Source organism: Ruegeria sp. N4 (assembly GCF_056531425.1).
This window is the reverse complement of the sequence record NZ_JBQFLT010000001.1, coordinates 112,145-169,690: the sequence shown is the minus strand read 5'-3', so window position 1 is coordinate 169,690 and position 57,546 is coordinate 112,145. Positions and strand designations below refer to the sequence as shown.

At 60.0% G+C, this 57,546-nt stretch carries 53 protein-coding genes (2 of these 53 only partly in view); 34 read left to right on the top strand and 19 right to left on the bottom strand.

Features of this window, described 5'->3' with window-relative positions; genetic code table 11:
• The 9 genes from ACR0LW_RS00815 to ACR0LW_RS00775 form a co-directional block, all read left to right on the top strand.
• Positions 1–365: the 3' portion of a retropepsin-like aspartic protease family protein gene (locus ACR0LW_RS00815; protein ID WP_480581487.1), read on the top strand. 217 nt of this gene lie to the left of the window's left edge; 365 of the gene's 582 nt are visible here — the last part of the coding sequence; the start codon falls outside the window, past its left edge; the stop codon is at positions 363–365.
• A 47-nt stretch (positions 366–412) separates the two neighbouring features.
• On the top strand, positions 413–1,033 hold the full coding sequence (locus tag ACR0LW_RS00810) for an ImuA family protein (RefSeq protein ID WP_480881241.1): 621 nt from the start codon (positions 413–415) through the stop codon (positions 1,031–1,033).
• 62 nt (positions 1,034–1,095) lie between these two features.
• Positions 1,096–2,310: an MFS transporter gene (locus ACR0LW_RS00805; protein ID WP_170518127.1), complete on the top strand. Its 1,215-nt coding sequence runs from the start codon at positions 1,096–1,098 to the stop codon at positions 2,308–2,310.
• A complete protein-coding gene (locus tag ACR0LW_RS00800) occupies positions 2,307–2,900 on the top strand; it encodes a YceI family protein (protein ID WP_170630188.1) in 594 nt (197 codons plus the stop codon). Before ACR0LW_RS00805 ends, ACR0LW_RS00800 begins: the two co-directional genes overlap by 4 nt.
• Before the next feature lie 83 nt (positions 2,901–2,983).
• Positions 2,984–4,204 (top strand): MFS transporter, encoded by a 1,221-nt coding sequence (locus ACR0LW_RS00795; protein WP_170451252.1) that lies wholly within the window; start codon positions 2,984–2,986, stop codon positions 4,202–4,204.
• A 226-nt stretch (positions 4,205–4,430) separates the two neighbouring features.
• Entirely contained in the window at positions 4,431–5,120 is a 690-nt protein-coding gene (locus ACR0LW_RS00790) for a sterol desaturase family protein (protein ID WP_480881238.1), read from the top strand.
• A gap of 124 nt (positions 5,121–5,244) precedes the next feature.
• Positions 5,245–6,963 (top strand): methionine--tRNA ligase, encoded by a 1,719-nt coding sequence (gene metG / locus ACR0LW_RS00785; protein WP_480881236.1) that lies wholly within the window; start codon positions 5,245–5,247, stop codon positions 6,961–6,963.
• Positions 6,964–7,245: 282 nt separating this feature from the next.
• Entirely contained in the window at positions 7,246–8,424 is a 1,179-nt protein-coding gene (locus tag ACR0LW_RS00780) for an efflux RND transporter periplasmic adaptor subunit (RefSeq protein WP_480881234.1), read from the top strand.
• 3 nt (positions 8,425–8,427) lie between these two features.
• A complete protein-coding gene (locus ACR0LW_RS00775) occupies positions 8,428–11,565 on the top strand; it encodes an efflux RND transporter permease subunit (protein ID WP_480581501.1) in 3,138 nt (1,045 codons plus the stop codon).
• Between the two features lie 60 nt (positions 11,566–11,625).
• Here the strand turns inward: ACR0LW_RS00775 and ACR0LW_RS00770 are convergent, their stop codons facing one another.
• Both ACR0LW_RS00770 and glpD read right to left on the bottom strand, forming a co-directional pair.
• Entirely contained in the window at positions 11,626–12,177 is a 552-nt protein-coding gene (locus tag ACR0LW_RS00770) for a DUF2087 domain-containing protein (RefSeq protein WP_480581503.1), read from the bottom strand.
• Positions 12,178–12,363: 186 nt separating this feature from the next.
• The gene (gene glpD, locus ACR0LW_RS00765) at positions 12,364–13,950 is read right to left on the bottom strand and encodes a glycerol-3-phosphate dehydrogenase (RefSeq protein ID WP_480881231.1); all 1,587 of its coding nucleotides are present in this window, start codon (positions 13,948–13,950) and stop codon (positions 12,364–12,366) included.
• 178 nt (positions 13,951–14,128) lie between these two features.
• Between glpD and ACR0LW_RS00760 the strand changes: the two genes are divergently transcribed.
• The 4 genes from ACR0LW_RS00760 (at position 14,129) to ACR0LW_RS00745 (ending at position 18,081) form a co-directional block, all read left to right on the top strand.
• Entirely contained in the window at positions 14,129–14,890 is a 762-nt protein-coding gene (locus tag ACR0LW_RS00760) for a DeoR/GlpR family DNA-binding transcription regulator (RefSeq protein ID WP_480881229.1), read from the top strand.
• Positions 14,891–14,983: 93 nt separating this feature from the next.
• Positions 14,984–15,340 carry a DUF3302 domain-containing protein gene (locus tag ACR0LW_RS00755; protein WP_170518099.1) on the top strand — a complete coding sequence of 119 codons (357 nt, stop codon included), beginning with the start codon at positions 14,984–14,986 and terminating at the stop codon, positions 15,338–15,340.
• 21 nt (positions 15,341–15,361) lie between these two features.
• Entirely contained in the window at positions 15,362–16,507 is a 1,146-nt protein-coding gene (locus ACR0LW_RS00750) for an HlyD family secretion protein (RefSeq protein ID WP_170621679.1), read from the top strand.
• A gap of 11 nt (positions 16,508–16,518) precedes the next feature.
• Positions 16,519–18,081 (top strand): efflux transporter outer membrane subunit, encoded by a 1,563-nt coding sequence (locus ACR0LW_RS00745; protein WP_480881227.1) that lies wholly within the window; start codon positions 16,519–16,521, stop codon positions 18,079–18,081.
• A 3-nt stretch (positions 18,082–18,084) separates the two neighbouring features.
• On the opposite strand, the gene mprF is transcribed toward ACR0LW_RS00745, so the two are convergent.
• Together mprF and ACR0LW_RS00735 are read right to left on the bottom strand one after the other, a co-directional pair.
• Entirely contained in the window at positions 18,085–20,694 is a 2,610-nt protein-coding gene (mprF, locus tag ACR0LW_RS00740) for a bifunctional lysylphosphatidylglycerol flippase/synthetase MprF (protein ID WP_480881224.1), read from the bottom strand.
• 126 nt (positions 20,695–20,820) lie between these two features.
• Positions 20,821–21,249 (bottom strand): Lrp/AsnC family transcriptional regulator, encoded by a 429-nt coding sequence (locus tag ACR0LW_RS00735; RefSeq protein WP_480881222.1) that lies wholly within the window; start codon positions 21,247–21,249, stop codon positions 20,821–20,823.
• An 86-nt stretch (positions 21,250–21,335) separates the two neighbouring features.
• On the opposite strand from ACR0LW_RS00735, the gene rocF reads away from it, so the two are divergent.
• A complete protein-coding gene (gene rocF / locus ACR0LW_RS00730; protein ID WP_170451277.1) occupies positions 21,336–22,256 on the top strand; it encodes an arginase in 921 nt (306 codons plus the stop codon).
• Positions 22,256–23,299 carry an ornithine cyclodeaminase gene (locus ACR0LW_RS00725; protein WP_170621676.1) on the top strand — a complete coding sequence of 348 codons (1,044 nt, stop codon included), beginning with the start codon at positions 22,256–22,258 and terminating at the stop codon, positions 23,297–23,299. Before rocF ends, ACR0LW_RS00725 begins: the two co-directional genes overlap by 1 nt.
• 261 nt (positions 23,300–23,560) lie before the next feature.
• Here ACR0LW_RS00725 and ACR0LW_RS00720 read toward each other — a convergent pair whose 3' ends face one another.
• From ACR0LW_RS00720 to ACR0LW_RS00710, 3 genes are read right to left on the bottom strand one after another with little or no spacing between them, the layout of a single operon-like run.
• Complete coding sequence (locus ACR0LW_RS00720) at positions 23,561–24,964, bottom strand: TRAP transporter large permease (protein WP_170451282.1); 1,404 nt, start codon at positions 24,962–24,964, stop codon at positions 23,561–23,563.
• Between the two features lie 3 nt (positions 24,965–24,967).
• Entirely contained in the window at positions 24,968–25,597 is a 630-nt protein-coding gene (locus ACR0LW_RS00715; RefSeq protein ID WP_170630200.1) for a TRAP transporter small permease, read from the bottom strand.
• Between the two features lie 60 nt (positions 25,598–25,657).
• The gene (locus tag ACR0LW_RS00710) at positions 25,658–26,674 is read right to left on the bottom strand and encodes a C4-dicarboxylate TRAP transporter substrate-binding protein (RefSeq protein ID WP_480881218.1); all 1,017 of its coding nucleotides are present in this window, start codon (positions 26,672–26,674) and stop codon (positions 25,658–25,660) included.
• Positions 26,675–27,102: 428 nt separating this feature from the next.
• Here ACR0LW_RS00710 and acs point away from each other — a divergent pair, with 428 nt between their 5' ends.
• The 8 genes from acs (at position 27,103) to ACR0LW_RS00670 (ending at position 36,573) form a co-directional block, all read left to right on the top strand.
• Positions 27,103–29,067: an acetate--CoA ligase gene (gene acs / locus ACR0LW_RS00705; protein ID WP_480881216.1), complete on the top strand. Its 1,965-nt coding sequence runs from the start codon at positions 27,103–27,105 to the stop codon at positions 29,065–29,067.
• 7 nt (positions 29,068–29,074) lie between these two features.
• A complete protein-coding gene (locus ACR0LW_RS00700) occupies positions 29,075–29,758 on the top strand; it encodes an adenylate kinase (RefSeq protein ID WP_480881214.1) in 684 nt (227 codons plus the stop codon).
• 181 nt (positions 29,759–29,939) lie between these two features.
• Positions 29,940–30,224: a DUF4212 domain-containing protein gene (locus tag ACR0LW_RS00695; protein ID WP_170451294.1), complete on the top strand. Its 285-nt coding sequence runs from the start codon at positions 29,940–29,942 to the stop codon at positions 30,222–30,224.
• 15 nt (positions 30,225–30,239) lie between these two features.
• Positions 30,240–32,024, top strand: coding sequence for a sodium:solute symporter family protein (locus ACR0LW_RS00690; RefSeq protein WP_170451296.1), 1,785 nt, complete (start codon positions 30,240–30,242; stop codon positions 32,022–32,024).
• A gap of 109 nt (positions 32,025–32,133) precedes the next feature.
• Complete coding sequence (locus ACR0LW_RS00685) at positions 32,134–33,957, top strand: DUF294 nucleotidyltransferase-like domain-containing protein (RefSeq protein WP_480881211.1); 1,824 nt, start codon at positions 32,134–32,136, stop codon at positions 33,955–33,957.
• 93 nt (positions 33,958–34,050) lie between these two features.
• Positions 34,051–34,569, top strand: coding sequence for a hypothetical protein (locus tag ACR0LW_RS00680; protein ID WP_170518075.1), 519 nt, complete (start codon positions 34,051–34,053; stop codon positions 34,567–34,569).
• Positions 34,570–34,571: 2 nt separating this feature from the next.
• The gene (locus ACR0LW_RS00675) at positions 34,572–35,984 is read left to right on the top strand and encodes a 3'-5' exonuclease (protein ID WP_480881208.1); all 1,413 of its coding nucleotides are present in this window, start codon (positions 34,572–34,574) and stop codon (positions 35,982–35,984) included.
• Positions 35,985–36,072: 88 nt separating this feature from the next.
• Positions 36,073–36,573, top strand: coding sequence for a flavin reductase family protein (locus tag ACR0LW_RS00670; RefSeq protein ID WP_170451303.1), 501 nt, complete (start codon positions 36,073–36,075; stop codon positions 36,571–36,573).
• Here the strand turns inward: ACR0LW_RS00670 and ACR0LW_RS00665 are convergent.
• From ACR0LW_RS00665 to ACR0LW_RS00655, 3 genes are read right to left on the bottom strand one after another with little or no spacing between them, the layout of a single operon-like run.
• Entirely contained in the window at positions 36,570–37,049 is a 480-nt protein-coding gene (locus ACR0LW_RS00665; RefSeq protein WP_170621668.1) for a DUF6505 family protein, read from the bottom strand. The two genes, ACR0LW_RS00670 and ACR0LW_RS00665, sit on opposite strands and share 4 nt — an antisense overlap.
• Complete coding sequence (locus ACR0LW_RS00660) at positions 37,049–37,744, bottom strand: biotin/lipoate--protein ligase family protein (protein ID WP_480581526.1); 696 nt, start codon at positions 37,742–37,744, stop codon at positions 37,049–37,051. The genes ACR0LW_RS00665 and ACR0LW_RS00660 overlap by 1 nt, the downstream gene beginning before the upstream one ends.
• A complete protein-coding gene (locus tag ACR0LW_RS00655; protein WP_480881205.1) occupies positions 37,741–38,802 on the bottom strand; it encodes an Mrp/NBP35 family ATP-binding protein in 1,062 nt (353 codons plus the stop codon). The genes ACR0LW_RS00660 and ACR0LW_RS00655 overlap by 4 nt, the downstream gene beginning before the upstream one ends.
• Before the next feature lie 105 nt (positions 38,803–38,907).
• Here ACR0LW_RS00655 and ACR0LW_RS00650 point away from each other — a divergent pair, with 105 nt between their 5' ends.
• Entirely contained in the window at positions 38,908–39,636 is a 729-nt protein-coding gene (locus ACR0LW_RS00650; protein ID WP_480581530.1) for a c-type cytochrome, read from the top strand.
• Here the strand turns inward: ACR0LW_RS00650 and ACR0LW_RS00645 are convergent.
• Complete coding sequence (locus ACR0LW_RS00645) at positions 39,630–41,585, bottom strand: 4Fe-4S binding protein (RefSeq protein WP_480881203.1); 1,956 nt, start codon at positions 41,583–41,585, stop codon at positions 39,630–39,632. The two genes, ACR0LW_RS00650 and ACR0LW_RS00645, sit on opposite strands and share 7 nt — an antisense overlap.
• 263 nt (positions 41,586–41,848) lie before the next feature.
• Between ACR0LW_RS00645 and ACR0LW_RS00640 the strand changes: the two genes are divergently transcribed.
• The 10 genes from ACR0LW_RS00640 (at position 41,849) to ACR0LW_RS00595 (ending at position 51,030) form a co-directional block, all read left to right on the top strand.
• Positions 41,849–42,403 carry a DUF3305 domain-containing protein gene (locus tag ACR0LW_RS00640; RefSeq protein WP_480881201.1) on the top strand — a complete coding sequence of 185 codons (555 nt, stop codon included), beginning with the start codon at positions 41,849–41,851 and terminating at the stop codon, positions 42,401–42,403.
• Positions 42,400–42,969, top strand: a complete 570-nt coding sequence (locus ACR0LW_RS00635; RefSeq protein WP_480881199.1) for a DUF3306 domain-containing protein — start codon at positions 42,400–42,402, stop codon at positions 42,967–42,969. The genes ACR0LW_RS00640 and ACR0LW_RS00635 overlap by 4 nt, the downstream gene beginning before the upstream one ends.
• Before the next feature lie 3 nt (positions 42,970–42,972).
• Positions 42,973–43,584 carry a TorD/DmsD family molecular chaperone gene (locus tag ACR0LW_RS00630; protein WP_480881197.1) on the top strand — a complete coding sequence of 204 codons (612 nt, stop codon included), beginning with the start codon at positions 42,973–42,975 and terminating at the stop codon, positions 43,582–43,584.
• A gap of 61 nt (positions 43,585–43,645) precedes the next feature.
• On the top strand, positions 43,646–43,834 hold the full coding sequence (locus ACR0LW_RS00625) for a twin-arginine translocation signal domain-containing protein (protein WP_170451315.1): 189 nt from the start codon (positions 43,646–43,648) through the stop codon (positions 43,832–43,834).
• A 132-nt stretch (positions 43,835–43,966) separates the two neighbouring features.
• Complete coding sequence (locus ACR0LW_RS00620) at positions 43,967–46,861, top strand: formate dehydrogenase subunit alpha (RefSeq protein ID WP_480881195.1); 2,895 nt, start codon at positions 43,967–43,969, stop codon at positions 46,859–46,861.
• 17 nt (positions 46,862–46,878) lie between these two features.
• A complete protein-coding gene (gene fdh3B, locus ACR0LW_RS00615; RefSeq protein WP_039530246.1) occupies positions 46,879–47,475 on the top strand; it encodes a formate dehydrogenase FDH3 subunit beta in 597 nt (198 codons plus the stop codon).
• Between the two features lie 70 nt (positions 47,476–47,545).
• The gene (locus ACR0LW_RS00610) at positions 47,546–48,754 is read left to right on the top strand and encodes a formate dehydrogenase subunit gamma (protein WP_170734574.1); all 1,209 of its coding nucleotides are present in this window, start codon (positions 47,546–47,548) and stop codon (positions 48,752–48,754) included.
• On the top strand, positions 48,755–50,017 hold the full coding sequence (locus ACR0LW_RS00605) for a c-type cytochrome (RefSeq protein ID WP_480881192.1): 1,263 nt from the start codon (positions 48,755–48,757) through the stop codon (positions 50,015–50,017).
• Positions 50,018–50,031: 14 nt separating this feature from the next.
• A complete protein-coding gene (locus ACR0LW_RS00600) occupies positions 50,032–50,157 on the top strand; it encodes a hypothetical protein (RefSeq protein ID WP_480581542.1) in 126 nt (41 codons plus the stop codon).
• The gene (locus ACR0LW_RS00595) at positions 50,158–51,030 is read left to right on the top strand and encodes a helix-turn-helix transcriptional regulator (protein ID WP_170451319.1); all 873 of its coding nucleotides are present in this window, start codon (positions 50,158–50,160) and stop codon (positions 51,028–51,030) included.
• A 52-nt stretch (positions 51,031–51,082) separates the two neighbouring features.
• Here ACR0LW_RS00595 and ACR0LW_RS00590 read toward each other — a convergent pair whose 3' ends face one another.
• From ACR0LW_RS00590 to ACR0LW_RS00555, 8 genes are all read right to left on the bottom strand, one after another.
• The gene (locus ACR0LW_RS00590) at positions 51,083–51,898 is read right to left on the bottom strand and encodes a substrate-binding domain-containing protein (protein WP_170451320.1); all 816 of its coding nucleotides are present in this window, start codon (positions 51,896–51,898) and stop codon (positions 51,083–51,085) included.
• A gap of 20 nt (positions 51,899–51,918) precedes the next feature.
• Entirely contained in the window at positions 51,919–52,653 is a 735-nt protein-coding gene (locus tag ACR0LW_RS00585) for an ATP-binding cassette domain-containing protein (protein WP_170451321.1), read from the bottom strand.
• Positions 52,646–53,359 carry an ABC transporter permease gene (locus ACR0LW_RS00580; RefSeq protein WP_170451322.1) on the bottom strand — a complete coding sequence of 238 codons (714 nt, stop codon included), beginning with the start codon at positions 53,357–53,359 and terminating at the stop codon, positions 52,646–52,648. Before ACR0LW_RS00580 ends, ACR0LW_RS00585 begins: the two co-directional genes overlap by 8 nt.
• Positions 53,360–53,517: 158 nt before the next feature.
• Positions 53,518–54,513: an ABC transporter substrate-binding protein gene (locus ACR0LW_RS00575; protein ID WP_480871633.1), complete on the bottom strand. Its 996-nt coding sequence runs from the start codon at positions 54,511–54,513 to the stop codon at positions 53,518–53,520.
• Between the two features lie 62 nt (positions 54,514–54,575).
• Positions 54,576–55,421, bottom strand: coding sequence for an ABC transporter permease (locus tag ACR0LW_RS00570; RefSeq protein ID WP_170518042.1), 846 nt, complete (start codon positions 55,419–55,421; stop codon positions 54,576–54,578).
• Positions 55,418–56,350 (bottom strand): ABC transporter permease, encoded by a 933-nt coding sequence (locus ACR0LW_RS00565; protein WP_480581548.1) that lies wholly within the window; start codon positions 56,348–56,350, stop codon positions 55,418–55,420. Before ACR0LW_RS00565 ends, ACR0LW_RS00570 begins: the two co-directional genes overlap by 4 nt.
• The gene (locus ACR0LW_RS00560; protein WP_480881188.1) at positions 56,347–56,781 is read right to left on the bottom strand and encodes a GNAT family N-acetyltransferase; all 435 of its coding nucleotides are present in this window, start codon (positions 56,779–56,781) and stop codon (positions 56,347–56,349) included. The genes ACR0LW_RS00565 and ACR0LW_RS00560 overlap by 4 nt, the downstream gene beginning before the upstream one ends.
• Positions 56,774–57,546, bottom strand: the 3' portion of a protein-coding gene (locus ACR0LW_RS00555; RefSeq protein WP_480881186.1) for an ABC transporter ATP-binding protein. The gene runs 25 nt beyond the window's last position; only the last 773 of its 798 coding nucleotides appear in the window; its start codon lies beyond the right edge, outside the window; the stop codon is at positions 56,774–56,776. The genes ACR0LW_RS00560 and ACR0LW_RS00555 overlap by 8 nt, the downstream gene beginning before the upstream one ends.

Below are 57,546 nucleotides of genomic sequence, written 5' to 3'. Positions count from 1 at the left end.
ACACGATCGAGGTGCCGCACGCGCAGGACGGGCATTATTACCTGCCTGTCACGGTGAACGGCGAACCCATTGTCTTCCTTGTGGACACCGGGGCCAGCCAGATCGTCCTCAGCGCGCAGGATGCGGAACGCGTGGGCATTGATCCGGATCAGCTGAACTATTTCGGGCGCGCGATTACCGCAAACGGCGAGGTCCGGACCGCGCCCGTGCGGCTGGATAGCCTGGAACTGGGGCCGATCACGGACCGCAATGTCTCGGCCTGGATCAATGAAGGTGAACTGCATCAGTCGCTGCTGGGCATGGATTACCTGCATCGGTTTTCGAACATCCAGTTCACCGATGGTCGCCTGATCCTGTCGCGCTGAACGCGCCCCCACTTGAGAACGAAATAAGAACATGATACGAACATATCATGTCTGCTCAGCTTCTTGGTCAAAAGCCCGCGCGCGTTGCGCCGGGGGTCAAACTTCATGAGGAAATCGCCCTGCAACTGGGCCGCGTGCACGAAGCCTGCGGCCCCGCCCGGCGCAGTTTTGCCATGTGGCTGGCCGGTCAGATGCAGGGGCCGGTCTTGTGGATTTCCCCCGCGTGGGAGCCCGGCCAGCTACACCCCGACGGGATGATGCCCTTTGCCGATCCCGCCCGATTCATCTTTGTCCACCCCACCCGCTCCGAGGATCTGCTGTGGTGTCTGGAAGAGGCGTTGCGCAGCGGGGCCATTCCGCTGATCGTCGGCGACCTGCCCGGCGCGCCGGGGCTGACCCCTATCCGGCGGATGCATCTGGCTGCCGAACAGGGCGGCGCGATGGCGCGCGCGCCGCTGGGTCTGCTGCTGACCCCCGGCGATGGTGGCGCGCAAGGGATCGAGACGCGCTGGCACATGGCCGCCAATCATAAGGGAGAGGCCCGCCGCTGGACCCTGACCCGCCGCCGCGCCCGCGCGCTGCCGCCGGTCACATGGCAGGCCACCATGACCGCCGCCCGCGCCGGTTTGCACCTGAAACGGGTCGAAACCGAGGATGTTCTGACCTGAGACCGCATCGATCACGCAAGATGTGACTGGTCAAACCCCGGACCGCACCCTAGCGTCACCGCATGACTCACCCGATCCACGATAGCCGCTACTCTTGGCTGCGCCTTCTGATCACCCTCGCCATCGCAACGGTGGCGAATGTGGGCATGTGGGCGGTGATCGTGGTGATGCCCGCAATCGAGGCCGAATTCGGCGCAGGGCGGGCCGAAGCCTCGTTGCCTTATGTTCTGTCCATGATCGGCTTTGCCCTGGGAAATATGTGGCTGGGGCAGATGGTTGACCGGCTGGGCGTGACCATAGCGCTGATCGGCGCCGCAATGCTGAGTGCGGTCAGCTATCTGCTGGCGACTTGGGCCCCGAATATCCTGCTGCTGTCGGCCGCGCATCTGCTGTTGGGTCTGGGCACATCGATTGGGTTTGGCCCCCTGATCGCCGATATTTCGCATTGGTTCATGAAGCGGCGCGGAATTGCCGTGGCGCTGGTGGCCAGCGGCAATTATCTGTCCGGCGCGATCTGGCCCACGCTGCTGTCCGACATTCTGGCCCGCGATGGCTGGCAACAGGTCTACCTGACGCTGGCCGCCCTGACCCTGCTGGTCGTCATTCCCCTGTCGCTGCTGCTGCGCCGTCAGGTCCCGGTCGAGGCGCACAGCACAGCCGCCGCGACCGCCCAGATCAACGCCCGCAGCGTCGGGGTCTCACCCCGCGCACTGCAGTATATTCTGGGCCTTGCCGGTATCGGCTGCTGCGTTGCCATGTCCATGCCGCAGGTCCATATCGTCTCGTATTGCGTCGGACTGGGATACGGACCCGCAGTGGGGGCCGAGATGTTGTCGCTGATGCTGCTGGGTGGCGTTGTCAGCCGGATTATCTCGGGCTTGCTGGCGGACCGGTTGGGTGGTGTCATGACCCTGCTGATCGGCTCGGTCCTGCAATGTATCGCGCTGTTTCTGTTCCTGCCTTATGACGGGATGGTCTCGCTTTATGTCATCAGCATGCTGTTCGGTCTGGCACAGGGCGGCATCGTTCCCAGCTACGCGCTGGTCGTGCGTGAATACATGCCCCCGCAAGAGGCCGGGGCGCGTGTCGGCTTTGTGATGATGATGACCATTCTGGGCATGGCCCTTGGCGGCTGGATGTCGGGATGGATTTACGATGTGACCGGAAACTATCAACTGGCCTTCGTGAACGGCATTCTGTGGAACGGGCTGAACATCGCCATCGTGCTGATGCTGCTCAAACGTTCCCGCCCCAGACGAGAGGGGGTCATGGCATGACCATCCTGACCCGCCGCTTTGTCCTTGCCGGGTTGGCTGCCCTGCCCCTGACCCGGACGGCGCAAGCCGCTTTGCAACCCTATGTTCTGTCCACTCAGGACACCCGCGTCGGGTTTTCATTCGATCTGTCGGGCGTTTCCCAGACCGGGTCGATGCCGATCCGGTCGGCGGATGTTCAGATTGATACGCGCCGTTTGCAGAACAGCCGGGTCGATGTGGTGCTGGATGTCAGCAAGGCGCGCACGCGGCTGCCCTTTGCCCGGATGCCGATGCTGGGGCAGACCGTGCTGAACGCAAAAAGCCATCCGACCATTCGCTTTGTCTCGACCGACGTTCAGCTTGGCCCGTCGGGCCGCATCTCGGACGGGGCGCGGATTACCGGCGATCTAACGGTGCGGGGCGTCACCCGTCCGGTGACGCTGGATGCGAACCTTTATCGTCGCCCAGGAACAGCCCCGGACGATCTGGACCAATTGTCCATCGGCCTGACGGGTGCGCTGAACCGGCATGACTTTGGTGCCTCGGGCTATCCCGATCTGGTGGCGGAAACCGTCGGGCTGGACATCCACGCCGAAATCTCACGCGCCTGAAATCGACCAAAGGTCAAAAAACGACCCCCTCGCGTCGAATAGGCGCGCGCATCTGCCTGTCAGCGCGTCAGTGTAACCCCATTATGCGCACGATCATTTCCTTCGCCGCCCTGTTTCTTTCCGTCATTCTGTTGCAACTGTCGACAGGCGGCGTCGGGCCTTTGGACGCCATCTCGGGCATCACGCTTGAGTTCACAACCGAACAGATCGGTCTGCTGGGATCGGCGCATTTCATCGGGTTCTTTGTCGGATGCTGGTGGGCCCCGCGTTTGATGGGGACTGTGGGCCATTCCCGCGCCTTCGCGGTCTGCACCGCCTTGGGGGCTATGGGGCTAATCGGGCATACGCTGACAGAAAACCCCTATATCTGGGCCGCGCTGCGGATCGCATCGGGCACCTGTGTCGCCGGGTGCTATACGGTGATCGAGGCCTGGCTGAACGCAAAGGTCAACAATGAAACCCGCGGGCGCGCGATGGGCACGTACCGCATAGTCGACATGGGTGCCTCGCTGACCGCGCAGTTGATCATCGCGGTTCTGCCGCCTGCCTCTTACGTGTCGTATAACCTGCTGGCCATTCTGTGCTGCGCCGCGTTGTTGCCGCTGACACTGACGCGGGCCAGTCAACCTCAGACACCTGATGCGCCTCGGTTGCGGCCAAAACTGGCCTGGCGCAGCTCGCCCCTAGCCGTTGCGGGCGTGATCGTTGCCGCGCTGAGTTCCGCATCGTTTCGAATGGTTGGTCCTGTCTATGGGCAGGAGGTCGGACTGGGCGTGGACCAGATCGCGTTCTTTCTGGCCTCTTTCGTATTGGGCGGGGCATTGGCGCAATATCCGATGGGCTGGCTTGCGGATAAGTATGACCGGCGCTGGGTTCTGATCTGGCTGTCCGCCGTCGCGGTCCTAAGCTGCGGGGTCACCATGGCGGCAAGCGGTACCGGAACTGTGGGTGTCATGCTGGCGGCTGGTTTCTTCGGCTTTACCACCTTCCCGATCTTTTCGGTTTCATCCGCCCACGCAAACGACTTTGCCACAACCGAACAGCGGGTCGAGCTGTCGGCGGCGCTGATGTTCTGGTATGCGCTGGGGGCCATTGCATCGCCCTACATCTCATCAACGCTGATCCAGCAATTCGGTCCCGGGGCGCTGTTTGCCTTTGTTGCGCTGGGTCACATCTTCCTGATCGGATTTGGCCTGGCCCGAATGCGGTCGCGCCCCACACCCGAAGAGCGAACAAATTACGTCTATGCACCGCGCACCTCCTTCACCATTGGCCGATTGCTGAAACGGTCCCGGGAAGGATAGCAAAGCAGGACGACCATTGATCGCATCTGGCCCCACCGGTGCGAAACATGAGTGCTGTGCCCAAGACCCCGCGTGTGGATCATGCCTGAACGACCGACCCAAGACGGAACCTTCGCAAGTCCTGAAAGAAACTGACCTTCAATCTTTCCAAGTTAACGTCGGGTCGCAGGCGCTTATTCCGGAAAAGCATATAGTCTGACCCCGAATACTCGGGAGGAAGACGACAATGATGACCAGAGCAGCCATGCAGGCCTTCAGGGCGAAATACCGTGCTGGCATAAGCAAAATGTACAGCGGGTATTTCCATATGCTGTCGGTGGCCATCGCTGGCCTTTTCGTCATCTGCTACAGCCTGACCTTCGCCACGGACGTAACCGCGTCACAGTTGCTGGTGATCCCGGCGACGCTTTTGTTTGTGAACTTAGCCGAATATGCCTCGCACCGCTGGCTTGGTCACGAAAAGACCAGGGTGCTCAAACTGTTCTACCAGCGCCACACCGGGGATCACCATTCCTTTTTTCTGGATACCGACATGGGATATGAAAGCCCATTTGACTGGCGTGTGGTTCTGTTCCCGCTCTATCTGATCTTTCTGTTCACGATGGGCATTGCGCTGCCCGGTGGCCTCGTTCTGGGCTGGATATTCAATCCAAATGTCGGCGCACTGTTTGCCGCGTCGACCATCGCCGGATATCTGCTTTATGAGGTGTGTCACTTCAGCTATCACGTCCCGCCCGGCAGCCGGGCCGAGGCGATGTTCCAATCCGTACCCGGCTGGTGGCGTCTCAGGCATCTTCACGCCCTGCATCACAAACGCGAACGGATGCAGGAGGCGAATTTCAACATCACCTTTCCGGTCTTCGATGTCGCATTGGGGACTTTGTATTGGGAACGCCCTGAAACGAACGGTGGCTGAACCCTTAAGGTCGCATTAGGGTCGGCAACACAGACGTTAAAATCGCTTCTGCCCGAAAGCCGGGCTTTTGCTGGCCAGTGACTTACTGTAGACGAGCGCGCAGACAGTTACGTGGACACGCAAAATGGCTCGGATTCTCATCACCTCGGCGATCCCCTATATCAACGGGATCAAGCACCTCGGCAATCTGATCGGCTCGCAATTGCCTGCTGATCTTTACGCACGTTATCAGCGTGGCCGCGGGAATGAGGTCATGTTCCTGTGCGCCACCGACGAACACGGCACCCCGGCCGAGCTGGCGGCCGCCAAGGCGGGCAAACCGGTCGCGGAATACTGCGCCGAGATGTATGGCGTGCAGGCCGATATCGCCAAGCGGTTCGGGCTCAGCTTTGACCACTTTGGCCGCTCGTCCAGCGCGCAAAACAAGGTGCTGACGCAGCATTTCGCAGGGAAGCTGGATGAAGCCGGGCTGATCCGCGAGGTCAGCGAGAAACAGGTCTATTCCAACGCCGACAAACGCTTTCTGCCCGACCGCTATATCGAGGGCACCTGCCCCAATTGTGGCTATGACCGCGCGCGCGGCGACCAATGCGAGAATTGCACCAAGCAACTGGACCCGACCGACCTGATCGAGCCGCGCAGCGCGATCAGCGGCTCGACCGATCTGGAAGTGTGCGAGACCAAGCACCTGTATCTGCGTCAATCCGCGATGAAGGACCAACTGGACGCGTGGATCGACTCCAAGAAGGATTGGCCGATCCTGACCACCTCGATTGCCAAGAAGTGGTTGCACGATGGCGACGGTTTGCAGGACCGCGGCATCACCCGCGATCTGGACTGGGGTGTGCCGGTCAAAAAAGGCGATCAGGACTGGCCGGGGATGGAAGGCAAGGTTTTTTATGTCTGGTTCGACGCCCCCATCGAATACATCGCCTGCGCCAAGGAATGGGCAGATGCGAACGGCAAGACCGACGCTGATTGGGAACGCTGGTGGCGCACCGACAAGGGCGCGGATGACGTGCGTTATGTGCAGTTCATGGGCAAGGACAACGTGCCGTTCCATACGCTTTCCTTCCCCGCGACCATTCTGGGCTCGGGCGAGCCGTGGAAGATGGTCGATCACCTGAAATCCTTCAACTACCTGAACTATGACGGCGGCCAGTTCTCGACCTCGCAGGGGCGCGGCGTGTTCATGGATCAGGCGCTCGAGATTCTGCCCGCCGATTACTGGCGCTGGTGGCTGCTGAGCCATGCGCCCGAAAGCAGCGACAGCGAGTTCACGTGGGAGAACTTCCAGCAATCGGTGAACAAGGATCTGGCGGACGTGCTGGGCAACTTTGTCAGCCGCATCACCAAATTCTGCCGTTCGAAATTCGGCGAGGCTGTGCCCCAAGGTGGCACCTATGGCGAACGTGAAAACGCACTGATCGACGAACTGACCCGCCGCGTCCGCGCCTATGAAGGGCATATGGAGGCGATGGATGTGCGCAAATCGGCGCAGGAATTGCGGGCCATCTGGGTGGCGGGCAACGAATACCTGCAGGCCGCAGCCCCATGGTCGACCTTTAAGGAAGACCCCGAACAGGCCGCTGCACAGGTGCGTCTGGGCCTGAACCTGATCCGTCTTTACGCGGTGCTCAGCGCGCCGTTCATCCCCGACACCTCGGCCCGGATGCTGAGCGCGATGAACACGCTGGACACCGGCTGGCCCGAGGATGTGGCTGCAGCGCTGGCCGCCCTGCCCGCCGGTCATGAGTTCACCGTTCCCGATGTCCTGTTCGCCAAAATCACAGATGAACAGCGCGAAGACTGGCAAACCCGTTTTGCTGGCACCCGCGACTGAATTCAGACCATCGTGACAGACACGACACGGGGGCTGCTTCGGCCCCCGTATTTTTTGCCGATACATCGCGTGACGCACCCTGTCGTACCAGGGTGCTGAACCCTTGGGGCCCTAAGTCAGCCGAAGCACGAAGAAAATTCTGCGCCCAAGGCCGCACCAGTCGTATTCAAGAAGCTTGAGATAAAGTCTCAAAACGTCCATCCTGTCGAGGAATTCTATCGACTCGCGCCGGGGCCTTTGGGGTCCGGGCAGCTATTTCATATCTACTGTGAGGCACGCGCCATGTCCCTTGATTTGACGAATATCGGTTTTCCCATCTTCGGGTCAGCCAAAATGCTGGGGCGGCATCTTGCCTTACTGACCTGCCTTGGGGTGGCGCATGGGGCTGCGGCGCAAGATCAAAGCGACGCGCCGCCGCCAAAGGTTTCCATCGCTGCGGCCTATACCCAAGAGATCACGGATGAAGCCGTTTTCATCGGTCGGGCCGAAGCCATCGACAAGGTGGACATCGTCGCGCGGGTCAACGGGTTTCTTGAGTCTCAGAACGTCGAGGACGGCGCACTGGTCCAGAAAGACGATCTTCTGTTTACCATCGAGCCCGACCTCTATGAGGCCACACTTGAGGCGCGCAAGGCCGATCTGGACCGCGCCGAGGCAAATCTGGAACTGGCAAAGGTCGATCTGGCCCGGAAAGAAGAGTTGTTTCGGCGTGATGCAACCCCGGAATCCGAACGCGACATTGCGCGCGCCAACGAACTGGTTGCCGAAGCCGAAGTCAAAGCCGCAAACGCGGCCATCCAGCAAGCCCAGCTTGACCTGAGCTACACGCAGATTCAGGCGCCGTTTTCGGGCCGCATCGGGCGCGTTGCCACAAGTGTAGGTGACGTTGTTGGCCCGTCGAACCCTCCGCTGGTCAATCTGGTCAGCGAAGCGCCGATCTATGTGAACTTCTCGCTGAACGAAAAACAATTTACTTCGGTTCTTCAACAGTTTGGCGAGAATGCCAGCACTCTGGCAGAAAGTCAGAAAAGCCCCAATGTGCACGTCACCTTGCCCAATGGGGCGGAATTGGGTGAAACCGGCGAAATCGTGTTTGTCGACAACCGCATCGACCCTCTGACCGGCGCGATTACCGTGCGGGCCGAATTTGAAAACGCGGATCGTCTGATCATCGACGGCGCATTCCTTAACGTCCAGATCGAAGCGCTGGAGCCGACACTGCAGGTGCTTGTACCTCAGGCCGCGCTGCAACGGGATCAGCGGGGCGAGTTTGTTCTGGTCGTCAATGACCAGCAGATGGTCGAACAGCGCTATATCACGACCGGTGACACGGTGGACACCGCCATCATCGTCACCGATGGGCTTCGCGAAGGCGAGAGCGTGATCGTCGAGGGCCTGCAAAGGGTGCGTCCTGGCGTGGCCGTGGATGCGGTCGTGGCCTCTGAGCAGCCGGGAGAATAACGGATGTTCTCAGCCCTGTTCATCAGCCGGCCCAAGCTGGCGCTTGTCATTTCGCTTGTCCTGACGATCATGGGCGGCATCGGCTATATGGTTCTGCCGGTCGCCCAGTTTCCGGACATCACACCGCCTGTGGTCAGCGTGACGACCACCTATACCGGCGCAAACGCCGAGACCGTGGAAAACACCGTTGCCGCCCCGATTGAGGCGCAGGTGAACGGTGTGGACGACATGATCTACATGACGTCAACCTCGTCCGATAACGGCTCGTATTCGCTGAATATTACCTTCGAAGTGGGCACGGACCCGGACATTGCCTCGGTCAACGTGCAGAACCGGGTGGCACAGGCCATGTCATCCCTGCCGTCCGAGGTGACATCCTCGGGCGTGGTCACTCAAAAGGCATCGACCAACATGCTGTTGCTGGTGACGCTGACCTCGCCCAACGGGACCTATGACAGTGTGTTTCTGTCCAACTATGCCTCGATCAACCTGAAAGACGCGCTGGCGCGGGTTCAGGGTGTGGGCAAGGCGGATGTTCTGACCAATCTGGAATACGCCATGCGGATCTGGATGGACCCGGACAAGATGGCCGCCCTGTCGATCACCCCCGGAGATGTAATCAATGCGATCCGCGAACAGAATATCGAAGTCTCGGCAGGCTCGATCGGGTCTCCGCCCGTGCCTGAAGGCCAGACATTCCAATACACGATCAAAACCAAAGGACGCCTGACCTCAGCCGCCGAGTTTGGCGAAATTGTTATCCGCACCGGCGATGCCGGGTCCATCGTGCGTGTGCGCGACATTGCACGAGTGGAGCTTGGGGCGCAGTTCTATTCAGCCTCGGGCTACTTTCAGGCGGTTCCTGCCACAGTGATCGGCATCTATCAGGCCCCCGGCGCCAACGCGCTTGCGGTGTCTGAACGGGTACAGGCCGAGTTGGAGCGCTTGTCCCGCTCTTTCCCGACGGATGTGGAATATGAAGTGCCGTTCAATACCACCGACTTTGTCGAGGCGTCGCTGAACGATGTGGTTTCGACCCTGATCCTGACCTTCATTCTGGTGATCTCGGTCGTGTTCATATTCCTGGGGAATTGGCGAGCGACCATCATCCCGGCGGTGGCAATTCCGGTATCCTTGATAGGAACGTTTGCCTTCCTGCTGGCCTTTGGCATGTCGCTGAACACGATCTCGCTGTTCGCTCTGGTTCTGGCTATCGGGATCGTGGTTGATGACGCCATCGTGGTGGTGGAAAACGTCGAACGGATCATCGCGGATGAAGGGCTGCCCCCTGCCGAGGCGACCCGCAAGGCGATGGGCCAGATCACCGGTCCCGTCATCGCGACAACGCTGGTTCTGTTGGCCGTGTTTGTGCCCGTGACCTTCATGCCCGGCATCTCCGGACGGCTGTATTCGCAGTTTGCGGTGACGATCTCGACCGCTGTTGTGATCTCATCGATCAACGCGTTGACCTTGTCGCCCGCTCTGTGTGGCCTGGTTCTGCGTGCCCGTTCCGGCCCGCCCAAGGGGCTTCTGGCCCTGTTCGAAGGGTTCATCGGAACGGTGCGCAGCGGCTATGTCGCGATTGTGCGCAAGCTGCTGATCCTGCCCGTCGTCGCGCTGGGTGTCATTGTGGCGCTGGGGATGGGAACGGGGACGATCATGTCCAACACCTCCAGCGGCTTTATCCCGCTTGAGGACAACGGCTATCTGTTCGTGGACATCCAACTGCCCGACGCGGCCACTTTGGAACGGACCGAAACGGTCTCGGCCCGCGTGGACGACCAGATCCGCGAAATCCCGGGTGTCGCCAGTACCGTGTTGGTCAACGGCTTCTCGCTGCTGAATGGTACAACCACAAACGGCGCCGCTATCTTCGTGAACCTGACCAATTGGGATGAGCGTCAGGACGATGACCTGAGCGCCAATGCCATTTTGGCCAAGGTTCTGGCCATTGCCAACGGCGAATCCGCGGCCTCGATCGTGGCCTTCAACCCGCCGCCCATTCAGGGCCTGGGCATGTCTGCAGGGGTCGAGATGGAGGTGCAGCAGACCGGCGGCGGTACACCGCAGGATCTGGCCTCGGCCGTGGGGTCCTTTGTTTACGCGGCGAACCAACGCCCCGAGATCGGACAATCCTACACGACCTTCCGTGCAAACGTGCCACAGCTGTTTGTCGATCTGGACCGCGAGAAAGCCAAAACCCTGCAAGTCTCGGTTGCCGAGATCTTCCAGACCATGCAGGCGCAGTTGGGGTCGTACTATGTGAACGATTTCAACCTGTTTGGCCGTGTCTACCGCGTCATGATACAGGCGGATGGGACATACAGGGACAATGTCGAGGATATCTCGAACCTCTACGTCCGCTCGCAACAAGGTGAGATGGTTCCACTGGGCACGCTCATCGACGTTGAGAACGTGCTGGGCCCGGTTTTGTTGAAGCGGCATAACCTGTTCCGCTCGGCCACTGTCACGGCGGTGCCTGCCCCGGGTTTGTCCACCGGTGATGCCATCAATGTAATGACCGAGGAATCCGCGACCGCCCTGCCCCCCGGCTATGCGTTCGAATGGACCGGAACGGCGCAGCAGCAGTTGGCTTCGGGCAGTCTGGTGATCGTGATCCTTGGGCTGGCGATCCTGTTTGGCTACCTGTTCCTTGTCGGTCAGTACGAAAGCTGGTCAATGCCTGTCTCGATCCTGTTATCGGTGGTTGTCGCCCTGTTCGGCGCGGTGGCGGCGGTGGCCATCGTGGGCAGCGACATCAACCTGTATACGCAGATCGGGATGATCATGCTGGTCGGGTTGGCCTCGAAAAACGGGATTCTGATTGTGGAATTCGCGATGGAACAACGCGCCAACGGTTTGTCGATCAAGGATGCCGCAGCCGAAGCCGCCTATCAGCGTTTCCGCGCGGTGATGATGACGGCTCTGTCCTTCCTGCTTGGGGTTGTTCCCCTGCTGGCGGCAAACGGTGCGGGTGCGGCAAGCCAGAAAGCCATTGGTGTGGCCGTGTTTGGCGGGATGCTGGCCGCAACGCTTGTCGGCGTGATCCTGGTGCCGGTGCTTTACGCCCTAATGCAAAGCCTGCGCGAATGGCTGAAGGGCGGCAAGAAAGACCCGGACCCAACGGGCGAAGCAACCTGACCCCGTCAATGATGCAGAAAAAGCCCCGTGCAGGTCACGGGGCTTTTTTAGTTCAGAACTTCACGCAGCCACCACCCGGCTGCGACGCCGGGCCGTAACGGCGCTGATAACAGCTTGCGCCTCTGCCGGTGGGGCCTGTTCGACACGTCGATAATCGCTGCAATCGCTTTGCCGGGTCAGCATTCCGCAGCCAATCATCGTGCGCCGCAATGTGGCCGGGTCGTGAAACAGATGCTCGCGCCCCAGCATGTCGTTGATTTCTTTCTCGCTCAGACTGGTGCCTGCGGGAAGGCTGGCCCACAAAGCCCACAACGCAAGGGTTTGCACCGCGCGTCGGGACGGCCATTGGCGCAAGCGGCCATGTGCATCGAATTGAAACAGAGCCCGCTCGACAATGCGCATATCGACGGGCACAAGGTCAGGCCCGGCCTCGATTCGCCGTTTCGCAGCACTTGCAGCCCGCATATGTTGCAGGTTCTGGAACCCGGCAGCGCGGGACAGCATGTTCATCAGGGTCAGATGGGACGGGCTGCCCTCACCCAATTGGCGACTTAAGCTGCGGGCAAATCCGGTCAGGTCATCCACGTGTAAAGGGACAGGTGTTTTGGTCATCGTGCATCCATATCGGGCGTTTCGCACGCTCGTCGGTCGCTGACTTGACGAAACAACGCCCCTTTTGGTTTGCGATGCCGTCTCAAACTGAATGGCAGGTTTAGCTCTCTGATGTCAGAGCAGCGACGCCTCGGTGTCTGCCGACCGTTCCCGATGGCTAACACGAACCGGCGGGTCAGCCAAGGGTCAGGCGACCTGCGCCTGAATGCGCTGCCCCATCCACTGATCGATCCGCGCGATCTGATCGGCGTTCAGACGCAGCCCCAGCTTGTTGCGCCGCCAGACCACGTCCTCGGCCGACCGGGCATATTCCTTGTCCATCAGCCACGCGACCTCGCGCGCCGTCAGGGTCGCGCCGAAATCCTCGCCCAGATCAGAGGCTTCCTTTGCGTCGCCCAGCATCACCGCCGCCTCGGTGCCATAGGCGCGGATCAGGCGCGCGGCCCAAGCGGCATTAAGGAATGGATAGTCTGCGCGCAGCGCGTCGGTAAGGGCCTGCACCCCATCAACTGGGAAGTCCCCGCCCGGCAAGGCCACTCCTGCTGTCCATGGTCCCGACAAATCCGGGAAATGCTCTGCCACTTTCTCAAGCGCGCTTTCAGCCAGACGGCGATAGGTGGTGATCTTGCCGCCAAATACGTTCAGCACAGGCGCCCCGCCATTTGCGTTCACCTTCAGCGTATAATCCCGCGTCGCCGCTGTCGCGCTGCTGGCACCGTCATCATACAGCGGGCGGACGCCGGAATAGGTCCAGACGATGTCGTCCCGCGTCACGGGCTGCGCGAAGTATTTCGAGGCAAAGGCGCACAAATAGTCCTTCTCGGCGTCGGTACAGACGGGATGTTCGGACGGTTCCGCGTGGTCCTGATCCGTTGTTCCGATCAGGGTGAAATCCTGCTCGTAAGGAATGGCAAAGATGATGCGACCGTCCTCACCTTGAAAGAAATAACACTTGTCGTGATCGAACAGCCTGCGTGTCACGATATGGCTGCCCCGCACCAGCCGCACGCCTTCGCGCGAATTCACGTGGATTTTGGATTGGATGATGTCCCCAACCCACGGCCCACCGGCATTGATCAGCATTTTGGCACGGATCACACGCGTTTCATCGCTGTCGCGATCCCTGACCGTAACCTCCCACAGATCGTCGACCCGGTGGGCCGAAATCACTTCGGTCCGCACCATGATCCGAGCCCCGCGCGCCTCGGCGTCGCGGGCGTTCAGAACCACCAGCCGGGCGTCTTCGATCCAGCAGTCGGAATACTCATAGGCCGTTTCGAACCTGTCCTGCAGCGGAGCACCTTCGGGCGCGCTGCGCAGGTTCAAAGAGCTGGTCCCCGGCAGGATCTTACGCCCACCAAGGTTGTCATACAGGAACAGGCCCAACCGGATCAGCCACGCCGGTCGCCGCCCACGCATCCATGGCATCACGGTGCTGAGCAGCTTTGATGTCGGCGTCTCGGAATCGAACCGCATATCCTTGTGATAGGGCAGCACAAAACGCATTGGCCAACTGATGTGGGGCATGGCACGCAGCAGCGTCTCACGTTCAATCAGAGCCTCGCGCACCAGGCGGATTTCGAAATACTCAAGATACCGCAGACCGCCATGAAACAGCTTGGTCGAGGCGGAAGACGTAGCCGACGCCAGATCGTTCATCTCCGCCAATGTGACAGACAATCCCCGCCCGACCGCATCCCGCGCGATGCCGCATCCGTTGATCCCGCCGCCGATGATGAACAGGTCGGTGATCTGATCGTCCGTCGATGTCATAGCTTTTGATTCCCAATCAAACCCATCTGCGCACATTAATCAGAAGGGTATTCGCATTATCAACCTTAATGTTCGTTTATTTTCGTTTTGCAACACTGATATGAATTTCACGTATTGCAACTTGCCAATTCGGCCAGAAAGAACAAAAACGAAAGAACTCTGACTATTTGGAACTGCTATGTCCCTTTCCTTCCGCCAAGCCGACATTCTTGAGATCGCAAGCACAGCAGGCCGCGTCACGGTAGAGGGGCTGGCAGAGCGGTTCGGGGTCACCGTCCAAACCATCCGGCGCGACCTGACCGAGCTGGCCGATGCCGGCAAACTCGACAGGGTGCATGGTGGTGCGGTTCTGCGCTCTGGCGTGTCCAATATCGGGTATGAGGATCGCCGCACCCTGAACGCGGATGCCAAGACCCTGATGGCGCAGGCCTGCGCACAGGATATTCCCGAAGGTGCCTCGATCTTTCTGAATATCGGCACCTCGACCGAAGCCGTCGCGCGGCAATTGCTGAACCACAAGACCCTGATGGTGGTGACCAACAATATGAATGTTGCAAACATACTGGTCGAAAATCCGGGCTGCGAAATTGTTGTGGCTGGCGGCGTGTTGCGGCGCTCGGACGGTGGTCTGATCGGCAACCAGACCGTCAATACGATCCGACAGTTCAAATTCGACTATGCGGTAATCGGATGCTCGGCGTTGGATACCGAGGGCGACTTGCTGGATTTCGACTTTCAGGAAGTGCATGTCAGCCAAACCATCATCGCACAGGCGCGGCGCACGTTTCTGGTGGCCGATCATTCAAAGTTCCAACGCTCGGCCCCGGCGCGGATCGCCTCACTGGCCGAAATCGACACGGTGTATACCGATCAGCCACTGCCTGCGGACCTGTCGGAAAAATGCACCGCCTGGGACACAAACGTTCGCCTGTGCCCGTGACCCGGGATTGCGACCGCCTTCCACCATTAATGGATTGACGATCGCCCCCCTACACCTGAGGATGGGGCAACCGTCCAGAAAGGAGGCGCGAGCATGGGACTTCTGGGACAGCCTTTGGGCTACTACGATTACCTGACTTTCGTTGCATTGATCCTGTTGCTGGCCGCTGTGATGGCGCTGTTTCTGTTCATCATGGGTCTGCCCGGTCGCATCGCGATCAAACGCAACCATCCGCACGCCGAAGCCGTCAAGATCATGGGATGGATGGGGTTTTTGGCGGTTGTGCCATGGGTCCATGCCTTCATGTGGGCATTTCACGACGGCATCACGGTTGATATGCGTCGCGGCCCCGACGAAGAAAAAGAAGCCATCCGCAAAGACATTGAACGCTTAGGCGGGACCGTCAAGGAAGAATATCAGGCCGCGTCGGACGAGACGCAGAAAAGCTAAGGCCAAAGGAAACATCCGCACATGTTCGTCGCCCTGGGCATCACGCTTTTCTACATCATTTTCGTCTGGTTCATCTTCTTCAAGATGGAGTGGCTGAAGTTCAACATCGCCTGGGGGATTGTATCCTTCTGGGTCGGTGCGCATCTGTTGCTGATCTTCTTGGTCGCATTGCGGTTCTTCCAGCCTTTCTCGGTCGACAGTCACGTCGTACGGTCCACCATTCAGATCGTACCCAAGCTAACGCAGCCGACGATCCTGACCGAAGTTCTGGTGGAACCGAACACTCCCGTCACCAAGGGCGATCCGCTCTATCGCTTCGACGACACGGTGTTTTCGCTGGCGGTGGACAATGCGCAGGCGCAGTTGGTGGCTGCCCAGCAGAACGCGAAAATTCTGGAACAGGATGTCATCGCCTCGACCGAAGCGGTTGAGCGGGCCATTGCACAACTGGATTATGCCTTCACCCAGCAGGCGCGATACGAGAACCTCGTTCCTGCCGGAGGTGCACGACAGGATGAGCTGGATCGCTGGAACGAACAAGTGACCGAGGATCAGGCGGCGGTGAAACAAGCCGAAGCCAATTTGCAAAAATCCATTCTCGCGCAGGAATCCCAGATCGACGGTGTGAATACCGGCATTCTGCAAGCGCAGGCGCAATTGGCCGAGGCCGAGTATTTCTTAAACAACACAACGATCTATGCCCCGGAAAACGGCATGATCGTCTCACAACAGGCCCGCCCCGGTCTTGTGGTCGGTGACATTCGACTGGGCGCAATCGCCAGCTTCGTGACCGAGGATAACCCCTATCTTCTGGCAACGTTCCGGCAGCAAAACCTGAAATTCGTCGAGGTCGGACAAGAGGTTGAGGTCGCCCTTGATCTATATCCCGGCGAAATCCTACCCGGCAAGGTCGAGGCGATCTGGTGGGCGACGCGACAGGGTCAGTATCTACCCTCGGGCCGCCTGCCCGGTTTCGAATTGCCGAAACTGCCCGGTCGGATCGCGGTTCAGATCACGGTCGATCTGCCCGAAGACCATATTCTTCCCGCCGGCGGTCACGCTGCCGTCGCCATCTATACCGGTCAGGGCAAAAGCTTTGAGTTTCTGAGGCGCATAAATATCCGCCTCTACTCCTTCGCCAATTTCATCCGACCGCTGGACATTTGAGGACGCAGAGCATGACACGGGCCAAACCCTTTCGATACCTGATGGGAACGGCCCTGTGCGCAGCGATGCTGACCGCCTGCACGCCGGTTGGCCCGGATTTCGTGCGCCCGAACTCTCCGGTCGTGAAAGAGTGGATCGAGGTCAACAGCCCCAGCACAGGGCCAAGCGGCCTGACCTCGCGCAGCGCGCCGGTGGTGAAGTGGTGGGAGACGTTCAATGACCCCACCCTCAACAAGCTGGTGGCCGAGGCTTATGCCCAGAACCTGACTTTGCAGGTTGCCGGAGCCCGTGTGTTGCAGGCCCGCGCGCAGTTGGGGATCGCCTTTGGCGAGCTTTACCCTCAGTCGCAGGCAATTGGTGGATCTCTGGAACGGCGACAGATCAGCGATAACCTTGGGCCGATCTCGGATATCAACCGCATCATCCCGCTGGATACCGAGTTTTCGACCTCGCAAGTAGGCTTTGATGCGCAATGGGAGCTGGATGTCTGGGGCGCGCAACGACGGGGTGTTCAGGCTGCACGGTCGAACCTTGCCCTTCAGGTTGCCAATTACGATGACGCGCTGGTGACGCTGACCGGGGATGTGGCGGCACTGTATGTCAATATCCGCGCCTTGCAGGAATCCTTGGCCGTTGCCCGTGAAAACATTACCCTTCAACAAGAGTCATTGGACCTGACCCAGCTACGTTTCAACAACGGCGTCACAACCGAGTTGGACGTTCAGGAATCCACCGCACTGTTGAACAATACCAAAGCATTGGTGCCCGAGTTAGAGAGCGACCTGCAACAGACCAAGAATGCGTTGGCCGTCTTGCTTGGCGCAACGCCCTCACGGATGACCAGCCTTTTGGGTAACTCCGGGCGCATCCCCTCGGCCCGGTCCAATGTCGCCGTGGGCGTTCCGGCAGAATTACTGCGTCGGCGTCCGGATGTGCGCGCGGCGGAACTGGCGGCCGCCACGCAATCGGCGCAGGTGGGTATCGCGATGGCGGACCTGTATCCACAGTTCGTGTTGTCCGGCTCGATCGGCTTGCAGGCCTCGGGCGGGCGCGATCTGTTCAGTTCGAACAGCACGACGGGTCTGGCCAGTGCGGGCGTGGTCTGGAACGTGCTGAACTATGGGCGCATCCAGAACAATGTCCGCGCGCAGGACGCCGCCTATCAGGCACTGATCGCCAATTACCAGAACACCGTTCTGACCGCCTATTCCGAGGTCGAAAGCGCCATGGTCGCCTATGCACAGGCGCGCAAGCAGGTCGGGCTGTACCAGCAAAGCGTCGATGCCTCGCGCAAGGCCGCGAATATTGCGGTCAGCCAATATCGCGACGGGATCGCTGACTATTCGCGAGTTCTGAATACGCAAACCGCGCTCTTGCGGTCTCAGGCCAATCTGATCGAGGCACGGCAGCAGGTCTCAAGCAATCTGGTCGCCGTTTACAAGGGACTGGGCGGTGGCTGGCAAATTCGTCAGAACCAGGAGTTCCTGCCGGAAACGGTTCTGGCCGAGATGGCGTATCGCACCGATTGGGGCGACCTGTTGCAACAGGACCCGACCGGGGCGAGTCTAAACTAAGCGTTACTTCGTCAGACCGCGCAGCCCGCCTGAAATCAGGATATTCACCTCGTACAGAATGCGCGGCGCGGCCAGACCGCCGGGGCTGGCCAGATAGTTCGGGCTCCATTCCGGGTCGAACTTCTGCTTAAACGCGCGCAACCCTTCGAAGTGATAGAACTGCTCGCCATGTTCATAGACAAAGCCGCCGATCCGGTTCCAGAGCGAGGCCAACTGGCGGTTTTCGATGCCTGAAAACGGGGCCGCGCCCAGCGAGAACCAGTGGAATCCCTGCTCGGATCCCCAGACCATCATCTCGGCAAACAGTGCATCCATGACAAAGCTGGGGCTGTCGGGTTCATACCGCATCAGATCCAGTGACAGTTCGGATTTGTTGCCGCCCTGAAACAGGTTAGCAAAGGCCATTATCTGTCCGGTCTCACCATTCCTCAGCACCGCATGATCGAAATAGGACAGGTAGTCGTCGTCGAATCCGCCCAGAGCGAACCCCTTTTCAGCCCCCGCTTTTTGCGCCAACCAGTCATCCGAGATTTTCCGCAAATCCGGCAGCACCGGCGCAAGCTGGTCTTTTGGAATGATCTCGAACACATACCCTTCCCGCTCGGCCCGGTTCTTGGCCTGCCGGAACCGTTTTCGGGATTTTCCATCCAGCGAGAAGTCCCGAAGCGGAACGCGCGCGACCTCACCGATTTTCAGGATCGACAGGCCCAGATCAAGGAAGGTCGGCAGATACTTGGTCGAAACGCTGTAAAACGCACACAGCTTGCCTTCGCGATCCGCCATCTCTCGCAACTGCCAGACCAATTGTTGCCCGGCCTTTTCATCCCCTACCGGCTCGCCCTTGGAAATGATGGCGTTGCCGGTGTCGGCATAGGCAATGAATGCTGTCTCATCCGGTGCGATCAGGAATTGCTTGTCTCCGGTCAGGGAGATTTGGGATTCGGTGTCCTCACTCTCCATCACCAACCGTTCGACGACCTCGGGGATTTCGGTGCGGACCGGTGCCGGTATTTCGCGCCCGAACAACGAGGTCACGGCGACGATGCCCACGATTACCGCCACCACAAGGCTGGATCGCAGGAACCGCGAGGCGTCGCCGTTCCACGCGAATTCCCACCAAAGGGCGTTCTGGTATTCGACATGGGAATAGGCAAAAAGGCCGATCCAGAAGATCACCGCCAATAGGACGACCACGCTGATCAGCCACGGGACGTTCAGCCGAAAGATCGACGCCCCGCTGACCCGGTAAAACGCACCTCGAAACAGCGCCAGCACGGCAATCGTGACCAACAGGCCAATGGCTTCATGCGTGTCCAAACCCTTGGCGAGCGACGCGGCAAAGCCCGCCACCATAAGCAACATCGCCACGACCCACGCCCGGTAGAGTTTGCGGAACAGACCCCGCGAAACCAGCAGCAGCAAAACCCCCACCGCGCTGCCCGCCAGATGCGACGCCTCGACAAAGGACAAGGGCAGCACGTCGCGCAAGACACTCAGGTTTTGGGAATTCGACGGCAACGCGCCCGAAACCAACAGGATGATACCTGCGGTTGCGGTCACACCCGCTGCGACCATCGGCACAATCGGGCGGATGGCCCGGTACACCCAAACCGCCGCTCCGCCGATCCGGTGGCGCTGTGTCAGGGCCGAGGCGACGGCTATGGACAGGCTGGCGATTGCAAAAGGAACAAAGGTGTAAACAACCCGATACAGCAGCAACGCAGCGATCACGTCCGACCGACCCGAGGCCCCCAGCCCCGCGATCAAGGTGGCTTCGAACACGCCGATCCCTCCGGGTGCGTGGCTGAGGATTCCGACCGCAATGGCGGCCACGTAGATCGTGAAGAAATAGGGAAACCCAACGCCCAGATCGTCGGGCATGAGCACATACAAAACCATCGACGCACCCAGAAGGTCGCCCAAGGCCGCCAGCGTCAGCAAGCTGGCCAGCTTGCCACCCGGCAGGTTGAACTCAAACCCGGCGAACGAGAACCGGCGCCCTCCACTGGCCAACCAGAAGAACACCGCGACCAACCCGGTCAGCAGACACAGGCCAATGATCGTCTCGACCGTTTCGCTGATCGGCAGAACTTTGGAGATCCCATCGGGGTGCAATGTCAGCAACACCCCAAGGATCAGAACCAACCCCATCCAGAACGCGACCCAGGACGTGGCGATCACCCCGGCCACACGTCCCAGATCAAGGCCCAGCGAGGCGTAGATCCGGTACCGGATCGCCGTGCCGGTGATGTAGGAAAACCCCAGGCAGTTGGAAACCGCATAACCGCTGGCCCCCGCCAAACCCGCAATCGGCAAGGGCACCTTGCCACCGCCTACGCTTTGCACCGCAAAGACATCATACAAGGACAAGGAGAAATAGCTTACTCCGGCCCAGAACAGGGCGATCAGCAGCAATGTCCAGGGCGTCGCGGCGATGTCGGATTGCACATCCGCCCATTTCACATGCGACGACAGCTCGTGCAGAACCGTCAAAGCGATCGCTGTGACCAGAACCGGAATGGCGATACGCACCCAGGGTTTCTCCAGCATCCCGGTCAGCTTTTCAGCCCATTGCATCGCCTTGGACTCGTCGCTGTGGTCCTGTGCTGTCATGCTGCGCGCCCCTGCCGTTTTCTTAACCGTGTGCGACGCCAGCCCCTTGGTCTGACGCGCCCCTTTGGGGCGACACGCAAAGAAACTCTGTCACAATTTCCTTCCGGGTCAAAGCGCTATGCCCTGTCAGAACCGACCCTTGCGAGTAGACAGCAGCAGGTTCGTCTCGGATCGGGTGATCCCCTCCATCCGGCGGATCTGAAAAATCACCTCGTCCAGTTCGACCAGCGTTTCGGTTCCGATCTCGGCAATCAGATCCCAGCTGCCGTTGGTGGAATGCACGGCCCGTACCTGCTGCATTGCACCGATACGGGCCATCGTACGCTCGGTCCCGCGCCCTTCGATTTCCAACATCATCAACCCACGCACCGGGCTTTGCGCCACGTCGCGGCGGGTCAGGACCGTAAAGCCGACAACCTCACCCGACTGTTTCAACCGCTGCATCCTGCTGCGCACGGTTGTGCGGGTCACCCCCAGCGTCTCAGCCAGTTCCGACAGCGACGCCCGTGCATCCCGGTGCAGCGCGCTGATCAGTCGATTGTCCAGTTCGTCCATAACTTGTTTCCGTTTCGGATTTCTTAAGTTCATTTTGAACAATTTGCCGTCTTCCAGCAAGATATATCGAACGGTTAAATGGACACATGGATATCAAGAACATCATATTGATCGGTGCACCCCTGGATGCCGGCAAACGGCGTCAGGGGTGCCGAATGGGCCCCGATGCCTATCGTGTTGCCGGGTTGGAAACCGCGCTGGCCGAGTTGGGGCATACTGTCACCGATTGGGGCGATGTGGCCCCTGACGCGGTGCAGATGCCGGAACATGAACACCTGTTTTCGCTGCCCGAATGCGTGGGTTGGACAAGCGCGCTCAGCCGCGCAACGCAGAAGGCCGCGCCCGAGGGAACACCGGTCTTTTTGGGCGGGGATCACGCCTTGTCGATGGGCACCGTTGCCGGAATGGCAGCATATGCACAACAGATCGACCGCCCGCTATTTGTCCTGTGGCTCGACGCCCACAGCGATTTTCATACGCCGACCAGCACCGGCAGCGGAAACCTGCACGGCACGCCGGTCGCCTATTTCACTGGCCAGCCGGGGTTCGAGGCGTTTCCGCCCCTGCCCGCCACAGTGCCCACAAATCGGGTCGGCATGATCGGCTTGCGTTCTGTCGATCCCGCCGAACGCGCGGTTCTCGAGCAGGACCAGGCCATGCTGGCCGACATGCGCAGTATCGACGAACACGGGATCAAAGCACCTCTGATGGCATTTCTGGATCGGGTTCGGGCCGAAAACGGCCTGCTGCACGTGTCGCTGGATGTGGATTTCCTCGATCCGGCCATTGCGCCAGCGGTCGGAACCACCGTGCCCGGCGGCGCAACTGAACGTGAGGCGCATCTGGCCATGGAACTGCTGCATGAAAGCGGATTGGTCAGCTCGCTCGATCTGGTGGAACTGAACCCGTTTCTGGACGAACGCGGGCGCACCGCACGACTGATGGTGGATCTGACCGCGTCGCTGATGGGACGCCGGATCTTTGACCGCCCCACACGGAGCTTCTGATGACTGCACCTTCCGACAAGGCCCTGGTCCCGTTCGTGTCCGTCGACAACATGATGCGGCTGGTCCACCACATCGGCGTCGAAGCGATGATCGCCAAAATCGCCACTCAGATCGAAGCCGATTTCAAACGGTGGGAAAGCTTTGACAAAACCCCGCGCATCCCAGCGCACTCACCACATGGGGTGATCGAGCTGATGCCAACATCGGATGGTGAGGCTTACGGGTTCAAATACGTCAACGGCCACCCGAAGAACACGTCCGAGGGGCTGCAGACTGTCACCGCCTTTGGTTTGCTGGCAGATGTTTACACCGGCTACCCCACTCTGTTGACGGAAATGACCATTCTGACGGCGCTGCGAACTGCGGCCACTTCGGCACTGGTGGGTCAATATCTTGCGCCCAAGGGCGCGACCACCATGGCTATGATCGGCAATGGCGCGCAGTCCGAATTCCAATGCCTTGCGTTCAAGGCAATGTGCGGGATCGAAACCGTTCGCCTCTACGACATCGACGCAAACGCGACCGCCAAATGCGCGGCAAACCTTCACGGCAAGGGCTTGAACGTGGTGGCTTGTAAAACGGCCGAGGAAGCGATCGAGAGTGCTCAGATCATCACCACCTGCACTGCCGACAAGAAATACGCCACCATCCTGACAGACAACATGGTCGGACCCGGTGTTCACATCAACGCAATCGGCGGCGATTGCCCCGGCAAAACCGAACTGCACCGCGATATCCTGCTGCGCTCGGACATATTTGTGGAATACCCCGAGCAGACGCGGATCGAGGGTGAGATTCAGGCGCTTGAACCTAATTACCCCGTCACCGAGATCTGGCAGGTTATGACCGGCCAGATCGAAGGTCGCACCGATGACAGGCAAATCACCCTGTTCGACAGCGTGGGTTTCGCAATTGAGGATTTCTCGGCCCTGCGCGTGATCAAAAGCGTGGTCGAGGGGACCGATTTCTACGAACCGCTGGATATGCTCGCTGACCCCGACGACCCGCGCGACCTGTTTGGGATGCTGATGCGGGCGGGATAGTAGCCCAACCGATCACTGCTTGAGCCATGGCCGGCAAAGGGGGCTCTGCCCCCGCCGCCCTGCGGGCGACTCCCCCGGGATATTTATAGCCAGATGAAGCAGGGATCCGCCCTCTGACCGACCGGCCAGAGAGCTTCACCTGGCGCGGTCATCGGCGTCCCCGCCTGTACCGCAGAACTCTTTTCCATCAGAATGGTTAAGGATCCGTTTCTTCATCTGGCCAAAAATATCCCGGAGCGCGAGGCAGAGCCTCGCATGGCTTTACCCGGCCAAAGACGGCAGGTAGAGAACGATCCCCGGGAACGCCACAAGCAAGGCAATCGTCGCAGCATCCGCGATGAAGAAAGGTGTGACGCCTTTGAAGACATCCTGAACACTCAGATCCGGCCGCACGCCTGCGACGACGAAACAGTTCAATCCGATTGGGGGCGTGATCAAACAGAACTCGGCCATTTTAACCACCAGTATTCCGAACCAGATGGCGCACATGGGGCCAGACATGCCAAAGGCGCTCTCGGCGGCACTTACAGTCTCACCGCCGTTCAGGGCCATGACTGCCGGGTAGACCACCGGAAGGGTCAGCAACAGCATGCCGATTGCGTCCATGAACATGCCCAGTACGGCATAGGCCAGAAGGATGCAGATCAGGATCAGCATCGGGGACATTTCCAAAGAGGTAATCCAGTCCGAGAACGCGCCCGGCAGGTCGGCGAAGCCAAGAAAGCGCACATAGATCAACACGCCCCAGATGATCGAAAAGATCATGGCCGTCAGTTTGGCCGTTTCCAGCAGGGCGGATTTGAACTCGGGCCAGCGCATGCCGTGAAACAGAGCAAAGCAGAACACGATGAAAGCGCCAATTGCGCCGCCTTCGGTTGGGGTACCCCAGGCTTTGTCTCCGAACGGGTTATAGACAAAGCAGATGATGATCAGGATGACGGCAACGATGGGGATTGCGCCCGGCAGAGCAGCGAAACGTTGCTTCCAACTGAAGCCGGTGACGGGGGGGCCGACGGATTTGAACACGACCGCAATCCCAACGATCAATAGCCCGTAGACAAGGGCTGAAAATGCCCCCGGTATGAACCCGGCCAGAAGCAGTTTTCCGACGTCCTGCTCGACGATGATTGCGTAGATCACAAGGATCGCTGATGGCGGGATGAGAGAGGCCAATGTGCCCCCAGCGGCCACAACACCAGCGGCGAAGCGTTTGTTGTAGCCGACGCTCAGCATCTCGGGGATGGCGATGCGGGCGAACACGGCAGAGGTGGCGACCGACGCGCCGGACACGGCGGCAAATCCTGCGGTGGCGAAGATGGTCGAGACGGCCAGCCCGCCCGGCACCCAAGCAATCCAACGTTTGGCCGCTTCGAACAACGCTCGGGTCAGACCGGCGTAGTAGGCCAGATATCCGATCAGGATGAAGGTCGGGATCAGGCTGAGTGTATGTGCCGCCACCTTGGAATGCGGCACCTGCCCTGCCGTTTTGACGGCAACGGTGACGGCCTTGCCGAACCGGTCGGGGTCGTAACCGAACTTGGCCCAGAAGATCCAGATCAGGCCGAACAACCCGGCCAGACCCGCCGCAAAGGCCACTCGCATACCGGTTACAACCAGAACCAGCAGGCCACCTGTGACCCAAAGGCCGATCTCGATCGTGTCCATGCGCTAGTCCTGCCCTTCGAACTGATCGGCCTCGGCTGCGGCCTGTGCTGCGGCGTCCTGGATCAGGGGCACGGCCACCGGCGCATCCAACCCCAGTACAAATGCGCGCCCGTATCCCCAGACCTGCAAAACCAGCCGCAGACACAGCACCGAGAACGCCACCGGTGCCAACAGCTTGGCGGGCCACAGAGGTATTCCGATGTCGATGGAACTGTCGCGGCTCCATAACGGCGCACCAAAATCGAAGGATCGGTCGAAATGGGACCAACTGCCCCAGACCAGCGCCAGCATCAACACCAGGATCAGGATGACCGACACCGTCTCGAACAACCACAAAGCACGTCCCCGCAGGCGCGAGATGACAATATCCATCCGGATATGTCCGCCGTCCCGCTGAACGTAGGAGATGCCCAGAAAGGCAATCAGGGGCATGGCCTGCTCGATCCAGTCCACATAGCCGGGCAGAGGTGCGTTGATTGCGTTTCGCCCGCTGACCGAGACTACGGCCAGAACCATCAGACCAAATACGGCAAGACCGCTGATCAACGCCAAAAAACGCTCGACCGTCAGCAGACGCTGATCCAGCTGGCTGAGGCGGCTGCCGTCTTCCAGCACCGTGGCTGTACCTGCCATTCCGGTGATCCTTTATGTCAGGGATGTCCGGGCACCCTGTCCGAGCGCCCGGAAATACGATCAGTTGCCGCCGCGCTGTTGCTGCAACGTGGACTGAACCAGATCATAAAGCTCTTGTGCGGGAAGACCTTGCGCGGACATGTCCGCAATCCACTGTTCACGGATCGGATCAGCGGCCTTGGTACGGAACTCTTCGATGACTGCATCATCGATCATCACCTTGGTCACGCCCTTTTCTTCCAGAACGCTGTCCCACTGTTCCAGCAGACCGCCGTAATTGGCCAGATAGTGATCGATGGCCTCGTCAATCGAGCTGTCGAGCGCTTCGCGGTGTTCCGGTGACAAGGCTTCATACGCGTCGATATTGACAACAACCGGGCAGTTCACCGTGCCGGGGTTCAGGTTTGCGGTCCACCAGTCGGCCTCATTGATCGTGCCAAAGGACAGATGCGCGTGCTGGGCAAAGGCCACAGTGTCGACCACGCCGGATTCCATCGCGTTGAAGGCTTCGGTGGCCGGCACCGAGGTCGGGACCCCGCCAACCGCTTCAAACGCTTGCCCCAGACCACCGGTTGCACGGACGCGCATGCCTTCGAACTCGGTCAGTTGATCGCGTGGGTCGCCGGTGCCGACCAGATTGTATTGCGGCATGGGCGAGGTCATGAGCAGGCGCGCGTTCCACTGCGCCATCTCATCCTGCACGGCGGGATGGTCATAGACCGCGTGGCTGACGGCAACCTCTTCCGCCAGGTTGTTCACGCCAAGGAATGGCAGTTCCAGCACAGTGATCGCCCGGTTTTTGTCGCGGTGATAACCTGCGCAGAACTGCGCCATCTCGAAGGCACCGATCTCGATCCCGTCCAGATTCTCACGCGGCTTGGACAACCCGCCATAGCTGACATTGATGGTAAAATCCCCGCCGGTCTTTTCATTCACCAGCTCGGCCAGTTTTTCGACATGTTCGGTAAAGGCGCGGCGCTTGCCCCAGACCGAGGCATTCCATTCGGTCGCTGATGCCTCGGCGACAAAGGCAATGCTTATTGCGGCGGCGGCAGCACCGCTCAACATCTTTTTCATGTGATCTCTCCCTTATGTGCACCTCCTCCCGAGGCGCTTGGAAAAAAGCTAGCGCCAACATTCGCCGATGCCAACCCTGCACAGAGATTGGCAAAGTTTTGCCGGACCTATCGAGAGGCGCTTGATCGGTGCATCCAGGGGAACCACCCATCCATCATGGAAGCCTGAGGGCAAGCCAGCGCCGTCATCATCATTACAACTTAGCTTTTGTTTTTTAACAATATTTAATAAAAAGTTTAGGCTTTGTTTACACATTTACCCAACGGAAAGAAATTTTTTGACAAACAAATTCAAGGATTACGGCAATTTATTTCATTATTTTCTGAACCCGGCCATACTGCGATTGGGGAGGAATGGGATCGACTTTGCCCGATCTTGGGGAAAGAAATGACCCAGTGAAATCCAGTCCAGAGGGAGGAGCCTCAAAAATGACCACCGCTGCCCAGGCAGATGCCAAGACTTATCCGCCATCCGCAGAAACCGTCGCACGTGCGCATGTTGATGCCGCGAAATATGACGCGATGTATGCAGCTTCGATCAGCGACCCTGACGCGTTTTGGGCCGAACAGGGCAAGCGCGTTGACTGGATCAAGCCTTTCTCTCAGGTCAAAGACGTCGATTACAGCTTTGGCTCGGTCAAGATCAACTGGTATGCCGATGGTACGCTAAACGTCTCGGCCAATTGTCTGGACCGTCATCTGAAGACGCGTGGAGATCAGACAGCGATCATCTGGGAACCGGATGATCCAAACGACCCTGCCCAGCACATCACCTATGCCGAGTTGCACCGCCGCACCTGCCGGATGGCGAATATTCTGGAATCACTGGGTGTGCGCAAAGGCGATCGCGTGGTGATCTACCTGCCGATGATCCCCGAGGCGGCCTATGCCATGCTGGCCTGCGCACGCATTGGTGCAATCCATTCTATCGTGTTCGCCGGATTCTCGCCCGACGCGCTGGCGGCGCGGATCAACGGCTGCGATGCCAAGGTTGTCATCACCGCCGACGAAGCGCCGCGTGGAGGGCGCAAGACGCCACTGAAATCGAACGCGGACGCGGCCCTGTTGCACTGTAAGGACACGGTGAAATGTCTTGTCGTCAAGCGCACCGGAGGTCAGACCACGTGGATCGACGGTCGCGACTACGACTATAACGAGATGGCCTTGGAGGCAGACGACTATTGCGCGCCCGCCGAGATGAGCGCCGAGGATCCTCTGTTCATTCTCTATACATCCGGCTCGACCGGCCAACCGAAAGGCGTTGTGCACACCACCGGCGGCTATCTGGTTTACGCTGCCATGACGCATGAGATCACGTTCGATTATCACGAAGGCGACGTGTATTGGTGTACGGCGGATGTCGGCTGGGTGACCGGCCACAGCTATATCGTCTACGGCCCGCTGGCCAATGGTGCGACCACGCTGATGTTCGAGGGCGTGCCGACCTATCCGGATGCCAGCCGCTTCTGGCAGGTTTGCGAAAAGCACAAGGTCAACCAGTTCTACACCGCGCCGACCGCGATCCGCGCCCTGATGGGTCAGGGCAACGAGTTTGTCGAGAAATGCGACCTAAGCGATCTTCGGACTCTGGGAACGGTGGGGGAACCGATCAATCCCGAAGCCTGGAACTGGTACAACGACGTTGTCGGTAAGGGCAAATGCCCCATTGTGGATACATGGTGGCAGACGGAAACCGGCGGTCACCTGATGACCCCCCTGCCCGGCGCACATGCGATGAAACCCGGTTCTGCGATGAAGCCGTTCTTTGGCATTCTGCCCGTGGTTCTGGACCCGCAATCGGGTGTTGAGATCGAAGGCAACGGCGTCGAAGGTGTCCTGTGCATCAAAGACAGCTGGCCCGGTCAGATGCGCACCGTCTGGGGTGATCATGAACGGTTCGAGAAGACCTATTTCTCGGACTACAAAGGCTATTACTTCACCGGTGACGGCTGCCGTCGCGACGAAGATGGCGATTACTGGATCACCGGCCGTGTGGATGACGTAATCAACGTATCCGGTCACCGTATGGGCACGGCCGAGGTGGAAAGCGCTCTGGTGGCGCATGCCGCTGTGGCTGAGGCTGCTGTTGTGGGCTATCCTCATGAAATCAAAGGACAAGGCATCTATTGTTATGTCACTTTGATGAATGATCGCGAGCCTTCGGATGACCTGCTGAAAGAGCTTCGCACATGGGTTCGGACCGAGATCGGCCCGATTGCCTCGCCCGATGTAATCCAGTGGGCCCCGGGCCTGCCCAAGACCCGCTCGGGCAAGATCATGCGCCGTATCCTGCGCAAGATTGCCGAGAACGACTTTGGCAGCCTGGGCGATACGTCGACACTCGCCGATCCTTCGGTTGTCGAAGACCTGATCGAAAACCGTGCGAATAAGTGAGGATGTGATGGACGCTGCCACGACCATATCCCCTGCTGTTCTGATCCTTCTCGGCCCTCCGGGCGCCGGGAAGGGTACGCAGGCGCGAATGCTCGAGGACAAGTTCGGCCTCGTTCAACTCAGCACGGGCGATCTTTTGCGCGCCGCCGTGGCCGCAGGCACCGAGGCCGGTAATGCGGCAAAAGCAGTAATGGAGGCTGGTGATCTGGTCAGTGACGAGATCGTCATCGCCATCCTGCGCGACCGTATGGCCGAGCCCGATTGCGCCAAGGGCGTTATCCTAGACGGCTTCCCCCGCACAACCGTTCAGGCCGAGGCTTTGGATGGGTTGCTGGCGGAAAGCGACCAGAAGATCAGCGCCGCAATCAGCCTTGAGGTTGAGGACGCCGAAATGGTGATCCGGATCTCGGGCCGCTACACCTGTGCAGGCTGTGGCGAAGGCTATCACGACCGGTTCAAACAGCCCGCCGTTGAAGGCACCTGCGACAATTGCGGCGGCACCGAGTTCAAGCGTCGCGCGGATGACAACGCGGAAACGGTGGCTTCGCGCCTGACCGCCTATCACGCGCAGACCGCACCGCTGATCAGCTACTACGAAACCCAAGGCGTGCTGAAACGTAAAAACGCCATGGGCCAGATTGAGGACATCGCGCGCGACCTGGAGGTGATCGTCAGCGACGCGATGAAGTAAGGGGAGGAGAAAGGCCGCAAGGCTTTGATCCCACAACAGAATACTTCAATGAACCGCCCTGGCGGAACAGAGAAGTTATGCCGGACGTCACGGGGCGTTTGGAAACATCGAGAAGCGGCCCGCAGCACTGGAGGAGTTGGGCAACGGGTCGCCCAACGAGGAAGCGAAGGAGGAAACCGCAATGGCGGATCAATCTACAAACTCCGCGCAGACTGCCGAAGCCGATAAGGGCTATTGGCAGGCCAACCTGCGCCTCATCTACATCAGCCTCGCGATTTGGGCGCTGGTGTCGTTTGGATTCGGCATTCTGCTGCGTCCGCTGCTGTCCGGCATTTCTGTTGGCGGCACCGATCTGGGCTTTTGGTTCGCCCAGCAGGGATCGATCCTGGTCTTTCTGGTGCTGATCTTCAACTACGCCTGGCGCATGAACAAGCTGGACGCCGAATACGGCGTGGATGAAGAGTAAGGGAGAGCGGGGATAATGGATCAGTTTACCATCAACCTGCTGTTTGTTGGCGCATCCTTCGCGCTATACATCGGCATCGCGATCTGGGCCCGCGCGGGTTCCACATCTGAATTCTACGCCGCCGGTCGCGGCGTTCACCCGGTCACCAACGGTATGGCAACAGCGGCAGACTGGATGTCTGCGGCCTCGTTCATCTCGATGGCGGGCCTTATTGCCTTTACCGGCTATGACAACTCGACCTTCCTGATGGGTTGGACCGGTGGCTACGTGCTGCTGGCTCTGCTGCTTGCGCCCTACCTGCGTAAGTTCGGCAAATACACCGTCTCGGAATTCATCGGCGACCGTTTCTACAGCCAGACCGCACGTGTCGTTGCGGTTGTCTGTCTGATCGTTGCGTCAGTGACCTACGTGATCGGTCAGATGACCGGCGTGGGCGTGGCCTTTGGCCGCTTCCTCGAGGTTGACAACACCACCGGCCTGCTGATCGGTGCCGCTGTTGTGTTTGCCTACGCGGTGTTTGGTGGGATGAAGGGCGTGACCTACACTCAGGTCGCTCAGTACTGCGTGCTGATCACCGCCTACACCATCCCGGCCATCTTCATCTCGCTGCAGCTGACAGGCACGCCGATCCCGGCGTTGGGTCTGTTTGGCGATACCGCAAGCGGTGAGCCGCTGCTGACCAAGCTGGACGCGATCGTGACCGAGCTGGGCTTTAACGAGTACACGGCCCACCATTCGAACACGCTGAACATGGTGCTGTTCACGCTGTCGCTGATGATCGGTACCGCCGGTCTGCCGCACGTGATCATGCGCTTCTTCACCGTGCCGAAAGTGTCTGACGCACGTTGGTCCGCTGGCTGGACGCTGGTCTTCATCGCTCTGCTGTATCTGACTGCCCCTGCGGTTGGTGCCATGGCGCGTCTGAACATCAGTGACATGATGTGGCCCAATGGCGGCATCGAAGGCGGAGCCGTGTCGGTCGAGGAAATCGACAACGATCCTCGCTATGACTGGATGGCCACATGGCAGAAAACCGGTCTGCTGGATTGGGAAGACAAGAATGGCGACGGCAAGATCCAGTACTACAACGATGCCAATGCAGATATGCAGGCACTCGCTGAAGAAAAAGGCTGGGTCGGAAACGAGCTGACCAAGTTCAACCGCGACATCCTGGTTCTGGCGAACCCGGAGATTGCCAACCTGCCAGGTTGGGTTGTGGGTCTGGTTGCTGCCGGTGGTCTGGCCGCTGCCCTGTCCACGGCTGCGGGTCTGTTGCTGGCGATCTCGTCGGCGGTGTCCCACGACCTTGTCAAAGGTGCGATCAACCCGTCGATCTCTGAAAAGGGTGAACTTCTGGCGGCGCGGATCGCAATGGCCGTTGCCATCGTGGTCGCAACATGGCTGGGTCTGAACCCACCGGGCTTTGCGGCGCAAACCGTGGCCTTGGCCTTTGGTCTGGCGGCAGCCTCGATCTTCCCGGCGCTGATGATGGGGATCTTCTCGACCCGCATCAACAACACCGGCGCGGTTGCTGGCATGATGGCTGGTCTGGTTGTGACCCTGGTCTACATCTTCCTGCACAAGGGCTGGCTGTTCATTCCGGGCACCAACTCGTTCACCGATGCTGACCCGCTGCTGGGTCCGATCAAGTCGACCTCGTTCGGCGCAATCGGTGCGATGATCAACTTCGGCGTAGCCTACGTCGTCGCCGGTATGACCAAAGAGACTCCGCAGGAGATCAAAGATCTGGTCGAAAGCGTTCGCATTCCCCGTGGTGCTGGCGCAGCTCAGAATAAATGAGCATGATGCGGTGCATGGATAACCTCTATGTGCCGCGTCTTTCGACTTACTGTTCCCGCCCGGCATTCCACCGGGCGGGATTTTTACTCAGACCATCCGGAGGTATCTGATGCCCTTGTCCCACGACCAGATCACCCGGTTTCTGAAATCCGTACACCCCTATGACGCGCTTCCAGACTCGGTGCTGGCGGATATCGCCCAGCAGATCGAGGTGTGGGAGGTCGACGAGGACTCCGAAGTCTATGATCTGGGCCATACCCTGCCCGGCGTTTTTCTGATCTACGAAGGTCAGGTCGAAATATCCGATGAAAACGGCGCTGTGGTTTCGCAACTTGGGCTGCGAAATTCCTTTGGCGAACGCGGGCTGCTGAAGGACGGCAAGGCAGCCACCAAAGCGCGGGCGCATTCACCATCTGTGCTGATCGTTCTGCCGCCTGATCTGGTGCGCGAGCTGATCGACGGGCACGAAATCGTGTCGAAATTCTTTGACCGGTCACGCGGCGACCGTGCCGGGCCGCAAAGCCTTGCGACCAGCGCCATCGATACTCTGATGGCGCATAGCCCGGCCACCTGCCCCCCTGCGACGCCGGTGCAAGACGCAGCGCGCATTATGCGTGACAAGCGCATTTCATCCCTCTGCGTGACGGATGCTGATGGCTTGGTGGGGATTGCCACGCTGCGGGATATCTCGGGCAAATACGTGGCGGACGCGCTTCCGGCGGATACTCCGGTCTCGCAGATCATGACGCCGAACCCCACGACGCTTTCGCCTTCGGACATCGGATCGGATGTGCTGCATGTGATGATGGAGCGCGGGATCGGCCATATCCCGATTTGCGAAGGGGGGCGTCTGGTCGGGATCGTGACGCAAACCGATCTGACCCACTATCAGGCCGTCAATTCGGCGGAGCTGGTGCGCCGTATCGCCAATGCCAACAGCGCCGAGGATATGGCCAAGGTCACGGCAGAGATCCCGCAGCTTCTGGTGCAGCTTGTGGCGGGGGGCAACCGGCACGAGATCGTGACCCGGCTGATCACCGACATTGCCGACACAGCCACAAGACGGCTGTTGGCGCTGGCCGAGGAAAAACTGGGGCCACCGCCTGTCCCTTACCTGTGGCTGGCCTGCGGTTCACAAGGGCGACAGGAACAGACAGGCGTGTCCGATCAGGACAATTGCCTGATGTTGGATGACAGCGCCTCCGACGCCGATATGCCATATTTTCAATCGCTTGCGAAGTTCGTCTCGGACGGGCTGGACGTGTGCGGATATTTCTATTGCCCCGGCGACATGATGGCGACCAATCCGCGCTGGTGCCAGCCTGTGCGGGTCTGGCGCGAGTATTTCAGCGGCTGGATTGCCAAACCCAACCCCGAGGCGCAGATGCTGGCCTCGGTCATGTTTGACCTGCGTCCAATTGGCGGCGCGTTCGAGCTGTTTGCCGATTTGCACGCCAACACGCTGAAAGCGGCCAGTTCGAACTCGATCTTTGTGGCGCATATGATCTCGAACTCGCTGAAGCATACTCCGCCGCTGGGCTTGCTGCGCGGGTTTGCCACGATCCGGTCAGGCGAGCATCGCAACACTTTGGACCTGAAACACAACGGCGTCGTGCCCGTGGTCGATCTGGCGCGGATTTACGCCCTGCAAGGTCAACTGACCGAGGCAAACACCCGCGCCCGCCTGAAAGCTGCCGAGGCGACAGGTGTTCTCAGCCCTTCTGGGGCGCGGGACCTATTGGATGCCTATGACCTGATCGCTGAAACCCGGCTGGAACATCAGGTCCGGATTGTAAAAGCTGGACGGGAACCGGATAACTACCTGCCACCCTCGGACCTGTCGGATTTTGAGCGCAGCCATTTGCGGGACGCGTTTGTTGTCATCAAGACGATGCAATCGGCTGTGGGTCACGGCAAGGGGATGCTAGGCTAAACCTGCGCCTGTGTCGCACAAGGGATCGCCTTCGGCGACCGTATTTGGAACGAAAAGAAGGGGCGTGTCGCGCCCGAAAACTGGAGGAACCGCATGTTTCTGGAACTGATCGGCACAATATTCGCGGGTTTTGCATTCGCCGGGATCGTGATGGTGCTGAACAAACTGACGGGCGGTCTGTTGCCGCGTTGGGCCACTCCGGTCGCGGCAGGTTTGGGGATGATCGGGATGACGATCGCCAGCGAGTATTCCTGGTATGATCGCACCCGGGACACTCTGCCAGACAGTCTGGCGGTGATCCAAGAGGTCGAAAGCCGCGCGTTTTATCGCCCCTGGACATATGCGGTGCCCTTTGTGGACCGGTTCGCCGCAATTGATACGGTTTCCGTGAAGACCAACGATCAGGTGCCAGATCAGCGTCTGGTCGATCTGTATTTCTTTGGCCGCTGGTCACCGGTCTCCAAACTGCCCGTCGCCGTGAACTGCGCCGAAAATCGCCGTGCGAGCCTGGCGGATGGGGCCGAATTTGGCGATGACGGTCAGTTGCTGAACGCCGACTGGATTACAGCCGAAACCGGCGACCCGATTATCGAGGCAACCTGCGGAGTGTAACCATGCTGACCCGCCTCAGCCTTCGGATCCGGATCTTTCTGTTCTTCTGCCTTCTTGCCGCTGGCGGGGTGGCCGTCAGTACCGTTGCGCTGTGGGTCAGCTATGCCCGCGCAGACATGCCGGAATTGTTGGATGCCTTTGTCTTCTCGGGCCTGTTGACCGGGTTTGGGTTACTGGCGCTTATCGCGGGGGTTTGGCTGTTGTTCGACGACAACGTCGCCAAGCCCATTGAGCGCCTCTCGGCTGAATTACGGGCCCGCGCGCATGCCGGGGTCAGCACCGATATGGATGTTGATGCGGCAAAATATCTGGGTGATCTGGCCCCTGCCGCTGCGGGATTGGCGGATCAGCTATCCGACAAAACCCTGAACATCGCCGAGGCAGTCGCCGCCGAAACCGCCAATCTGGCCGCGGAAAAGCAACGCCTGACCGCGTTGTTGACCGAGATTCCGGTGGCCATGCTGTTGTCCAGCCCATCGCACAAGATCGTTCTTTATGACGCGCAGGCGGCAGAGGTTTTGGCGCAGATCGCACACCCACGCCTCAACGCGTCCCTGTTCGAATACCTCGATCCCGAGCCGCTGGAAAAAGCTTATGCCCGATTGACCAAGACCGGCATGGATGTCGAATGCACCCTGATCAGCATTGACGGCAATCAAAGCTATCAGGCTCGTATGAAGCCTTTGGGCGATGCGCCGGGCTATATGCTGATCTTCGACGACAGCGCCGCGCGTATTGCGCCCGAGGCCGCCCGCCCCCTGGTTTATGACTTCGACCTGCTGACCACGGCCGCAGAGGAAGCGTTCGAGCAGCGCGACCTGTCAGATCTGTGCTTTGTGGTCTTCGACACCGAAACCACCGGCCTGTTGCCGCACAAAGACGAAATCGTTCAGATCGGCGCGGTACGTGTCATCAAAGGGCGCATCGTCGAGGGCGAGCAGTTGGACATGCTGGTCGATCCAGGCATCCCGATCCCCGCAGCCTCGACCAAAGTGCACAAGGTCAGCGACCACATGGTTCAGGGCGCGCCGGATATCGCGCAGGCCGGACGGGTGTTTCACCAATTCGCACGCGACGCCGTGATCGTGGCGCATAACGCGCCGTTCGACATGGCCTTTTTGCGCCGTCACGCAAAACGCATGGATGTCGAATGGGATCACCCCATTCTGGACACGGTTCTGCTGTCGGCGGTCCTGTTCGGGGCCAGCGAAACGCATACGCTGGACGCTGTATGTGACCGGCTGGACATCACCATCCCCGAGGCGCTGCGCCACACCGCCCTTGGGGACGCCGTCGCAACGGCCGAGGCTTTGGTCAGGATGCTGCCGATGTTGCAGGCAAGGCAGATGGCCACGTTTGGCGCGGTTATTGCCGAGACACGCAAACATGGGCGTCTGCTGGAAGACCTCAACTGATCGGGGAATATGCGCGCGACATTAAGCTTTTGATGGACAAACCGGATGGCGCGTGGCACCTCAGGCGCGCCGGAACCAAGAGCGTGCAATGACCGAAAACACCTTCACCCCCAGCCCCGATCAAAGCACCGCCTTTCGCGAGGCATTGGGCTGTTTCGGAACGGGTGTCACGGTCGTAACCACGCACACGGAAAACGGCCCGCGCGCGATCACCGTGAACTCTTTTGCCTCGGTCTCGCTGGATCCGCCTTTGGTGCTGTGGTGTCTTGCCAAGGATTCATACCGCTTCAACGCCTTCAACGGGTGCCAGCACTATGCAATCCACGTCATGGCACAGGAACAGCAGGATGCCGCACTGAAATTCGCGCGCGACGGCACCGATTTCTCTCATGCCAAATGGGAACTGGATGCAGCCGGTCGCCCACAACTGGCCGAGTGTCTGGCCCGGTTTGACTGCCAGCTTCATGCCAAACACGAGGCCGGGGATCATCTGATCCTTGTCGGTCAGGTGGAACAGGTGATGTACCGCACCGGCAAGGGCCTGATCTTCAAGCGTGGTCAGTTCGGCGGCTTTGTCGACAACGTTTAATCGTCTAGCGACCCATGAACCGCCAGCGCCTCTAGCTGGGTTTCTTGCGGCGTGATCACGCGGAATGCCTCGTGCACACCGCTTTCGGTCAGCTCACGCGCGACGGTCAGCAGGGTGTTCGGCGCGTGCTCATCGCAGAGTTCCGACATATGCTCGATTTCCGCCTGCGCCACGCCCAGCGCATCCTCGACCGATGGCGCGCCATAGAACTGCACGAAATGCTCGGCCAGGTTTTGGATGATCTGATCTTTTTCCGCCGCTTCGATCTGGGTCACCGCAACAAATGTCACGCGCCCGAAGGTCTCTAACCCCAACCAGCCATTGGCGAAGGCCTGCCGGGATTTCCCCTCAAGATCGCCCTGCCCCCAGTTCGAGAATTCGAACCCGCCCGAGATGCACCATTCTCCGGTGCGCGCAGGGGAATGAAACACATTCATGTCGCTTTCATCGAAATGGATCGCACGGGCGAGTTTCATCAGGTCGTCTCCAATAATTCTGTCAGCGGGCGCAGGTGGGTGTCGTCACCGTCCCGGATCAGCATACCGAACCGCTCATCCGTGCCCAGAAAGACGCCCCGGTCGGCCAGCGGTTCCCCGACGCCACGCAGAAGACCCAGCCATTCGCCGTGCAATGGCGCGTTGCCGTCCTCTTGCCAGCGGTTGAGCCATGTCAGCATATGCCGTGACCAGCTTTCCACCAGTTGGGTTGCAGATACGTCGGCGCAGCCTTCGTCATACAGCGCAGTGATGTCCGGAGTGTTCCCCGGTGCATCGCTGGTTTGCAGCAGCGCCAGTTCCCATCCGATCACCAGCCAGTCGGGCATCTGATCCGGGTCTGTGGTCGAGGCTGCGACGTGGAACTGTCCACATTTCGCGCCATTCACGCAGATCAGCCCGTCCCAACCAAGATGCACGGCCACTTCGGGCGGGGCCAGCGCGCCCAGCGCATTCTGGAACCCCACAGCGCACAACGGCAGCATCGCCATGGCATCCTGCAATGGCACCTCGGGCGCGAAGACGATGGCCACGCGCAAGCGGTCGGCCTGAATGTTGTAGACCACCGACCCTGCATCACAGCCCAGCGCCGCCATGGCCTGCGCCTTCTCAAACGGGTCTTCCCCGCCCTGCGCAGGATGGCCCGTCAGCAGCGGAGGGAAGACCGGTTCGGTCATGCGTTCCCCTTGGCAATCATGTCGCGGGCGATCTTGCGGAACGCTTCGGCCTGCGGGCTGTCGGGCTTGGTGACGACGATGGGCGCGCCTCCGTCAGCGGCCAGACGGATGTCCAGATGCAGCGGAATTTCACCCAGCAGCGGGACGCCCAGCGCCTCGGCCTCTGCGGTGACACCGCCATGGCCAAAGATATGCTCCTCATGCCCGCAATTGGTACAGATATGGGTCGACATATTCTCGATCATGCCCACGATGGGCGTTTTGAGCTGATTGAACATGTCGATCCCTTTGCGGGCGTCGATCAGGGCCACATCCTGCGGGGTCGAGACGACAATAGCGCCGTCCACCTGGAACTTCTGGCTCAGCGTCAGTTGCACGTCGCCAGTGCCGGGTGGCAGATCGACGATCAGCACGTCCAGCGCACCCCATTGCACCTGGCTCATCATCTGTTGCAGCGCGCCCATCAGCATGGGTCCGCGCCAGACAACCGCCTGCCCTTCGTTGGTCATCAGACCCATCGACATCATGGTGACGCCATGGTTGCGCAGCGGCAGGATCGTCTTGCCATCCGGGCTGGCCGGACGGCCCGAAACACCCAGCATCCGGGGCTGCGACGGGCCATAAACATCCGCATCCAGCAGACCCACGCGCCGACCCTCGGCCGCCAAGGCGCAGGCGAGGTTGGCCGAGACGGTGGACTTACCCACCCCACCCTTGCCCGAGGCAACGGCGATGATCCGATCCACACCCGGAACCGCCTGCGGCCCGGTTTGCGAGGGTTTGGGCTTGGGCTTCAGATCCGGCGGGGCCTTGTCGGAATGCGCGGTCAACATGGCCGAGACCCTGGCGACACCGTCCACCATCTGCGCGGCCTGTTCGGCAGCGGCGCGCACAGGTTCCATGCGTTCGGCCTGCTTGGGATCGATCTCGAGCACAAACCGCACGGTGTCACCTTCGACATTCAGCGCGCGCACGACACCGGCGCTGACGATATCCTGACCGGACACCGGGTCGGTGATCTTTTTCAGGTTTGCAAGAACCGCGTCACGGACACTCATGCCTTCATCCCCTTACCCTGCATCGCATGGTTGCTTTTCATTGCATGTGTCTCCGTCTTTCTTCGTTCATTTGACGCATTTGCCAATTGGCCGTTAGGTTTGGCCATGCGCTTTGTCCTGTTGTGCCTCAGCCTGACGCTCACCGCCACCCCTTCCGGGTCGCAAGAGGCCATCGGCCTTGCCGCCCCGCCCGAGGTTTCAGACACGGGCCTTTTGCAACATATTCTTCCGCGCTTTTCACTCAAGACCGGGATACGCGTTATTGCCGCAGAAGACGGTGTTATGACGCTGTCGGCTGAACCCGGCGGCGATCCGGTCTTTGCCCGCGATACGGTGATCTATCATCTGAGCATTCAGGACGACCCGCGCCAGTCCCGGTTCCGTGACTGGTTGCTGTCGGACATTGGCAAGCGCACGGTCGAGAGTTTTGCACCGGATCAAGGTGCGCCGTTCAGCGCCAGTTTCGAAGTTGTCACTACCGACGATACCCCGACCACCGATGGTGACACTGCATTGGGCGAGGAACTGTCGATGACCCATTGCGGCAGGTGCCATGTGATCGGCCCTCAGAACCGGATGAACGGCCTGGGCTCGACCCCGTCTTTTGCGGTGTTGCGCACCCTGCCCGACTGGTCCGAACGGTTTCAGGCCTTCTTTGCGCTGAACCCGCACCCGGCCTTTACGCAGATCGATGGATTGACGCCGCCGTTCGACCCGTCGCGCCCCTCGCCCATTCATCCGGTTGAAATGACGCTGGACGATCTTGAGGCCATCCTTGCCTTTGTCTCGGTCATCGATGCGGCGGATCTGGGCGCGCCGCTGCAGCATCAATGATCCTTCCGTTTTGAGAAATAGTCGTCCGTCGTGACCACCCGAGGTTTCGGGTTGGACTGGAACGGATTGTCCTGGATCTTGAACTGCGCATTCACCCGGCAATTGTCACACATCTGGATCATTCGCGCCTGCTCGGACGAGGCAAACATCGGATGCCTGCCTGAAAGTTTCTCCATGATGCGCTCGACCGTTGACTTCACCCCGAACAACGCACCGCATTCCACGCAGGCAAACGGCTCTTCTTCGTTCAACACCTGCTGGGACAGGGCCGCATCGCTCAGGTCAAGTTGCGGCACCAAAGCAATTGCATCTTCCGGGCAGATATTCCGGCAAAGGCCGCATTGCAGGCAGGCGTCCTGCTGGAAGTTCAGTTGCGGTTTGTCCGGGTTGTCGATCAATGCCCCCGATGGGCAAAGCGACACACAGCTGAGACACAAGGTGCAGGCGTCGGTGTTCACCGCAACTGCCCCATATGGCGCACCTTCCGGCAGTGACAAAGGCGCGTCGGCTTCTGGGTTCAGGGCCTGCGCAGCCAACCGGGTGATTTGCCGACGGTTGCCCAAGGGCAGAACCGGATCGGCCAGCGGTGTCGGAACCTCTTGCGCGTAAAGCTGATCCGACACGGTGTCCGGGTCAGCCTCATCAATTAGTCCCAATGCGCCATCTCCGGCTATGGCTTTCGCCAGTTCAAGCTCTTGGTCCAGCGCGTCCCGCTCGGTTGTGGGGGCAAGCAGTATATCGACCCGCGCAAAGCCATGGGCCAGGGCGGCCAGCATTTCTGCATGGCCAAAGCCTGAAATCACGCTCAACTCCATTGGGATCACGTTAGCGGGCAGACCCCGGCCAAAGCGCGCGGCCAGACGGATCATCTCGGCCCCGTGGGCATCATGCACCAGCAGGCGCGGCGCTGCACCTCCGGCCCGGCGGTAAGTGCGGGCCAGAACATGCATCCGGGACAGGATCGCCGACACGGGCGGGTCCTCATAGGTAATCGCGGTCGAGGGGCACAGGGCGGCGCAAGCCCCGCAACCCGCGCAGATCATCGGGTCAATCGCAACATGCTCACCCGCCGGGGTGATTGCGCCAGTCGGGCAGATGTCGAGGCAATTGGTGCACGCAACCTGTTCGGCGCGGGAATGAGCACACAGGGTTTCCTCCAACCGGACATATAGCGGCTTTTCGAAGGTCCCCACCAACTGCGCGGCGTCAAAGGCCAGACGGGCAACCGCCACCGGATCGCGCGGGTCAGCGCGCAGATACCCTTCGCGCTTGGTCGGGGCCTGAACCAAGGCCGTGCCGCCGGTCAGGTCAATCAGGATATCGCATGCGGATTTCGCACCATCGCGGGGATCTGACCATGTGAAGGCCCCGCGCCCACCCGGTTCGACCTGCTGAACCTGATCGATCTGCAGCGAGAATCCCCCCAAGGCACCAGTGACCGAACGCACTTGCCCGCGCACCACATCAAAAGCGCGGCTGAAGGGAACACTGTCCTCGGACGTCAAAACCGTGACCGCCAAGGTACCGGACAGACGTTCCGCCAATTCAAACGCAGCCTCGGCGGGGCCAATGATGCAGCATGTCCCTTCGCTGATCACATCCACGCTGGGTGTGATTGGCAAGGGCACCAACACCTCGGCGGCCAACGCGGCCATCTTGGGCGCAGCGTCCCGGGCCTGATCCGACCAACCGGCGCGGTCCCTCAGGTCTACAAAGGCGGGTATGTCGACCTCAAGATCCCCGGCCAGATCGCGGAACACTTCCTGCTCTTGCCCGCAGGCGATCAGAACCGGATCATCGCCTTTCATGAACTCGGCCACCACGCCAAGCTCGCGGGTGCACAGGGCTGTGTGGGTTCTGGAACACTCGACTTCGCAGGCAGAGACTATCCGGTCGGCGTCAACGGGCTGTGACCCTTCGCAGTCACATAGGATGAGTTTGGTGGCCATGTCCCTCCCCCGGACAGCTTCCTTACTTGTCTACATTAGATGGTATCCTGCCGCTGGCAATCCAGCCCCTGCGCGCAGGCAGCGGCAAGTTGTTGGATAATTCGGAAATCCCCTTGTTTTCCGACTGAATCAGTCGGAATTTCACATGTTAAATTCTAGGTGATCACGCCCGTTTTCACGTGATTGAGACTTGGCATGATAGCGCTATGTGTACCATAGTAGACGCTAGGTAAGGCAGGGGAGAGCCTTACGGGGAGGAGCCAGTGGCCAAGGCCGCAAGCCGTATCGAAATGCCTGTTGGCGTCGTTGTGCGCAAAACAGCCGGTGTGACCCGCTGGGCCAAGTGGAACTGGCGCGCTGTTGCGGCGCTGCCCGGAGCGGGCCCGGCCGATTGGCTGGAGTTGCGGCGCGAAGGCGAGGCGGTCGAATATCACGCCGCCACCCTGCCCCTGACCTTGTGGGCAGATGAGACCGAGGCTTACATGGTCAACCTGTCTGACGGTCAGCCGTCAATCTATCTGGTTCTGCGCGATGCTTTGGACGGGAAACGCCCGATGGATGCGGTGCTGATCACCGCCTCACCCTTCGAAGGTCAGGATTACGCCGATACCGGCGAAGAGATCGTCGAAAAAATCCCGATGACCGATGGCCTGATCGCCTGGATGCGGGACTTTACCCTTGAACATCACCGCAATGAGGTTTTCGTCAAACGCCGTCGCGACAAGAAACGGACCGATCTGGTTGAAGACGGCAAAGGCGACGCTCGGATCCGGCAGGACTCGGACGTCTACCGCGCCCCGCGGAGGGTTGTGCAATGACCCAAGCCCGCGATTTCTGGTCCCGCCGCAAAGCTGCCGTTCAGGCGGAAGCCAAGGCCGAAGTGATTGCGGCAGAAGAACAGGCTATCGCAGCACAGCACACCGAACTGGAAGAAAAGACCGACGCCGAAATTTTGGCCGAGTTCAACCTGCCCGACCCGGATCAATTGCAGGCGGGCGACGATGTCTCGGGCTTCATGGCCAAGGCGGTGCCGGACCGGCTGCGTCGTCGGGCGCTACGTCGGTTGTGGCGGCTGAACCCGGTGCTGGCCAATGTGGATGGGCTGGTCGATTACGGCGAGGATTACACGGACGCCGCCTGCGTGATCGAGAACCTCCAGACAGCGTATCAGGTTGGCAAAGGCATGCTGGCGCATGTCGAAGCACTAGCTGCGGAGGCAGAGGAAGAAACGCCGCAAGACCTGGCTGAGCCACCTGAGATCGAACAGGAACCGGCTTGGGATCAAGACCCTCCTGAACCCGTTTTGGTAGCCGCCGCCCACGAGCCGGAAGAGGCTGAACTGCACCCGTACCCGCGCCGCATGAGATTTGAATTCGAAGGATAACGCATGACCGCAGATAACGCGCAGACCATAGACATCTCAGCCGAAGATCGGCTTCGCGCGGATTTCTACAACTTTCTGGGTCTGCTGCTGGCTGGCCCGCCCGATCAGTTGCTTTTGGATCAGATGGTGGGCCTAAGCGGCGACGACACCGATCTGGGTCAGGCCATTCAGGCGATGGCGCGGGTGGCAAAAGTCACCAAACTCGCTGCCGCCGAGCGTGAGTTCAACGCGCTGTTCATTGGGCTGGGTCGTGGAGAATTGCTGCCTTACGCAAGTTTCTACCTGACCGGGTTCCTGAACGAAAAACCCCTCGCGCAGCTTCGCAACGACATGGCCGCGCGTGGGATCACACGGGCGCAGAATGTGTTCGAGCCCGAGGACAACATCGCTTCGCTGATGGAGATGATGGCGGGTATGATCGTAGGCCGCTTTGGCTCACCCGCCACGCTGGAAGACCAAAAAGCGTTCTGGAACAAACATATCGGCCCCTGGGCCGCACATTTCTATTCGGATTTGGAAGCCGCCGAAGCGTCGGTTCTCTATGCCTCGGTCGGGACAGCCGGTCGGGTGTTCATGGAGATCGAACGCGAGGCCTTCCGAATGACGACAGCGTGATGCGCTGTCACTCGCCAGCGCCCCGTTTGGCGCTAGATCGCAACTGGGACAGGAGGAGCCCATGAGCAAGACCAAGGAAGAAGGCACCACGCGCCGGAACTTCCTCAAACTGGCCGGAACCGCAGCACCCGCTGCCGTCGCCGCCGCCAGCCTGAGCGGTCAGGCCGAAGCAGCCGAGCTGCCAACGGACGAGACCCGCATGCAGGACACCGCGCACACCCGCGCATACTTCGAAAGCACGCGCTTTTGAGCGACGATGAAAGCACCCGGTTCTAGGATCGGACGTTTTCACCATCCGACTGACGGTTGCGATTGGCCCTGACGTCGGCATCACCAGCACCAAGCCAGCCATGGCTTACATGGCCAGCAAGGGAGGAAACCAATGTTAAGGAAAAAGACCAACGGGGTTGCGAGACGCCCCCAGCGGACAAGTATCCTGTCCCAGGTCGGCGAGAAAACCGTCGATCGCCGCGCATTTCTGCGTGGCTCGGGCCTGACGATCGGCGGCCTTGCCGCGATCAGCGCCACGGGTGGAACCGTGACGCCAGCCAGCGCCCAGACAGCGGCCAACACAGCCGTTGAAAACATCAAATCCGTATGCACCCACTGTTCGGTCGGCTGTACGGTCGTTGCCGAAGTACAGAACGGTGTCTGGGTCGGTCAGGAACCCGGCTGGGACAGCCCGTTCAATCTGGGTGCACACTGCGCCAAGGGGGCCTCGGTCCGCGAGCACGCCCATGGCGAACGCCGCCTGAAATATCCGATGAAAAAGGAAGGCGGCGAGTGGAAGCGCATCAGCTGGGAACAGGCGATCGACGAGATCGGCGACGGCATGATGAACATCCGTCAGGAATCCGGGCCGGACAGCGTGTACTGGCTGGGCTCGGCCAAGCACAATAACGAACAGGCCTATCTGTTCCGCAAGTTCGCCGCCTACTGGGGCACGAACAACGTGGACCATCAGGCCCGTATCTGCCACTCAACCACCGTTGCGGGTGTTGCGAATACATGGGGCTACGGCGCCATGACCAATTCGTATAACGACATCCACAATTCCCGGGCCATCTTCATCATCGGCGGCAACCCGGCCGAGGCGCACCCCGTCTCGCTGCTGCACGTTCTGCGCGCGAAAGAGCAGAATAATGCTCCGCTGATCGTCTGCGACCCGCGATTCACGCGCACGGCAGCGCATGCGGATGAATATGTCCGGTTCCGTCCCGGCACAGACGTCGCTCTGATCTGGGGTATCCTGTGGCACATCTTCGACAACGGTTGGGAGGACAAAGAGTTCATCCGTACCCGTGTCTGGGGTATGGACCAGATCCGCACCGAAGTTGCCAACTGGAACCCGGAAGAGACCGAGCGTGTGACCGGCGTTCCCGGCTCGCAGCTCAAGCGCGTTGCCCGGACCATGGTCAACAACCGCCCCGGCACCGTGATCTGGTGTATGGGTGGGACGCAGCACACCAACGGCAACAACAACACCCGCGCCTACTGCGTGCTGCAGCTTGCGCTTGGCAACATGGGCACCTCGGGGGGTGGCACCAACATCTTCCGCGGCCATGACAATGTGCAGGGCGCAACGGACCTTGGTGTTCTGTCCCACACTCTGCCCGGCTATTATGGCCTGTCCGCAGGGGCATGGGGCCATTGGAGCCGTGTCTGGGGTGAGGATCTGGATTGGCTGAAAGGTCAGTTCGCCACGATCAAGGACAAGGAAGGCAAGGACAAGCCGCTGATGAATGAGCGCGGCATCCCGGTCTCTCGCTGGATCGACGGTGTTCTGGAAGACCCGGCCAACATGGATCAGGACAACAACGTCCGCGCCATGGTTCTGTGGGGCCACGCGCCCAACTCGCAGACCCGGATGACGGAAATGAAAACGGCGATGGAGAAGCTGGACATGCTGGTCGTGATCGACCCGTATCCCACCGTCTCGGCCGTTCTGCATGACCGCACTGATGGCGTGTACCTGCTGCCCGCCTGTACGCAGTTCGAAACCCGTGGTTCTGTCACGGCCTCGAACCGATCGCTTCAGTGGCGCGACAAGGTGGTGGATCCGCTGTTCGAAAGCCTGCCGGACGAGGTCATCATGGCCAAGTTCGCCAACAAGTTCGGCTGGGCGGACCGTCTGTTCCGCAATATCGAGATGGAGGATGCCGAGACCCCCAACGTTGAAAGCATCACGCGTGAGTTCAACGCAGGCCTCTGGACCATCGGCTATACTGGTCAGTCTCCGGAGCGTCTGAAAAGCCATATGGCCAACCAGCACACGTTCGACAGAACCACGCTGCAAGCCATTGGTGGGCCAAACGACGGCGAGTATTACGGACTGCCATGGCCCTGCTGGGGCACGGCCGAGATGGGTCATACGGGGACACCGAACCTCTATGATATGTCCAAGCCGGTGGCCGAAGGTGGCCTGACTTTCCGCGCTCGTTTCGGGGTGGAACGCGAAGGTTACAACCTGCTGGCCGAAGGGGTCTATAGCGTCGGATCGGAAATTCAGGATGGTTATCCCGAATTCACGATGCAAATGCTGATGGACCTTGGCTGGGACGGTGACCTGACGGCTGAGGAACGCGCAGCCATTGACGCTGTTGCGGGGCCAGAGACCAACTGGAAAACCGACCTGTCCGGCGGCATCCAGCGGGTCGCAATCGAGCATGGCTGTGCACCCTTCGGGAACGCCAAAGCCCGCGCGGTTGTATGGACCTTCCCGGATCCGATCCCACTGCATCGCGAGCCGCTGTATACCAACCGGCGCGATCTGGTGGAGGACTATCCGACCTATGAAGACCGGCACGCGTATCGCCTGCCCACCCTTTATGCTTCGATCCAAAAGAACGACTTTTCAAAGGATTACCCAATAATCCTAACGTCAGGTCGTCTGGTCGAATATGAAGGCGGCGGCGATGAGACACGGTCGAACCCGTGGCTGGCCGAGCTTCAGCAGGACATGTTCGTCGAGATCAATCCACGCGATGCCAACAACCTTGGCATTCGTGACGGATCACAGGTCTGGGTCGAAGGTCCTGAGGGTGGCAAGGTCAAGGTGATGGCGATGCTGACCAACAGGGTCGGTGCCGGTGTCGCCTTCATGCCGTTCCACTTTGGTGGCCATTTCCAGGGCGAGGACCAGCGGCACAAATACCCCGCCGGTGCAGACCCATATGTGCTGGGTGAAAGTACCAACACCGCCCAGACCTATGGCTACGATTCAGTGACCCAGATGCAGGAGACCAAAGCGACTCTCTGCAAAATCTGGTCAGCGTAAGGGAGGAGAAGAGAAAAATGGCAGCAAGAGCAAAATTTCTCTGCGACGCCGAACGCTGCATCGAGTGCAATGCCTGCGTCACCGCGTGTAAGAACGAACACGAGGTGCCGTGGGGCGTGAACCGCCGCAGGGTGGTGACGATCAATGACGGTGACCCGGGCGAACGCTCGATCTCGGTGGCCTGTATGCATTGCTCGGATGCGCCCTGCATGGCGGTGTGCCCGGTCGACTGCTTCTATCAGAACGAAGAAGGGGTTGTCCTGCACTCCAAGGACCTGTGCATTGGCTGTGGTTATTGCTTCTACGCGTGCCCGTTCGGCGCGCCACAATACCCGCAGGCGGGCAACTTCGGATCGCGCGGCAAGATGGACAAATGTACCTTCTGCGCCGGTGGTCCCGAGGAAACGCACTCGACCGCAGAGTTCGCCAAATACGGTCGCAACCGGATCGCCGAGGGCAAACTGCCCATCTGCGCCGAGATGTGTTCCACCAAGGCCCTGCTTGCCGGTGACGGCGACGTGGTCTCGGCCATCTACCGCGAGCGCGTCGTCGCGCGCGGGTTTGGTTCGGGCGCATGGGGTTGGGGCACGGCCTACGACCAGAAAGACGGATAAACCGTCTGCATCAAACTCAGGTGATCCGCCCGCGCGGGTCGCCTGCTTTGGAATTTTGACCGAGGTTCAGATGTTCCGCTTATTCTTCGCATTATTGCTTACGATTGGACTGGCGCAGGCCGCACTTGCGCAATCCGACGAGACCGAAGTACCTGCCCCCACGACCGAGCGCAGTTCGACCGGCGGCGCGACGACGCTTGAGGATATTCTGGCTCGACAGCGCGGCGAACTGGTGGATAACGCCTATCGTTCGGAAAACACCGGCCAGGGCAATGTCGAGGGCCTGCTGGGCCAGTTTGGCCCAAGCGGCGTGTCATCGGACAGCGATGTCTACCGTGCGTTGCGCTTTGGTTCGGCAGACGTCACCGTCTCATCCCGTGGGCCTGCCGACAGTGTTCTGATACAGGACGGCGGCATGTGGTGGTGGGAATTCCGCACCGGACCGTTACGCGAATACGGCGGCTATATTATCGCAGGAATGCTTGCGATCATCGTCTTGTTCTTTCTGATCCGCGGAAAAATCCGCATCGATGGCGAGAAAACCGGCCGGACTGTCCTGCGCTTCACCAGTTTTGAACGCTTCGGGCATTGGCTGTTTGCCGGGTCCTTCCTGATCCTTGGCCTTACCGGCCTGCTGACGCTTTATGGGCGCGACTTCCTGATCCCGATCTTCGGCAAGGAAGGTTTCGCGACCATCGCCCAGGGCTGCAAATGGCTGCACAACAACCTGGCGTGGGCCTTTATGCTGGGGCTCATCATCGTCACCGTGAACTGGATCGCCCACAACATACCAAACCGCACAGACCTGAAATGGCTGGCTGCCGGAGGTGGGCTGTTCACCAAAGGCTCTCACCCGCCCGCCAAGAAATTCAACGCCGGGCAAAAGATCATCTTCTGGGCCTGCATCCTGCTGGGCGTCTCGATCAGCCTGTCGGGCCTGTCACTGCTGTTCCCGTTTGAATTGCCGATGTTTGCCAAGACTTTCTCGGTCGCAAACGCCACCGGTATTCCGCAAGCATTAGGCCTGAACCTGCCGACACAAATGGCACCGCAGGAAGAGATGCAGTATGCGCAGGTCTGGCACGTTATGGTGGCTTATGTCTTCATTGCCATCATCATCGCCCACATCTACCTCGGCTCGGTCGGGATGGAGGGCGCATTCGACGCCATGGGCACCGGTGAAGTCGAAGAGCAATGGGCGCGCGAGCACCACTCGCTGTGGCTGGAAGAGGTGCAGGATAAAGAGGCCGGTAAAGCAGCGGCTTCACCCGCAGAATAGATGCGCGGGCTGATCCTGGCCCTGGTGCTGGTCCCCCTGCCCGCCTGGTCCGAATTCTTCACGCTCAAAGGTCATGGCGGCCCGATCATGGGGATCGCCACCGCGCCGGACGGGCGCATTGCGACGGCCAGTTTCGACAATTCCGTGGGTCTATGGTCGGGCAAATCCCCCGAATGGCTTGAAGGCCACGAAGCCGCCGTCAACAGCGTCGTGTTCAACGGAACCGCGATCTATTCCGCCGGGGACGATTTCACCCTGCGTCGCTGGCCCGGCGGTGAGATTGTCGGCCAACACAAAGGCAAGATCGTCGGGCTTGCTGCCTCGAAAACCCATGTCGCCACGGCCAGTTGGGATGGCACCATCGGGCTTTGGCCGGTCGACGGGTCAGACCCTGTTTTGCTTGGACCAACCGGCAGCGGTGTGAACGCAGTGGCCTTTTCGCCGGATGGCGCGCATCTTTATTCAGCGGGGGTCGATGGCGCTCTGCGGCTTTGGGATGTTGCCAGCGGTCAGGAAACAGATCGGTTGGTCGAGCATGGCTTTGGCATCAACGAATTGATCCTGAACACGCAGGATAACTGGATCGCCTATGGCGCGGTTGACGGCGTCACGCGCATTCTGGACCTGTCCACGCGGGAAGAACGAGACTTCACCCTGGACCGCCGCCCGATCCTTGCGCTTGCCCTCACCCCCGACCGCAGCCTGCTGGCGGTTGGTGATGGCGAAGGCTACATCATGGTAATCGACACGACCGAATGGCGCATCGCGCAGGACTTCCGCGCCACCCTGCGCGGGCCGGTCTGGGCGCTGGCCTTTTCCGCCGACGGGCAGAACATCCACGCGGGCGGCATCGACGACGCCATGTATAGCTGGCCGGTTTCAGCCCTTGGCGATCAGGACCAAATGGCCGCTGTCGAGCCAAGCTTTCTGAAAAACCCAGACGAAATGAGCAATGGCGAACGCCAATTCGCCCGCAAATGCTCGATCTGCCACAGCCTGACACCTGATGGGCAACGACGCGCCGGTCCGACGCTGCATAGACTGTTCGGTCGCCCGGCCGGAACCTTGCCGGGCTATTTCTACTCGGAAACCTTGCAAGACTCTGATATCATTTGGAATGATGAGACGATAAATGCCCTTTTCGACGAGGGGCCGGATCACTACATTCCAGGGTCAAAGATGCCGATGCAGCGGATTACCCAAGCACAGGACCGGGACGATTTGATCGCCTTTCTGCGCCGCGCAACGGTTGACCAGGACTGAACCCGGAGGAGACCATGAAAGCCTTTTTTGCCGCCCTGGCCGCGATGGTCGTCATCACCGTTGCAGCCCCTTACACGCTGGAGCAGATGGGCTTCAGCGCCGAAGAGGCCACTTCCGGCTCAGCCGTGCGCCTTGACTGAATGTCCGACTACCTGACCACCAAAGAACTGGCCGACCTGCTGCGGATCGGCGAGCGAAAGGCCTACGATCTGGCCTCCTCGGGCGAGGTGCCCTGCGTCCGCGCCATGGGCAAACTGCTGTTCCCCCGCGCCGAGGTGATCGCATGGCTCAACGCCTCTCGATCCGGTCCACAGGTGGCCGAACCACCCCTGCCTGCCATCGTCGCGGGCAGCCATGATCCTCTGCTGGACTGGGCGCTGCGGGAAAGCGGATCGGGGTTGGCGACTTATTATGACGGTTCTTTCGACGGGCTGACCCGCCTTGCAGATCGCAGCGCGCAAGCTGCGGTCTTGCACATCCACGAAGAAGATGGGTTCAACACAACCTCCCTGCGCGATGCGTTGGGCGAAGCGCCCATGGTTCTGGTCGAAATTGCCCAGCGGCAGCGCGGGTTATTGCTGGCCCCCGGCGTCACCGACATTACTGGGTTTGCCGATCTTAGAAATCGGCGCGTCATCCTGCGCCAGAACAGCGCCGCAAGCCAGCGCCTGTTTGATGCGCAGCTCGAAGCGCATGGCATGGCACGGGATGATCTGAACGCCCTGCCAAACTGCGCCCGCACCGAAGAGGAACTGGCCATATCCTTACATGACGGCAAGGCCGAGGCCGGGTTCGGGTTGGGTGCTCTGGCCAGTCTCTACAACCTTGGCTTTGCGCCGACTCATTCCGAAAGGCTGGATCTGGCCATCTGGCGACGCGCCTATTTCGACCCGCCGATGCAGAAACTGCTGCGCTTCTTGCGCTCCGACCAATTCCACGCCCGGGCTTCCGAATTCGGCGGCTACGATCTGAACGGATTGGGACAGATCCACCATAATGGCGCCAGCGGGTAACGCTTCATCTTTTCAAAAATACTCTCGCCGAAGGCATTGGCCGCAGGCCAATTCACTGCGCGTTGGGAAAGAACACCTGCTGCCCCTGCAGCCGGAATGACTCGATGGCCGCCTGACCGTCCGGCCCCAGCAGCCAGTCGATAAACCTCTGCCCTGCGTTGGCGCGCACGGTGGGGTGTTTGTCGGGGTTCACAAGGATCACGCCATATTGGTTGAACAAACGCGGGTCGCCCTCGACCAGTATTTTAAGATCGCCCCGGTTGCCAAAGGACAGCCAGGTTGCCCGGTCGGTCAGCGCATAGGCCCCCATGCCGCTGGCCACGTTCAACGTCGCCCCCATGCCCGAGCCGGTTTCGCGATACCACGTCCCGGACGCCTCGGTCGGATCAATACCGGCCTCCGCCCAATGGCCGAGCTCGGCCTTGTGCGTACCGCTGTCATCCCCGCGCGAGACAAAAACGGCCTCTACCGCCTCAATCGCCGCCAATGCAGACAGAATATCCGACCCGCCCTTGACGCCAGCCGGGTCCGATTTCGGTCCGACCAGAACAAAATCGTTATACATCAGGTCAAATCGCTCAACGCCCCAGCCATCGGCCACGAACTGCTCCTCGGCCGGCTTAGAATGCACCAGCAGCACATCCCCGTCCCCATTGATCGCGTTGCGAATGGCCTGACCGGTTCCAACAGCCACGACGCGCACATCGATCCCGCTCTCCGCCTCAAACCCCGGCAGGATATAGTCCAACAGGCCCGAGTTCTGGGTAGACGTGGTGGATTGCACGACAATGAACGGCTCCTCTGCCAAAGCAGTCCCTGCCATCAGGCCAAGACCCACCAGTGCTGCGCGCAAAACTGCCCGAACCATCGCGACCTCCAAGTTTCCTGCTAAGTGACCAAACCGCCTGCCAGGTAGCGCCGGGATGCCTCACTTTGCGGGGCATCCAGAACCTGCTTTGCGGAACCATGTTCAACCACATGGCCGCCCTGCATCATGACAATATCCGCCGCAAGCCGCCGCGCCTGCCCGATGTCGTGGGTGACCATCACAATCCGCACACCCCGAGACGACGCGCGCAGGATCATACGTTCGATCATCTGCGTGGCACTTGGGTCAAGCGCGCTTGTGGGTTCGTCCAGAAACAAAGTCTCGGGGTTCACCGCCAGCGCGCGCAGGATCGCAAGCCGCTGCGCCTCACCGCCTGACAGTGAACGCGCGGATTGCCGGGCTTTGTCCTCAAGCCCACCCTCGGCCAGCAATTCAACGATCCGGGCTTTGCGCGCGGCGCGTGCCAGCCCCTGACGTTTCAGTACAAAATCCAGATTGGCGGAGACCGAGCGTCGCAGCAGAACCGGCTGCTGAAACACCATCGCCTGCCGCGACAGATGATCAGCGTTCAGCGGTGTGTCGTCCTGCATCACCCGCCCCTGATCCGGCGCAATCAGCCCGTGCAAACAGCGCAGCAACAGGCTTTTGCCGGCCCCGTTCGGCCCTAGCAAAAGGGTCGGCCCCGGCCCGTCCAGCACCAGACCGGCGACATCCAGCAATGCTTTCCCGTTGCGGCGGATCTGCACGTCGCGGACATGAAGGCGATTTGTCATATCCGAGACCAGATCACGCATGGCGCAATCCCTCCTGCTCGGCCCGCAGGCTGGCGGCGCTGACCATCGCATTCACGGCCACCGCAATCCCGATCAGGATCGCACCCAAAGCCAGCGCCAGCGCCAGATTGCCTTTCGAGGTTTCCAGCGCGATCGTCGTGGTCATCACCCGCGTCACGTGGTTGATATTGCCGCCCACGATGATCACCGCGCCGACCTCGGCAATCGCGCGGCCAAACCCGGCCAGCAATGCTGTGATCAGAGCAAGCCGCGCGTCCCACAGCAGCACCGGAACCGAGGCCAGGCGCGACACCCCAAGCGACCGGAGTTGTTCTGAATACTCCTCGGCCAGCATCTCAACCACTTGTCGGGTCAGCGCGGCCACGATGGGCGTGACCAACACGACCTGAGCAATGATCATTGCGGTCGGAGTATAGAGCAGTTCCAGCACACCCAGTGGCCCTGAACGGGACAGCATCAGATACACCAACAGCCCCACCACCACCGGCGGAAAGCCCATCAGCGCGTTCATCAGTACGATCAGAACCCGCCGTCCGGGGAACCGGGCAACAGCCAGCGCTGCCCCAACCGGCATCCCGATCAGCGCAGAAATCAGTACCGCAAACAGGGAAACTTTCAGGGACAGAAGCACAATGGCCCACAGCTCTGCATCCCCATTGAGGATCAAAGACAGCGCGCCGCTGAATTCTGATGCAAATCCCTGCATTATTTTCCCAGTTGCAACGCAAATCGGATGAAATGCGATAAATTACAAGGAAATACTAGCCCGATTTGACCCCAAGTACATACACAATTCCGACAGTCGGAATGAAAAACGCGGCCCCGTTTGGGACCGCGTCGTGACGTGCGAAATGCCCGTTTGGCTTAGTTCAATGCCGCATCGGTGATCTGATGCGTCCAGGCACCTTCGGGTTGTTTGGTGATCGCCGGGTTGTCCGCGGATACGGCCGAAAGAAGCGTATTGACCGTCTGCTCGTAATCCGCCGGGTCCAGAGACCCGTCCGAACCCTCGATCAGTTTGGCAACTTCGCCAACCATGTAAATCTGGTGGTCCAACGTTTGCACTCCGGTCTGGTCAAATTCCAGGACGATTTCAGCCGCCTCCTCCTGGTTTTCTGCTGCATACTTCCAGCCCTTCATAGAGGCACGCACGAACCGCTGCATCTTATCGACGAATGCAGGATCGTTCAGGTTGTCTTCCATGACATAAAGACCGTCTTCAAGCATACCGAAACCCATATCCAGATAGTTGAAGGTCACCAGCTCTTCCGGAGCGATGCCAGCTTGTAGAATTTGCCGGTACTCGTTGTACGTCATAGTCGAGATACAGTCCGCCTGCCCCTGGATCAAAGGATCAGCTGAAAACGCCTGCTTCATGACAGTGACACCATTTTCATCCGCGCCGTCCGTTTCGATACCAAGCGAGGCCATCCAGGCGTAGAACGGATATTCATTACCGAAGAACCAAACCCCCATGACCCGACCAGGGAAGTCTTCGGGAGTTTTCACTCCTGTAGATTTCAGGCAATTTACCTGCAGCCCGCCTGTCTTGAACGGCTGGGCGATATTGACCAATGGGACGCCGCGCTCACGCGCTGCTAACCCGGCAGCCATCCAAGTGGTGATAACATCTGCTCCGCCGCCGGCGATGACCTGTTCAGGTGCAATATCCGGACCACCCGGCAGGATGGTCACGTCCAGATCTTCTTCCTCATAAAACCCCTTGTCCTTCGCCACATAGTAGCCAGCGAACTGAGCCTGCGTGACCCACTTAAGCTGCAAGGTCACCTCATCTGCGGCCAGTGCTGAACTGGCGGCCAGGCTAAAGGCGGCAACCGCCCCGCTGAGTAGCTTTTTCATCTTCATCTTCTCCTAGTTGCGTGTTGTGCCCCGTTTTCGGGGTCTGTTAAGTCTTCTTTTTGTTATCCGCGTTGTGAGGGGTGCCAGAAGGTTACCACCTTTTCGAGCCCCGCCACCAATGTATAGAACACCGTCCCCGCCATGGCCGCCACAGCAATCTCGGCCCAGACCAGATCGATGGACAGGCTGCCCACCCCGGTCGAGATTCGAAAGCCCATGCCGCGCGTCGGCGATCCGAAATATTCGGCCACGATAGCCCCAATCAGCGCCAGCGTCGTGGCGATCTTGAGACCGTTGAAAACGAACGGCATCGCCGCAGGCAGGCGCAGCTTGATCAGCGTTTGCATGTAACTGGCCGCATAGGTGCGCATCAGATCGCGCTGCATGGCGTCCGCCTCGCGCAGACCCTGCACCGTATTCACAAGGATTGGGAAGAACACCATCACGACGACAACAGCCGCCTTGGATTGCCAGTCAAACCCGAACCAACTGACCAGAATGGGCGCAATCCCCACGATGGGCAGGGCCGCGACAAAGTTCCCGATGGGCAGCAGCCCGCGTGTCAGGAAAACGGACCGGTCGATCAGTATTGCGGTCACGAAAGCGGCGCTGCTGCCGATGGCAAAGCCGGTGAACGCCCCTTTAAAGACGGTCTGGGTAAAATCCTGCCACAGAATATCCGTCGAATTCGCAAAGGTCTGCGCCACCATCGACGGCGGCGGCAGGATCACGGGTGAGACGTTCAGCCCCCGCACCAGTCCCTCCCACAGGATCAGCAGCGTGACGCCAAACAGCACCGGCACAAAAACCCGTATGCCCTTCGAGTCGCGATAGATCGACCGCGCCAGCCAAGCATTCAGCCACCAGGCACCGGCCCAGAAGATCAGGGAAAAGATCAGCCAGTTCATGCGCCCATCCCCATGCGTTTCAGGGTCACCCGTTGCAGCACGTCCAGCAACGTCACCAGGATGCCCGCCAGAATGGCCGCCGCAAACAGCGCCGCCCAGATCGCCAGCGGCGTGCCGAACTGATCCCCGATCAATATCCGCGCACCCAGGCCCGAGATTGCACCCGTCGGCAACTCGCCAACAATCGTCCCCACCAAGGCCGCCGCGATCCCCACCTTCAGCGAGGTAAACAGATACGGCACCGAGGACGGCAGGCGCAGCTTCAGAAACGCCTGCAGTCCGTTTGCATTGTAGGTTCTGAGCAAATCCAGTTGCGAAACGGCAGGCGACCGCAGCCCTTTGACCATCCCGACCAGAACCGGGAAGTAACACAAGTAGGCCGAGATAATGGCCTTGGGCACCCCACGCCCCTCAATCCCCAATTGCGAACTCAGGACAATGATCATCGGGGCCAGCGCCACAATCGGCACCGTTTGGCTGATGATGGCCCATGGCATCAGGCTCATGTCGACAACGCGGGAATAGACAATGGCGACGGCCCCCAGAATGCCCACGGCAGTGCCCAACAAGAAACCCCAAAGGGTGGATTGCAGCGTGATCCAACCGTGATAGATCAACGACCGCTTTGACATGGCCCGCCCGCGCATTGCCATCTCACCAGTGGTTTTCCACAGCTCCTGCCCCACCTGAACCGGGGTCGGCAAGCGCGGACGGTCGAGTTCGTAGCCGCGAACGATATGTGCTGAATTCTGCGTCATCAGAACCCAGACCGAGACCTGCTGACGGTCCCGTGACGCCTCGGGCGTGACGGTTTCGCCTGCGCGTTCGGCCTGATCCAGCGAGACACGGATATTCATCGGTGCAACCGCCAGATACCACAGCACAACAATGGCCAGCAGAACGGTGATGACTGCAAAGAACTGTTTCATGCCCACCACTCCATCCGGAGGACAGGAACGGTGTCCGGAGGCACCGGCGGTTCCTCGGCCGTCACCTCAAACCCTTCGCGCCGGTAAAATCGCTGCGCCGCCGTGTTGGGGGCATGGGTGGTCAACCAAAGAAAGTCCCGCCCCTCTTTGGCCTGATCGACAAATCTCTTGCCGATCCCCTGTCCGGTTCGGCTGCAATAGAGTCCACCGATTTTGTTTTCCTTTGGATCGACCGACATATAGCAATCAATCGGGTCTCCGGTGACCCAGATTTCGCGCGCATCAAACGCCTTGCGGATCATGTCGGCGATTTGACCTACGGGCAGTTCGTCCGGCATCCAGTCGGTTTGGCTGGCCCAGTCATGAACCACCCGGGCGCATGCCGCCACATCCTCGGGCCTTGCGCGTCTGATCTGGACGGCGTCAGTCATCATAGGAATGCCCCGCCCGCAGACCGTCGCGCACCCGATGCGCAACCTCGATAAACTCCGCCGTATCACGAATGTCCAACGGCCGTTCCTTGGGTAAGGGGCTGTCGATCACATCCGTAATCCGCCCGGGACGCGGGCTCATGACCACGATCTTGGTGCTCAGATACACCGCCTCGGGGATCGAGTGGGTCACGAAGCCAATCGTCTTCTCGGTCCGTGCCCAAAGTGCCAAAAGCTGCTCGTTCAGGTGGTCACGCACGATCTCGTCCAACGCCCCGAACGGTTCATCCATCAGCAGGATATCGGCATCAAAGGCCAAGGCTCGCGCGATGCTGGCCCGTTGCTGCATGCCGCCGGACAACTGCCATGGAAATTTCCCACCAAACCCTTCAAGATCAACAAGTTCCAGTACGTTCCTAACGCGCTCATCCTGTTCCGCCGAGGAATAACCCATAATCTCAAGCGGCAGTTTGATGTTCTTGGCAATGGTCCGCCACGGATACAGGCCCGCCGCCTGAAACACATACCCATAAGCCCGCTTGCGCCGCGCCTCATCCGGGGTCATGCCATTCACGGTCAGCGTTCCTCCGGTCGGGGTCTCCAACGCCGCAACGCAGCGCAGGAACGTGGTTTTACCGCAGCCCGAGGGGCCGATGAAGCTAACAAAATCGCCCTTGTCGATTGTCAGGTTCACATCCTTGAGGGCATGAACCGGGCCGTCATTCGTCTGGAAGGTCAGGTCAAGTTGCCTGGCTTCGATCACGG

Bases quoted from the DNA above. Each gene is read 5' to 3' on its own strand.
- ACR0LW_RS00560 (WP_480881188.1), bottom strand. From the start codon at position 56,781: ATGACTGACGCCGTCCAGATCAGACGCGCAAGGCCCGAGGATGTGGCG.
- ACR0LW_RS00755 (WP_170518099.1), top strand. From the start codon at position 14,984: ATGGGACTTCTGGGACAGCCTTTGGGCTACTACGATTACCTGACTTTC.
- ACR0LW_RS00620 (WP_480881195.1), top strand. From the start codon at position 43,967: ATGTTAAGGAAAAAGACCAACGGGGTTGCGAGACGCCCCCAGCGGACA.
- ACR0LW_RS00590 (WP_170451320.1), bottom strand. From the start codon at position 51,898: ATGGTTCGGGCAGTTTTGCGCGCAGCACTGGTGGGTCTTGGCCTGATG.
- rocF (WP_170451277.1), top strand. From the start codon at position 21,336: ATGGATATCAAGAACATCATATTGATCGGTGCACCCCTGGATGCCGGC.
- ACR0LW_RS00795 (WP_170451252.1), top strand. From the start codon at position 2,984: ATGCGCACGATCATTTCCTTCGCCGCCCTGTTTCTTTCCGTCATTCTG.
- metG (WP_480881236.1), top strand. From the start codon at position 5,245: ATGGCTCGGATTCTCATCACCTCGGCGATCCCCTATATCAACGGGATC.
- glpD (WP_480881231.1), bottom strand. From the start codon at position 13,950: ATGACATCGACGGACGATCAGATCACCGACCTGTTCATCATCGGCGGC.
- ACR0LW_RS00650 (WP_480581530.1), top strand. From the start codon at position 38,908: ATGCGCTTTGTCCTGTTGTGCCTCAGCCTGACGCTCACCGCCACCCCT.
- mprF (WP_480881224.1), bottom strand. From the start codon at position 20,694: ATGACAGCACAGGACCACAGCGACGAGTCCAAGGCGATGCAATGGGCT.
- ACR0LW_RS00645 (WP_480881203.1), bottom strand. From the start codon at position 41,585: ATGGCCACCAAACTCATCCTATGTGACTGCGAAGGGTCACAGCCCGTT.
- ACR0LW_RS00595 (WP_170451319.1), top strand. From the start codon at position 50,158: ATGTCCGACTACCTGACCACCAAAGAACTGGCCGACCTGCTGCGGATC.
- ACR0LW_RS00745 (WP_480881227.1), top strand. From the start codon at position 16,519: ATGACACGGGCCAAACCCTTTCGATACCTGATGGGAACGGCCCTGTGC.
- ACR0LW_RS00570 (WP_170518042.1), bottom strand. From the start codon at position 55,421: ATGAACTGGCTGATCTTTTCCCTGATCTTCTGGGCCGGTGCCTGGTGG.
- ACR0LW_RS00635 (WP_480881199.1), top strand. From the start codon at position 42,400: ATGACCCAAGCCCGCGATTTCTGGTCCCGCCGCAAAGCTGCCGTTCAG.
- ACR0LW_RS00720 (WP_170451282.1), bottom strand. From the start codon at position 24,964: ATGGACACGATCGAGATCGGCCTTTGGGTCACAGGTGGCCTGCTGGTT.
- ACR0LW_RS00630 (WP_480881197.1), top strand. From the start codon at position 42,973: ATGACCGCAGATAACGCGCAGACCATAGACATCTCAGCCGAAGATCGG.
- ACR0LW_RS00800 (WP_170630188.1), top strand. From the start codon at position 2,307: ATGACCATCCTGACCCGCCGCTTTGTCCTTGCCGGGTTGGCTGCCCTG.
- ACR0LW_RS00725 (WP_170621676.1), top strand. From the start codon at position 22,256: ATGACTGCACCTTCCGACAAGGCCCTGGTCCCGTTCGTGTCCGTCGAC.
- ACR0LW_RS00810 (WP_480881241.1), top strand. From the start codon at position 413: ATGTCTGCTCAGCTTCTTGGTCAAAAGCCCGCGCGCGTTGCGCCGGGG.
- ACR0LW_RS00670 (WP_170451303.1), top strand. From the start codon at position 36,073: ATGACCGAAAACACCTTCACCCCCAGCCCCGATCAAAGCACCGCCTTT.
- ACR0LW_RS00770 (WP_480581503.1), bottom strand. From the start codon at position 12,177: ATGACCAAAACACCTGTCCCTTTACACGTGGATGACCTGACCGGATTT.
- ACR0LW_RS00565 (WP_480581548.1), bottom strand. From the start codon at position 56,350: ATGAAACAGTTCTTTGCAGTCATCACCGTTCTGCTGGCCATTGTTGTG.
- ACR0LW_RS00665 (WP_170621668.1), bottom strand. From the start codon at position 37,049: ATGAAACTCGCCCGTGCGATCCATTTCGATGAAAGCGACATGAATGTG.
- ACR0LW_RS00695 (WP_170451294.1), top strand. From the start codon at position 29,940: ATGGCGGATCAATCTACAAACTCCGCGCAGACTGCCGAAGCCGATAAG.
- ACR0LW_RS00605 (WP_480881192.1), top strand. From the start codon at position 48,755: ATGCGCGGGCTGATCCTGGCCCTGGTGCTGGTCCCCCTGCCCGCCTGG.
- ACR0LW_RS00780 (WP_480881234.1), top strand. From the start codon at position 7,246: ATGTCCCTTGATTTGACGAATATCGGTTTTCCCATCTTCGGGTCAGCC.
- ACR0LW_RS00750 (WP_170621679.1), top strand. From the start codon at position 15,362: ATGTTCGTCGCCCTGGGCATCACGCTTTTCTACATCATTTTCGTCTGG.
- fdh3B (WP_039530246.1), top strand. From the start codon at position 46,879: ATGGCAGCAAGAGCAAAATTTCTCTGCGACGCCGAACGCTGCATCGAG.
- ACR0LW_RS00600 (WP_480581542.1), top strand. From the start codon at position 50,032: ATGAAAGCCTTTTTTGCCGCCCTGGCCGCGATGGTCGTCATCACCGTT.
- ACR0LW_RS00625 (WP_170451315.1), top strand. From the start codon at position 43,646: ATGAGCAAGACCAAGGAAGAAGGCACCACGCGCCGGAACTTCCTCAAA.
- ACR0LW_RS00580 (WP_170451322.1), bottom strand. From the start codon at position 53,359: ATGCAGGGATTTGCATCAGAATTCAGCGGCGCGCTGTCTTTGATCCTC.
- ACR0LW_RS00775 (WP_480581501.1), top strand. From the start codon at position 8,428: ATGTTCTCAGCCCTGTTCATCAGCCGGCCCAAGCTGGCGCTTGTCATT.
- ACR0LW_RS00805 (WP_170518127.1), top strand. From the start codon at position 1,096: ATGACTCACCCGATCCACGATAGCCGCTACTCTTGGCTGCGCCTTCTG.
- ACR0LW_RS00790 (WP_480881238.1), top strand. From the start codon at position 4,431: ATGATGACCAGAGCAGCCATGCAGGCCTTCAGGGCGAAATACCGTGCT.
- ACR0LW_RS00700 (WP_480881214.1), top strand. From the start codon at position 29,075: ATGGACGCTGCCACGACCATATCCCCTGCTGTTCTGATCCTTCTCGGC.
- ACR0LW_RS00710 (WP_480881218.1), bottom strand. From the start codon at position 26,674: ATGAAAAAGATGTTGAGCGGTGCTGCCGCCGCCGCAATAAGCATTGCC.
- ACR0LW_RS00575 (WP_480871633.1), bottom strand. From the start codon at position 54,513: ATGAAAAAGCTACTCAGCGGGGCGGTTGCCGCCTTTAGCCTGGCCGCC.
- ACR0LW_RS00685 (WP_480881211.1), top strand. From the start codon at position 32,134: ATGCCCTTGTCCCACGACCAGATCACCCGGTTTCTGAAATCCGTACAC.
- ACR0LW_RS00690 (WP_170451296.1), top strand. From the start codon at position 30,240: ATGGATCAGTTTACCATCAACCTGCTGTTTGTTGGCGCATCCTTCGCG.
- ACR0LW_RS00675 (WP_480881208.1), top strand. From the start codon at position 34,572: ATGCTGACCCGCCTCAGCCTTCGGATCCGGATCTTTCTGTTCTTCTGC.
- ACR0LW_RS00735 (WP_480881222.1), bottom strand. From the start codon at position 21,249: ATGGACGAACTGGACAATCGACTGATCAGCGCGCTGCACCGGGATGCA.
- ACR0LW_RS00715 (WP_170630200.1), bottom strand. From the start codon at position 25,597: ATGGCAGGTACAGCCACGGTGCTGGAAGACGGCAGCCGCCTCAGCCAG.
- ACR0LW_RS00680 (WP_170518075.1), top strand. From the start codon at position 34,051: ATGTTTCTGGAACTGATCGGCACAATATTCGCGGGTTTTGCATTCGCC.
- ACR0LW_RS00585 (WP_170451321.1), bottom strand. From the start codon at position 52,653: ATGCGTGATCTGGTCTCGGATATGACAAATCGCCTTCATGTCCGCGAC.
- acs (WP_480881216.1), top strand. From the start codon at position 27,103: ATGACCACCGCTGCCCAGGCAGATGCCAAGACTTATCCGCCATCCGCA.
- ACR0LW_RS00610 (WP_170734574.1), top strand. From the start codon at position 47,546: ATGTTCCGCTTATTCTTCGCATTATTGCTTACGATTGGACTGGCGCAG.
- ACR0LW_RS00655 (WP_480881205.1), bottom strand. From the start codon at position 38,802: ATGAGTGTCCGTGACGCGGTTCTTGCAAACCTGAAAAAGATCACCGAC.
- ACR0LW_RS00760 (WP_480881229.1), top strand. From the start codon at position 14,129: ATGTCCCTTTCCTTCCGCCAAGCCGACATTCTTGAGATCGCAAGCACA.
- ACR0LW_RS00660 (WP_480581526.1), bottom strand. From the start codon at position 37,744: ATGACCGAACCGGTCTTCCCTCCGCTGCTGACGGGCCATCCTGCGCAG.